The sequence below is a fragment of the Janthinobacterium fluminis genome (assembly GCF_028595325.1).
GTDB classification, from domain to species: Bacteria; Pseudomonadota; Gammaproteobacteria; order Burkholderiales; family Burkholderiaceae_D; genus Janthinobacterium; species Janthinobacterium fluminis.
In genome coordinates, this window is sequence record NZ_JAQQXR010000012.1 from 57,672 (window position 1) to 105,066 (window position 47,395).

Below are 47,395 nucleotides of genomic sequence, written 5' to 3' on the forward strand. Positions count from 1 at the left end.
TGGGCGAGGAACTGGTCGGCCAGGATGGCGTTCGACGGCACTTCGCACATCATGATCAGGCGCAAGCCGTTTTCGCCGCGCTTCAGGCCGTTCTTGGCCAGCAGCCCGACGACTTTTTCCGCCTGGCCCAGGGTGCGCACGAACGGCACCATGATCTCGACGTTGGTCAGGCCCATGTCATTGCGCACGCGCTTCATGGCCAGGCATTCCATCTCGAAGGACTCGGCGAAGTCCGGCGACAGGTAGCGCGCGGCGCCGCGGAAGCCCAGCATCGGGTTTTCCTCGTCCGGCTCGTAGCGCGAACCGCCGATCAGCTTCTTGTACTCGTTCGACTTGAAGTCGGACAGGCGCACGATGACCGGTTTTGGCCAGAACGCGGCGGCGATCGTCGCGATGCCCTCGGCCAGCTTGTCGATGTAGAAGGCTTTCGGCGAGGCGTGGCCGCGCGCCACCGATTCCACGGCCTTCTTCAGGTCGGCGTCGATGTTCGGATATTCGAGGATGGCCTTCGGATGCACGCCGATGTTGTTGTTGATGATGAATTCCAGGCGCGCCAGACCGACGCCGCCGTTCGGAATCGACTGGAAGTCGAACGCCATCTGCGGATTGCCGACGTTGAGCATGATCTTCGTTGGCAGCTTCGGCAGTTCGCCGCGCGCCTCTTCCGACACTTCCGTTTCCAGCAAGCCGTCGTAGATGCGGCCCTCGTCGCCTTCGGCGCAGGACACGGTGACGAAGGTGCCGTCCTTCAGCACGTCGGTGGCGTTGCCGCAGCCGACGACAGCGGGCACGCCCAGTTCGCGGGCGATGATGGCGGCGTGGCAGGTGCGGCCGCCGCGGTTGGTGACGATGGCCGAGGCGCGCTTCATGACGGGTTCCCAGTTCGGGTCGGTCATGTCGGCGACCAGCACGTCGCCCGGCTGCACGCGCTCCATTTCCGACGGGTCGGAAATGACGCGCACGGGGCCGGCGCCGATCTTCTGACCGATGGCGCGGCCCGAGGCCAGCACCGTGCCGCTGCCTTTGAGCTTGAAGCGCTGCTGCGCGTCCGTCGATTTCTGCTGCGACTTGACGGTTTCAGGGCGCGCCTGCAGGATGTACAGCTTGCCGTCGCGGCCGTCCTTGCCCCACTCGATGTCCATCGGACGGCCGTAGTGGTTCTCGATGATGACGGCGTATTTCGCCAGCTCCACCACTTCGGCGTCGTCCAGCGAATAGCGGTTGCGCATTTCCACGGGCACGTCGACGGTTTTCACGGAACGGCCGGCCTTGGCTTCGTTGGTGAATTCCATCTTCAGCAGCTTGGAGCCGATGTTGCGGCGGATCACGGGCGACTTGCCCAGTTCCAGCATCGGCTTGTGTACATAGAATTCGTCCGGATTGACGGCGCCCTGCACCACCGTCTCGCCCAGGCCGTAGCTGGAGGTGACGAAGACCACGTCCTTGAAGCCGGACTCGGTGTCGATGGTGAACATCACGCCGGCCGCGCCCAGGTCGGAGCGGACCATGCGCTGCACGCCGGCCGACAGCGCCACTTCGGCGTGCGTGAAGCCTTTGTGGACGCGGTAGGAGATGGCGCGGTCGTTATACAGCGAGGCGAACACTTCCTTCATCGCTTCGAGCACGTTGTCGATGCCGACCACGTTCAGGAAGGTTTCCTGCTGGCCCGCGAACGACGCGTCCGGCAAATCTTCGGCGGTGGCCGAGGAACGCACGGCGAACGACATTTCGGTGCTCGAATCGGCCACCAGCTTCTCGTAGAACGCGGCGATTTCGGCGGACAGGCGCGGCTGGAACGGGGTTTCCACGATCCACTTGCGGATCTCGGCGCCGGCCTGGGCCAGCGCGCGCACGTCGTCGATGTTCAAGCCTTCCAGGCGGTCGGCGATGCGCTGGGCCAGCGAAGCGCCGCCGTCTGCGCTATACGACAGGAAGTCGCGGAAGGCCTGCGCCGTCGTGGCGAAACCGCCCGGCACCCGCACGCCGGCGCCGGCCAGCTGGCTGATCATCTCGCCGAGCGAGGCGTTCTTGCCGCCGACGGATTCGACATCCGTCATGCGCAAATCTTCGAACGAGGCGACGTACACCGCGCCGTTCTTCTGCTCCTGCAATGCTGCGTTGGTCATAATGACACCTTTACTGATGATAGAAATCGTCGCGAGGCGCACTGACATGTGTTCTTGTTATTCTTGGCGTCGTGCAGCACAATCATACCGTTGCGCCCATTTTAACAGCCCGGGGCGCAGTTTGACGACGCACAATATTGACCAGAAGACTTTATGACATCAGATGCACGCCCCCCATTGCCCTCAGCAGCCCGCACCGTCTTCTTCGTTTCCGACGGCACCGGCATCACCGCCGAAACTTTTGGTCACTCGGTGCTGACCCAGTTCGACCTGCGCTTCCGACAAATCCGCCTGCCCTTCATCGACACCCTCGACAAGGCCCACGACGCGGCGCGCAAGATCAACGAAGCCCACGCCAACGACGGCCACCGCCCGATCATCTTCTCGACCCTGGTCAAGGACGAGCTCTCGGCCGTCATCCGCAAGTGCAAGGGCATGCACATGGACCTGATCCAGACCTTCGTGGCGCCGCTGGAGCAGGAGCTGGGCGTGAAATCGACCCACACGATAGGCCGCTCGCACAACATCGTCGACAGCGAGGAATACAAGAACCGCATCGAGGCCATCAACTACTCGCTGGCGCACGACGACGGCCAGTCGCACAAGAACCTGGCCTCGGCCGACGTCATCCTGGTCGGCGTGTCGCGCTCGGGCAAGACCCCGACCAGCCTCTACCTGGCCATGCAGTACGGCATCAAGGCGGCCAACTACCCCCTGATCCCCGACGATTTCGAGCGCGACAAGCTGCCGTCGGCCCTCTACGAATTCAAGACAAAAATTTTCGGCCTGAGCATCACGCCCGAGCGTTTGTCGGAAATACGCAACGAAAGACGGGCCGGCAGCAAGTACGCGTCCATCGAAAACTGCCGCTACGAAGTCAACGAGGCGGAAAAAATGATGAAACGGGAAGGCATACGCTGGCTGTCCTCGACCACCAAATCGATCGAGGAAATCTCCACGACGATTTTGCAAGAGATCAAACCGAACCGGCGCGAATACTAAACGGCGCCGCGGCGCAGAAATCGGCCAATCCGGCGCCGAAATACTGTATATTCATCCAGTTATCCACACTGATATGAAGAGGCGCCCCCGGGCGCCTCGTTTTCCTATGGCCTCCAACAAAGCCCATCACGCCACCGGATGGGCCGCCGGCGTGATCGCCGCGGCGCTGGTGGCGCACGCGGGCGCGGGCGGGCCGTACCAGATCGTCAGCTTCCTCAGCTTTGTCGCCGGGGTACTCGGCGGCACGGCGCCGGACTGGCTGGAGCTGGCCTGGTGGTCACGCCGGCGGCGCCTGTGGATCACGCACCGGACCTGGACGCACTGGGGCATCGCCTGGCTCGGCCTGCTGGCTTACGCCTACCTGGCGCTGCCCTCGCAATTCTGGGCGGCGCCGCTGTTCGGCTTCGCCTGCGGCGGCGTCATGCACCTGCTGGCGGACTGGCCGAATCCGCTGGGCGTGCCGTGGATCGCCGGGCGGCACTCGCTGAAACTGTGGAAAAGCGGGCGCTGCGATCTGATCGTCGTGACGGCGGCGTGGCTGACGGCCGGCTTGGTCGCCGACCACGTCTTTTTCCAGAATGTCCACGCGCACAAGGCACTGGCCTTCGTGCGCGCGCTGCCCGCCTGCTCTTGACGCCTTAGGCCGGCAGGCGCTGCGGCAGCGGAATCCACTCCGTCTCGCCCGGCACCTGGCCCATGCGCTGCGCGCTCCAGTCGTCGGCCGCCTGGGCGATGCGCTCCTTGCTCGACGAAACGAAGTTCCACGACATGAAGCGGCGCCCGTCCAGCGGCTCGCCGCCGATGACGACGAACTGCGCCGTGCCGACGGCGCGCAACAGCGGCGTGCTGCCGGCGTCGAGCAGCGCCATGGTGCGCAGCTCCAGTTTCGCGCCGTCGATCTCCACGGCGCCGCTGATCGGGTAGATGGCCGCCTCGGCCGGCAAACCGGCCAGGCCCAGCTCCTGCCCCGCCTGCAGCGTGACGTCCAGATACAGCGTCTGCATATATGTGCGCACCGGCGAGGTCTGGCCGAAGGCGCTGCCGATCAGCACCTTGATGGTGGCGCCGGCCACGCTCACGACGGGAATCGCCGACGCCGGCGTGTGCGTGAAGCTGGGCTCGTCCTCCTCGTGGGCCAGCGGCAACGCGGCCCACAACTGCAGGCCGTGGGTGCGGTGCGGCACGCCGGCCAGGTCCTTGGGCGTGCGCTCGGAATGGACGATGCCGCGCCCGGCCGTCATCCAGTTGATCGCGCCCGGCTCGATGCGCTGCACCGAACCGATGCTGTCGCGGTGGTCCATCGCGCCCTCGAACAGGTAGGTCACCGTCGCCAGGCCGATGTGCGGGTGCGGCCGCACGTCGTGATTGGCGCCCGGCGCCACGTCGACGGGGCCGAAATGGTCGAAGAAAATAAACGGCCCGACGGCTTGCTTGACGGCCGCCGGCAGGTAGCGGCGCACCAGCAGGCCGCCGCCCAGGTCTTTTTCATGGCCCTTCAATATGTGCGAAATCGTCATGGCCTACACCAGTACCGTGCTGACTTCGGTGCTCACCGCCGTCATCAACTTGTGGATGGGGCATTTTCCCGCGGCGGCCAGCAATTCCTGGCGCTGCGCCTCGCTCAGCTCGCCCGTCATGCGCAAGCCCACGGCCAGCCGGTAGACGCCCTTGCGCTCGTCGCTGGCGTCGCGCTCTGTCGTCGTTTCGACATGTTCGAGCGGATAGCCCTTGCGTTTGGCGTACCAGACCACGGTCAGGGCCTTGCACGCGGCCAGCGCGGCGTCGTACAGGTCGTGCGGCGACGGGCCGGCGTCGTTGCCGCCCTCCTCCAGCGAGCCGTCGGCGGGAATCAGATGGTTGCGCACGTGCACGATGTGGCGCATCGGCAGCGACTGGTCGCGGATGGCTTTGATGGTCATGGCTTTCCTTATGAACGATGGAATTGGAACAGCGTCAATTTACACTGTTTGAGCCCATCGCGCATAGGGCAAAGCGCGCCGGCCCAGCCCCCGATCCGACGTGCTTATACTATAATATGCAACAGCGGCGCTGCCACCCCCGGCCGTGCGCCTAACCGTCCAATATGTGTCAGCGCCTGCATGTCTTTTGACTTAAAAAAATCGCTTCCCAAACCCGGCAACCGGTTCGCGTTGCCCGCCCTTTTCGGTTCGTCCGACGCCTACGCGCTGGCGCTCGCCGCGCTTGAACTATCGGCGCGCGGCCAGATGCTGGCCGTGGTCGTGGCCAACGCCAGCGACGGCCAGCGCCTGCTCGATGAAATCCCCTGGTTCGCCGCCGACAAGCTGCGCTGCCATCTGCTGCCGGATTGGGAAACCCTGCCCTACGACGCCTTCTCGCCGCACCAGGACCTGGTGTCGGAGCGCCTGGCGACGCTGTACGAAATCCAGAGCCGCCAGTGCGACGTGCTGATCGTGCCGGCCACGACGGCGCTGGTGCGCCTGGCGCCGCCGTCCTTCCTGGCCGCCTACACCTTCTTCTTCAAGAAGGGCGAGACGCTCGACGAGACGCGCCTGAAGTCGCAGCTGACGCTGGCCGGCTACACCCACGTGTCGCAGGTGATGTCGCCCGGCGAGTACTCGGTGCGCGGCGGCCTGCTCGACCTGTTCCCGATGGGCTCGGCCCTGCCCTACCGCCTCGACCTGTTCGGCGACACCATCGAGTCCATCCGCACCTTCGACGCCGACACCCAGCGCTCGCTGTATCCGGTCGGCGAGGTGCGCCTGCTGCCCGGCCGCGAGTTCCCGATGGACGAGGCGGCCCGCACCACCTTCCGCAGCCGCTGGCGCGAGCAGTTCGAGGGCGACCCGTCGCGCTCGGTGGTGTACAAGGACATCAGCAGCGGCATCGCCTCGGCCGGCATCGAGTACTACCTGCCGCTGTTTTTCGAGGAAACGGCGACGCTGTTCGACTACCTGCCGGCGGACGCCTCGATGGCCCTGGTCGGCGACATCGACAGCGCCATCAAGCGCTTCTGGGTCGACACGCAGTCGCGCTACCGCTTCCTGAAGGCCGACCGCGAGCGCCCCATCCTCGCGCCCGAGGCGCTGTTCCTCAGCGACGAGAGCTTCTTCGCGCTGGCCAAGCCCCTGCCGCGCTGGGCCATCGCCAAGGACAACGAGGCGCTGGCCTCGGAGCTGTCGGCGCCGGTGCCGAACATCGCCGTCAACCGCCGCGCCGACGACCCGCTGAACAATCTGCGCGCCTATCTGCTGCAGCCGGGCCGGCGCGTGATGGTCTGCGCCGAATCGAACGGCCGCCGCGAAACGCTGCAGCAGTACTTCGCCGAATACGATCTGGCGCTGGCGCCGGTCGAGGGCTTCGAGGGCTTCCAGTACGCCGACGCCAGGCTGATGCTGGGCGTGGCGCCGCTGCACGCCGGCTTCGAGCTGTACACGGAAGACGGCAACCTGGTCTTCATCACCGAAACCGAGCTGTACGCCGGTTCCGGCCGGCGCGCCGGCAAGAAGAAGCAGGAGGGCGCGACCCAGGTCGAGTCGATGGTGCGCGACCTGTCGGAGCTGAAGATCGGCGACCCGGTGGTGCACATCAACCACGGCATCGGCCGCTACATGGGCCTGACCAGCATGGACCTGGGCGAAGGCGAGACGGAGTTCCTGCACCTCGACTACGCCAAGGAAGCCAAGCTGTACGTGCCGGTGTCGCAGCTGCACGTGATTTCGCGCTACTCCGGGGCCTCGCCGGAAGACGCGCCGCTGCACTCGCTCGGCTCGGGCCAGTGGGAGAAGGCCAAGAAGCGCGCCGCCGACCAGGTGCGCGACACGGCCGCCGAGCTGCTCAACCTGTACGCCCGGCGCGCGCTGCGCCAGGGCCACTCCTTCGAATACTCGGCGCACGACTACGAGCGCTTCGCCGACAGCTTCGGCTTCGAGGAGACGCCCGACCAGCAGGAAGCCATCAACAACGTCATCAAGGACATGACCTCGGGCAAGCCGATGGACCGCCTGGTGTGCGGCGACGTCGGCTTCGGCAAGACCGAGGTGGCGCTGCGCGCCGCCTTCATCGCCGTCATGGGCGGCAAGCAGGTGGCCATCCTGGCGCCGACCACGCTGCTGGCCGAGCAGCACGCCCAGACCTTCGCCGACCGCTTCGCCGACTGGCCGGTGCGCATCGCCGAGCTGTCGCGCTTCCGCAGCGGCAAGGAGATCACCCAGGCCTTCAAGGGCATGGCCGACGGCACGCTGGACATCGTCATCGGCACCCACAAGCTGCTCTCGGAGGACGTCAAGTTCACCCGCCTGGGCCTGGTCATCATCGACGAGGAGCACCGCTTCGGCGTGCGCCAGAAGGAGGCGCTCAAGGCGCTGCGCGCCGAGGTCGACGTGCTGACGCTGACGGCCACGCCGATCCCGCGCACGCTGGGCATGGCGCTGGAAGGCTTGCGCGACTTCTCCATCATCGCCACGGCGCCGCAAAAGCGCCTGGCCATCAAGACCTTCGTGCGCAGCGAGAACGAGTCGATCATCCGCGAAGCCTGCCTGCGCGAACTCAAGCGCGGCGGCCAGATCTACTTCCTGCACAACGAGGTCGAGACGATCCAGAACCGCATGGCGATGCTGACGGAGCTGCTGCCGGAGGCGCGCATCGCCGTGGCCCACGGCCAGATGCACGAGCGCGACCTGGAAAAGGTCATGCGCGACTTCGTGGCGCAGCGCTTCAACATCCTGCTGTGCACCACCATCATCGAAACCGGCATCGACGTGCCGACGGCGAACACCATCATCATGCACCGCGCCGACAAGTTCGGCCTGGCGCAGCTGCACCAGTTGCGCGGCCGCGTCGGCCGCTCGCACCACCAGGCCTACGCGTATTTGCTGGTGCACGACGTGCAGGGCCTGAGCAAGCTGGCGCAGCGCCGCCTCGACGCCATCCAGCAGATGGAAGAACTGGGCAGCGGCTTCTACCTGGCCATGCACGACCTGGAAATCCGCGGCGCCGGCGAAGTCCTCGGCGACAACCAGTCCGGCGAGATGCACGAAATCGGCTTCCAACTGTACTCCGACATGCTCAACGAGGCGGTGCGCTCGCTGAAGAACGGCAAGGAGCCCGACCTGGCCGCGCCGCTGGCGTCGACCACGGAAATCAACCTGCACGCGCCGGCGCTGCTGCCGGCCGACTTCTGCGGCGACGTCCACGAGCGCCTGTCGATCTACAAGCGCCTGGCCAACTGCGGCGCGCAGGAGAAGATCGACGACATCCAGGAAGAGCTGATCGACCGCTTCGGCAAGCTGCCCGAGCCCGTCAAGGCGCTGGTCGAGACGCACCGGCTGCGCGTGGCGGCGAAGGCCGTCGGCATCATCAAGATCGACGCCCACGGCGAGGCGGCCACCCTGCAGTTCATGGTCAAGCCCCCCATCGACGCGATGCGCATCATCGACCTGATCCAGAAAAACCGCCACATCAAGCTGAACGGCCAGGACAAGCTGAAGATCACCATCGGCATGCCGGATCTGGCGGCCCGCGTCGCGCAAATCAAAACCACCATCAAACAATTGCTAGCGCCATGAAAAACACCGCACACACGACGATGAACCTGACCCTGCAGGGACTGGACGGCGGCATCGCGCGCCTGGAGCGCATCGCCGCGCTGGCGGGGCCGGCGCGCCTGACGCCGCTGGGCGCGAACGCCCTGCGCTGCGAAAACATCAGCTATTCGGCGGGCCTGCGCCAGACCATCGAAGTGGCCGCCCAGGCGGCCCAGCTCGACGCCACCTACATGATGGGCGTGCGCCGCCTCGACGAATTCAAGCTGGTGGCGATGGACATGGATTCGACGCTGATCACCATCGAGTGCATCGACGAAATCGCCGACATGCAGGGCTTGAAGCCGCAGGTGGCGGAAATCACCGAGGCGGCCATGCGCGGCGAGCTGGAGTTTTCCGAAAGCCTGACGCGGCGCGTGGCGCTGCTGGCCGGCCTGGACGCGGCCGCGCTCGAACGCGTCTACGCCGAGCGGCTGCGCCTGTCGCCGGGCGCCGAAAACATGCTGGCCGGCGTCAAGGCGGCCGGCTTGAAAACGCTGCTGGTGTCGGGCGGCTTCACCTTCTTCACGGACCGCCTGAAGGAACGCCTGGGCCTGGACTACAGCCATGCCAACGAACTGGAAATCGTCGACGGCAAACTGACCGGGCGCGTGGTGGGCGGCATCGTCGACGCCGAGGAAAAGAAGCGCACCGTGGAGCGCGTCTGCGCCGAACTCGGCATCCATCCGTCCCAGGCCATCGTCATGGGCGACGGCGCCAACGACCTGCGCATGATGTCGATCGCCGGGCTGTCGGTGGCGTTCCGCGCCAAGCCGGTGGTGCGCGACCAGGCCGACGTGGCGCTGAACTTTGTCGGCCTGGACGGGGTGCTGACGCTGCTCGCTTGAGGCACGGCGCCAGGCCGGCGCCCCGGCCTTAAAACTCATCCCACTCGTCGGCGCCCGCCGCCGCGCGCTTGCCCGGCACCGCCTTCAGCGCCGGCCTGGCGGCGGCGCGGCCGGCCGGCTGTTTGGCGGCCAGCGCGACCCGGCTTGGCACCGCCCGCTTCCTGGCCGGCGCCACGGACACCGCCTGGTGCGCGCCCGTCTTGAAGACGCTGACCAGTTGCGCCAGATTGGCCGCCTGATCCTGCATCGACTCCGCGGCGGCGGCGGCCTGCTCCACCAGCGCGGCGTTTTGCTGCGTCACCTGGTCCATCTGGATAACGGCCTGGTTGATCTGCTCGATGCCGGCGCTCTGCTCCTGGCCGGCGGCCATGATCTCGCTCATCACGTCGGTGACCCGGCGCACGCTCTCGACCACTTCCAGCATCGTCGAACCGGCCTGGTCGACCAGCTTGGTGCCGACCTCGACCTTCTCGACGGAGTCCCCGATCAAGCCCTTGATTTCCTTGGCGGCCGCGGCCGAGCGCTGCGCCAGATTGCGCACCTCCGAGGCGACGACGGCGAAACCGCGCCCCTGTTCGCCCGCCCTGGCCGCCTCGACGGCCGCGTTCAGCGCCAGGATATTCGTCTGGAAGGCGATGCCGTCGATGACGCCGATGATGTCGACGATTTTTTTCGAGGAATCGTTAATCGAGCTCATCGTATCGACCACCTGCGACACCACCGTCCCGCCGCGGGTGGCCACGTCGGACGCCGACGCCGCCAACTGGTTGGCCTGGCGGGCGTTGTCGGCGTTCTGTTTGACGGTGCTGGTCAGCTCTTCCATCGACGAGGCCGTCTCTTCCAGCGAGCTGGCCTGCTGCTCCGTGCGCGAGGACAGGTCCAGGTTGCCGGCGGCGATCTGGCTCGACGCCGTGGCGATGGTGTCGGTGCTGATGCGCACCTCGCCGACCAGCCGGGCCAGGTTGTCGCGCATGCCGCGCATCGCAAACAGCAGGCTGGACTGGTCGTGCGCCTTCAGGTCGATGGCCACGGCCAGGTCGCCGCCGGCGATCTGGCCGGCGATGTCGGCCGCATAGTCCGGTTCGCCGCCGAGTTGCTTCAGCACGCCCCGCGTAATCACCACAACCAGTACACAACCGACGGCCAGCGCCGCCAGCACGGCGCCGATCAGGAAGCGCACGGCAAACTCGTGGCCGCGTTCCATTTCCTCGACCGCGAGCTTGTTTTGCCGCTCCTGCAATTCGACCATGTCGCGCAATGCGGCAAACCACTTATCCTGCGGCCCCTGCAGCGACTGCTGCAAAAACTGCGTGGCCTCCTCCGTTTTGCCGGCGTCGACGAGGGCCACGACGTTGCCGAACAACGGCGTGCTTTCTTCGCGCCGCGCCTTGATTTCAGCGAACAATTGCTTGGCCTTGTCGGTGCGCACCAGCCCGCCCAGCGTGTCGGACGCTTCGTCGCTGCCCTTGCGCGCCTCGGCAAGCCGGGCCAGCATCGTCCGGCGGGAATCCTTGTCGGTGTACAGGATATAGTTGCGCACGGCGCGGGCCATGCGGTTCAGATTGCCCTCCATTTTGTTCGCCAGCGCAATTTTGACATTGTTTTCGTCGGTGATCGTGTCGATTCCCGCCTTCGTCGCCGCCAGCGCCGACCAGCCTATATACGCGATCATGACCATCATCAGGAGTAAGGCGCCGAATGCCAGCGCAAGGCGGGTGCCAATTTTCAGGTTGATCTTCATGCTGTCTCCGATGATGGTGGAAAGTGCGGGCTCAAGGGACCTGGCGGGTCCGAATCGATTGCAATAACAACGATCAACGCGGCGGGGAGTGGGCGGCGCTGGGCAGAACGATGCCGATCAAGGGCACTTGCGTGGCGGGGAGGAGCACGGCATATGGTAGTGAGTATGGTACGGCAAGTGATACCCGATGACGAGAAATTTATTGCCTCGGAAGCAGTGCATTCGGGCCTGCCACAACAGCCGGCGGACCGGCTCATGCCTGCCGGCCCAAGCGGCCGTCAACGAAGCACGGTGCACGCCTGCCACAGCGCAAAACCAAGCAGTAACAGGCCGGCGGTCCGGTTAATGGCGCGCATGGCGCGCGCGTCCATCTTGCGCCGCGCCGCCGACACGCCCAGGGTCAGCGTCAACCACCAGAGCGCCGAGCCGGACGCGACGCCGGCCAGCATCAGGCCGGCGGACGCCGGCGCCGCGCCCGCGGCGCCGCCCATCGCCGCGAATACGGCGATAAACGACAAGATTGTCATGGGATTGCTCAGCGTTAATGCGAATACGCTCAGGAAGGCCCGGCCGGCGGCCGGCGCGGCGGCGCCCGCCGCCATCGTGCCGGCGGGATCGGCGCGCAGCAATTGGACACCCATCCAACCGAGAAAGACGGCGCCGAACACGGCCAGCGGCGTGGCTAGCGCGACGAAAAACTGCGTCACCGCGACCAGGCCGAAAGCGCCGATGGCGCCATACACGCCGTCGGCCGCGGCCGCGCCGAGTCCGCTGACGAAACCGACGCGCGCGCCATGCGCCAGCGTGCGCTGAATGCAAAGCAGGCCGATAGGGCCGACCGGCGCGGCGATCGACAGGCCGATCAACACCGCCTTGAAAAATAGTAAAGTATCCACCGCATCCCTTTTGATCGTCGTCCAAGTTCGGAACAGTATGCCGCGTTGCGGCCGGGGCGGAAATGACAGGAATAAGGTGAAACTGCTAAGCTACCTGAATTATTCTCGAAAAATGCCAGGCCACCGCCATTTATGAAGATCGATGCGAAATCGCGCACAATTCTGGTCGCCATCCAGCGCGACGGCCGCATTGCGCTGAAAGCCCTTGCCGAGGAGTGCGGCCTGTCGCTGCCGGCCACGGCGGAGCGCCTGAAGCGGCTGGAGGAAGCCGGCATCGTGACGGGCTATCGCGCCGAGCTCAATGCCCAGGCGGCCGGCTACGGCGTGATGGCGATCATCGGCATGACCGCGCCGCAGATCTACAAGGCCAAGCTGGTCGCCGCCCTGCAGGCCATGCCGGAGGTGCTGGAATGCCTGCATGTGACCGGACAGGATTCGTTTTTGCTGCGCGTGCTGACAAGCGACATCGGCCACCTCGAACGTTTTGTCGCCAGCATCAACCATTTCGGCGAGACGCGGACGTCGATCGTGATGTCCGCGCCGATTCCCCTGCGCCCCATTACGCCCCTGCCCAGGGACTAGGCCCGCTTCGCCGCAACGTTGGCAAACGCGTATTTGCATGCCTTTAGCCGTCCAAACTTGTTATACTTGAAACCTTGAATATGGGAGCACACATGTCGCAAGAGATCGTTTTCGATAGCAATCTGCAATCGGCAAAAAACCTGGCATGGTGGTTGTACCTGATTCATGCCGTCACCTTCGTCTGCTCGCTGGGCGCTTTGTCGATTGTTCCCCTCATCGTCAATTACATCAAGCGCGACGACGCCGCCGGCACCTTCGTGGCAAGCCACCATACCTGGCAGATACGCTCGTTCTGGTGGTATCTGGTCTGGATCGTCGCCGGCGCCGTCCTGTTCGTGACGATCATCGGCATGCCGCTGGCCTGGCTGGTCTGGGGCGGCGCGTGGCTGTGGCGGGCTTACCGCCTGATCAAGGGCTTCCTCGACCTCAACAACAACCTGCCGATGCCGGTATAGCCCCCCGCCCTGAAAGCGCACGATGAGCAATCTACCGCTTGAGATCGAACACCACCTGACCGCCTTTGTCGCGGCGGCCAAGACCGCATTCGGCGCCGACCTGAGCGCCGTCGTCCTGTACGGCTCGGCGGCGGACGGCCAGATGCGCGCCACCTCGGACGTCAATCTGCTGCTGTTGCTGAAACGTTTCGAGCAGCCGGGGGCGGACGCGCTGCGCGAACCGCTGCGCCTGGCCCACGCGGCCATACAATTGCAGGCCATGTTCCTGCTCGACAGTGAGTTGGCCGCGGCGGCCGACGCCTTCGCCGTCAAGTTTTCCGACATCATCGTGCGCCACCGCGTGCTGCATGGCGCGGACCCGTTCGGCACCCTGCGCACCGCCCGCGAAGCCGTCCTGCGGCGCCTGAAGCAGGTGCTGCTGAACCAGCAATTGCGCATGCGCGAACGCTATGTGCTGCTCAGCCTGCGCGAAGAGCAACTGGTGGCCGCCATCGCCGACGCGGCGGCGCCGCTGCGCGCGGCCGCCGCCTCGCTGGCCCAGCTGGAAGGCCAACTGCCGCAGGCCGGCAAACAGGCGCTCGAAGCCTTCGTCGAGGCCCTCGACCAGCCGGCGCTGGCAACGGCGCTGCACCTCATGTCGACAGCGCGCGAGACGGACACCTTGGCGCCGGGAAGGGCCGCCCCGACCTTCCTCGCCCTGATGCACATCAACGAGCAGCTGCGCGCCCGCGCGGCGCGCCTGGCGTGAGCGCGGCATGAACCCGTTTTACTGGCAAGGCCCGCATTTCCTGCTGCTGTATTTTGCATTCGGCGGCGCCCTGTGCCTGGCCGTGCGCGGGCGCATCCGGCGCGCCGAAAGCGAGAATCCATACGCGCAACTGAGCATGGCCGGCGACCCGTACCAGATCGCCTTCCTGCGCGGCGGCGCCGGCGCGGCGGTCGAGGTCGCGACCATCGTCCTGATGGACCGCGGCCTGCTGCGCAATGACGGCGACACGCTGGCGGCAAGCAGCGCCGACGCCGGCCGCTACGCCAGCCGCGACCTGGAGCGCCAGGTGCTGGAGATTTACCAGAACCGGCCGGGCCAGGCCATCGTCGCGACTAGCCGCGCGCCCACCCTGCCGGCGTGCCGCGCCTACGAAGACGTGCTGACCCGCCATGAATTGCTGCAAGGGCCGCAGACGCGCGCCCGGCGCCGCACGCTGGTGCTGACGGGATGGGCGCTGCTGCTCGGCGTGGCCGGCGTGAAAGCCGCGCTCGCCCTCGCCCACGGCTACCACAATCTGTTTTTCCTGGTGCTGCTCAGCCTTGGCTTCTCGCTGATCCTGCTATTTCAACTCGTGCGGCCCAAGACCTGGGGCGCCATCAAGTTGCTGGCCGACCTGCGCATCCTGTTCGCCCGGCTGCGCGCCCGCGCCAGCCGGCTGCACGCGGGCGACGGCAGCGATGACCTGGCATTGCTGGCGGCCATCTTTGGCGTCGGCATGCTGCCGCTGTCCGTGTATCCCTTCATCGCCCAACTCTATCCGGCCTACAGTCCCGCGCACGCGCAGTCGGGCGACGGCGGCGGCAGCTCCGGCGACAGCGGCTCCGGCGGCGACAGCGGCGGCTCGTCCTGCGGCGGCGGCGGCGGTTGCGGCGGCTGTGGCAGTTAGTCCCGGCGACCGCGTCGGACTCGGCTGGCGCGGCGCGCTGGCCGCCGGCATCCTGGCCAATCTGCGCCACATTGACGTACTCGAGGTGATCGCCGACGACCATTACCGGGCCAGCGCCGCGGAGCTGCGGGCGCTGCGCCGGCTGGCGGCCCAGGTGCCGCTGAGCCTGCACAGCGTGGGTATGGGGCTGGCCTCGACAATTCCCGTCGAAACGCCGCGCCTGGAACGCATGCTGCGCCTGATGCGCGCCGTGGGTGCGGACTCGTGGTCGGAGCACCTGTCGTTTGTGCGCGCGCCCGGCGTCGAAATCGGCCACCTGGCGGCGCCGCCGCGCACGCCGCAGAGCGTGGCCGGCAGCATCGCCAACATCAGGCGGGCCTGCGCCGTCATCGGCAGCGCCCCGGCCATGGAAAACATCGCCACCTTGATCGCCCCGCCGGCCAGCCTGATGGACGAGCCCCAGTGGGTGGAAGCCATCGTCGAGGGCGCGGCCGTGCCGCTGCTGCTGGACCTGCACAATCTGTATGCGAACGCCGTCAATTTCGGCAAGGACCCGGCGGCGCAACTGCTGCGCATGCCGCTGCACCGGGTCGTCGCGGTGCACCTGAGCGGCGGCCACTGGATAGACGAACCGGGCAATGCGCAGCCGCCGCGCCGGCGCCTGCTCGACGACCACGTGCACGACGTGCCGCCGCCCGTGTTCGCGCTGCTGACCCTGCTGGCCAGCCACGCGCCGCAGCCGCTGACCGTCATTATCGAGCGCGACGGCAAATTCCCGCCGTTCGCGCACCTGCTCGACCAGCTGGCGCAGGCGCGCGCCGCGCTCAGCCTGGGGCGCGCCGCATGAGTTCGCCCGCCCTGGAAACCTTCCTGGCGCGGCTGTACACGGACGAAGCGCTGCGCCTGGCCTTCCTCGACGATCCGCACGGCGAGGCGCAGCGGCATGGCTTGCCGGCCCACGACGTGGCCGCGCTGCTGGCCATCGACAGGATCGGCCTGCAGATGGCGGCCGCCAGCTTCACGGCCAAGCGCGCCGGCCGCGCGCAACGTCCGCCGGCGCCCAGCCTGTGGCGGCGGCTGCTGCGCGGCTAGAGCCCGGGTCGGGCGAGGCCCGCGCTACAGCGCCGCGAAGGCCCTTTCGATGTCGGCGATCAGGTCGGCCGGGTCTTCCAGGCCGATATTGAAGCGCACCAACTGGCCGCCGGCCGGCCAATCCTTGCGCATCGCGGCGATGCGGTACGGCACGCACAGGCTGTTGGCGCCGCCCCAGCTCCAGCCTATCTTGAACAGCGTCAGCGCATCGACAAAGCGGTCGGTCTGCCGCTCGCTGTAGCGGGCGTCGAACAGCACGGAGAACAAACCGCCGGCGCCGCTGAAATCGCGCTTCCACACCGCATGGCCGGGGCAGTCCTCGAACGCCGGATGCAGCACCGTGGCAATTTCCGGGCGCCCCTTCAGCCAGGCCGCGACCCTGCGCGCGGCCGCGTCGTGGGCCTCGAAGCGCAGCTTCATCGACGCCAGCCCGCGCAGCACCAGATAGGCGTCGTCGGCGCCCACGCCCATGCCCAGGCGCATATGGGCCAGCGCCAGGCGCTCGTTCAATTGCCGGTCGCGCGTGATGAGCGCGCCCATCAGCACATCGGAGCCGCCCGACTGGTATTTCGTCAGCGCCTGCATGATGATGTCGACGCCCACGTCGAAGCCGCGCAGCGCCAGGCCGGCCGACCAGGTGTTGTCGAGCGCCACCAGCACGCCCCTGTCATGCGCGGCCTTGCAGATGGCCGGCAGGTCCGGCACCTCCATCGACACGGAACCGGGCGCCTCGGTCCAGATCAGCCGGGTGTTGGGCTGGATCAGCGCGGCGATGCCGGCGCCGATCAGGGGATCGTAATAGCGCGCCGTGACGCCGAAATCCTGCGACAGCCAGCGGCCAAGCTCGCGGTTCGGGTTGTAGACGTTTTCCGGCAGCAGCACATCGTCGCCACTCTTGAGCAGCGCGAAGTCGACCATCGCAATCGCCGCCAGGCCGCTGGGCGCCAGCAGGCAATACTTGCCGTCCTCGATCTCGGCCAGGCGCGCCTCCAGCGTGAACGTGGTCGGCGTGCCGTGCAGGCCGTAGGTGTAGCCGCTCTTGTCCTTCCACTGGCCGGAGCGCATCGAGGCGACGTCCTTGAACACCACGGTGGAGGCGTGGTGTATGGCGCTGGGAAAGGCGGCGAAGCCTTCCGGCGCCTTGTAGCCGGTGTGCACCAGCGTGGTCTGAAGCGATTTCTTGGTAGTCATGGCAACCCATAAAAAAAGGCGGACGGCGCATCGTGCCGGTCCGCCTTGTTAGCGATTACGCTTGCGCCACGCTTACGCGGCGGCCCACAGGTCATGGGCGTCCGCCGACGTCACTTCGACGTCGTAGAACTGGCCGACGACGAGCTTCTTGTGCGGTTCATACGGGCGCTTGACGTAGACGACGCCGTCGATTTCCGGCGCGTCGGCGCTGGAGCGGCCGATGGCGGAGCCATTTGCCTCGACCTCATCGATCAGCACGCGCACGGTCTTGCCGACCTTGGCCTGCAGGCGCTTCTTGGAAATTTCCTCCTGCAGCAGCATGACGCGGCCGCGGCGCTCCTCGCGCAGCTCTTCCGGCACCGGATTGGCGATCGCGTTGGCGGTCGCGCCTTCCACCGGCGAGTAGGCGAAGCAGCCGAGGCGGTCGATCTGCGCTTCCTTGAGGAAGTCCAGCAGATACTCGAATTCCGCTTCCGTCTCGCCCGGGAAACCGGCGATAAAAGTCGAGCGTATCGTCAAGTCCGGGTTCATCGCGCGCCAGCCCTGGATGCGCTCCAGGTTTTTCTCGCCGCTGGCCGGACGTTTCATGCGCTTGAGCACCTCCGGGTGGGCATGCTGCAGCGGCACGTCCAGATAAGGCAGAATATGGCCGCCGCTCATCATCGGAATGATCTCGTTGACGTGCGGATAAGGATAAACATAGTGCAGGCGCACCCAGGCGCCGTATTGCGCGGCCAGCTCGCCCAGCGCGCCGACCAGCTGCGTCATATGGGTCTTGACCGGGCGGCCGTTCCAGAAACCGGAGCGGAACTTGACGTCGACGCCGTAGGCGCTGGTGTCCTGCGAAATGACCAGCAATTCCTTGACGCCGGCCTTGAACAGGTTTTCCGCCTCCAGCATCAGCTCAGCGATGGGGCGCGACACCAGGTCGCCGCGCATCGACGGGATGATGCAGAAGCTGCAACGGTGGTTGCAGCCTTCGGAAATTTTCAGGTAGGCATAGTGTTTCGGCGTCAGCTTGACGCCCTGGGGCGGCAGCAGGTCGAAGAAAGGCGCGTGCGGCTTCGGCAAATACTTATGGACGGAATCCATCACCTCGCCAAGCGCGTGCGGGCCGGTCACGGACAAGACCTTCGGATGCACCTTCATGATGATGTCGTCGCCGGCGGCGTCTTTTTTCGCACCCAGACAGCCGGTCACGATGACCTTGCCGTTTTCAGCGAGCGCCTCGCCGATCGCGTCGAGCGACTCCTGCACGGCGGCGTCGATGAAGCCGCAGGTATTGACGATCACCAGATCGGCGCCATCATATGATTTCGCCGTCTCGTAGCCTTCGGCGCGCAACTGGGTCAGAATTTGTTCGGAATCGACCAACGCTTTCGGGCAGCCGAGGGACACAAACCCTACTTTCGGCGCCGCGCCGGTCATGGCCAGAACATTGTCTGGCTGGGCGGGTACTACGGGAATACGGGAAATGGAGGACATAGGTAGAGGCAGGCAAAAAATATGAGGCGAATCTGCTATTATACCTCGTCTACCGCATGCCTTACTGAACTAGTATCGCGAACTGTCGGCCTTGAGCGCCACCGCGCCGCTTTAACGCCGCTGGCAAGCGCGCCCGGACGTAGGGTGGGCAGATCTTGCCCCACCCTACTTGATGCGCCAACGAACTTGTGGATCAGGATACTAGCGAGCGGCTTACTTGGCCGCTTTCAGCGCCTGCAACTCGTCGCTCATCCGAACCCATCCGGCTCCCGCCTGGGCGTCCAGTTCCGGAGCATGCACGTCAACGCATCGAAATGCCTGGTCGTTTTTAAAGACTACCGCCCCCAAAGAATAAGCTTTTCCATCACGCAGGCAGGCAAGCGTTTTTTTTGATTTGCCTGCCGAATCAGGACTGGCCCGATGCGTTTCTGTTTTCTTTTCTTCAGCCCAGCAATAAGTCGCCTGGGAGGCAAGGATGAGTAAAGCAACGGTAGCTCTTACGCCCATACACTACTCCTTAATGTCAATAACCTTCTCGCCTCACAAGAATATTGGCGCGGATATTATTGGCGGTATGGCAGATCCCGTGGTTCCATCATAAACGGACGGCTCCAATAACCTCCGCCACCAGTGCTTGCGCCGCCAAAAGTAGGTCCCGACATGCATCGCTGATAGTAGCCCCCGCCAATACTCACGACCGCACCATAAGAAAAAGACTTACCATTGTAATCACATCCATTTGCACCCGAAACCGCCTCGATTTCAGTCGCACTTAATTCACGAACGCCATTGACCATCATCATATTCCTATGTGAAAGGCACTGCAAAATTGCAGTAAAAATATTGTAGCATGAGAAATATAGATTTTAAAGAAATATCCTTATGGCAATCCAACTTGGCATTTCGAAATAATACGGCAACTGATATGGGGGCTTAGCTCCACGCAATCATATTAAAATATCAACAATACGCTAGACTGGCACCCCGAATCATAGATATGACGAAAATTGCCCCGGCTTACGCCAGCTCGTGGCAGCACAAAGCTCGGAAATCGCCAATTATGCGGCGCCTCGGAAATTCCCTGCTCTGCACACTTGAAGCCGGCGTCCCCGTGCCGCCTTCAACAATCTCGCACAAGGAGGATACGTCGCCGCAATAGATGGGGAGCAGGACCTTGACCATCGTCGCCGGGCGCAACGACTTTCGCAAACCGTCACGGACGCTACGAAAACGAAATGCACTTATGCGTGAGCCGCACTGCACTCTGCCGCACAGACTCCCAGATCAACACTTCCGCACGGCTGCAATTTCCACCTTTTTTTATCTGTCGGAACCGGGAAGGGGAAGCTGCCGAACAGGTCTTTTCTCTGGTTTTGCATGTACTCTTGCCGGGGCTGAACGGCTTGAACTCGAAGGTGCCGGCGGCCGCGGCGCCTGGGGACAGACCACGATTTTCGGGAAATTATTTCCCGAAAATCGTGGTCTGTCCCCGGCTGTTATTTCTTGTCCGTGGGGACGGGAAGGGGAAGCTGCCGAACAGGCTTTTGCTTTGGTCGATGTAGTTGTTCATCATGCCCTGCATCATCAGACCCTGCACGTTCATGAACTGGGTCCACATCTCGGGGCTGAACGGCCTGCATTCGAAGGTGCCGGCGGCCGCGGCTCCTGGGGACAGACCACGATTTTCGGGAAATAATTTCCCGAAAATCGTGGTCTGTCCCCGGCTGGTTATTTCTTGTCAGTGGGGACGGGGAAGGGGAAGCTGCCGAACAGGTTTTTGCTCTGGTTTTGCATTTGCTCTTGCATCTGCACGAACAGGCTTTTGCTCTGGTCGATGTAGTTGTTCATCATGCCCTGCATCATCGGCCCCTGCACGTTCATGAACTGGGTCCACATCTCGGGGCTGAACGGCTTGCCTTCGAAGGTGCCGGCGGCCGTGCCGGTGAATTTGCTCTGGATGTCGGTGAAGGCTTGGACGTTCTTTTCCAGGTAGGATCCCATCATGCCCTGCATCGCGTGGCCGTAGTAGCGGATGATTTGCGACAGCACGACGCTGGAGAACATCGGCGCGCCGTTCGCCTCCTCTTCCAGAATGATCTGCAACAGGATGCTGCGCGTCAGGTCGTCATTGGTCTTGGCGTCGACGACGGTGAAGTCTTCGCTGTCGAGCACCAGTTGCTTGACGTCGGTCAGCGTGATGTACGAACTGGTTTGCGTGTCGTATAGACGGCGGTTCGGGTATTTCTTGATCAGGCGGTCAATGTTTTTTTTTGCACTACTCATCTCAAGTCCACTTATTGCGCCGCAGCGCGTACTGAAATAATCCGAAAAAAAGCGCACTTCGCTCTGCCTTCGCACCCCATCTGCGTTTTCTATTATAGGGTGGAAGGCAAGTGTTTTGCACATCGAACCATAAGATTACCACTTTTATTGCAACGCAACCAAAATAGCTACATTGCAAGACGATGGCCGCCGCGCGCCGCCGGGCGGAAAAACCGCCGCCGCACCCTCATTCGGCGCGGACTTTGACGTAACGCCCCGGCGCCGCCTCGATTGCCTTGTAGCGGCGGTTGCCCGGCTTGGCCGGCGCCTTGACGTCCTCGCCGCCGTGCTCGGCCAGGAAGCGCGCCCACTCCGGCCACCAGCTGCCGGGGTGCTCGGTGGCGCCGCGGAACCAGTCGTCGGCGCCCAGCGCCTTCGCCTTCGCGGGCCTGGCCGTGTCGTTGCTCCAGTAGCTGCGCTTGTTCTTCGCGGCGGGGTTGATGACGCCGGCAATGTGGCCCGAGGCGCCGAGGATGAAGCGGTTGGCGCGCGGCTTTTTCGGATTCAGCAAGGCCGTCGACGCGTAGGCCGCGCCCCACGGCACGATATGGTCTTCGCGCGAACCGAAGATAAAGGTCGGCACGTCGATGCTGGACAGGTCGACTTTTTCTCCCGCCACGGTCAGCTTGCCCGGCACGCGCAGGCTGTTTTCCAGGTAGGTGTGGCGCAGATACCAGCAGAACATCGGACCCGGCAGCCCGGTGCTGTCGGCGTTCCAGTACAGCAGGTCGAAGGCCGGCGGTTCGTTGCCTTTCAGGTAGTTCGACTGCACGTAGTTCCAGATCAGGTCGTTCGGCCGCAGGCTGGAGAAGGTGCTGGCCAGGTCGCTGCCGGGCAGCAGGCCGCCCTTGGCCAGCGTCTGCTCGCGCAGGCGCACCTGCGGTTCGTCGATGAACACGTCGAGCACGCCCGTGTCGGAGAAGTCGAGCAGGGTTGTCAGCAGCGTCAGGCTGGCCGCCGGGCTGGCGCCGCGCGCCTTCAGCACGGCCAGCGCCGTGGCGATGATGGTGCCGCCGACGCAGAAGCCGAAGGCGTTGACCTGGTCCTGGCCGGAGATCTCCCGCGTCACGCGCAGCGCCTCGATGGCGCCGCGCTCAATATAGTCGTCCCAGGTGATGTGCCCCATCGTCTTGTCGGGATTGCGCCAGGACATCAGGAACACGGTGTTGCCCTGCTCCACAGCGTAACGCACCAGCGAATTTTCCGGCTGCAAGTCGAGGATGTAGAATTTGTTGATGCACGGCGGCACCATCAACAGCGGGCGCGCGTGCACGGACGCCGTGGCGGGCGTGTACTGGATCAGCTGGAACAAATCGTTTTCGAACACCACCGTGCCCGCCGTCGTCGCGACGTTGCGGCCGACCTCGAAGGCGGACTCGTCGGATTGGGAAATGCGCCCTTTCTGCATGTCGGCCAGCATGTTCGCCAAGCCCTTGGTCAGGCTCTCGCCCTTGCTCTCGATGACTTTTTGCTGCGCCTCGGGATTGGTCGCGAGGAAGTTGGCGGGCGACATGGCGTCGACGACTTGCTGCACGGCGAAACGGATTTTCTGCTTCTGGTGCGGCGTGGCCTGCACCGCGTCGGCCAGGGCCATTAAAAATTCGCCGTTAAGCAGGTATGATGCGGCATTGTAGGCCGACAGCGGATTTTCGCGCCAGGCCGGCGCGGCGAAGCGGCGGTCGCTCAGCTGCGGCGTCTTGCCGGCGATGAACTCGCCCCACAAGGCGCCCAGCTTGCCCATGTAGTCGTTTTTCAGCTGGTCCAGCAGCTCCGGCTTGATGCTTGCGCCGGCATCCTGCAGGATGGCGGCGAGCGGGTTCGCCTGTGCCTCCGGGGCCACCTGGAACCAGGTTTTCCACTGGTCCGCGTCATTCAGCTGCGCTATCCACGCATTGGCCATCACTTGAGGATCGGGCATATTCATATGTTTGAGTCCATTTAAAAATGAAAAAATCTATCTTTACCAAGGCTGCTGTATGCTGATCGTCGCTGTTGCATGGATTTATGTGGTCGGGCTGATGGCCCTGACCGAACCCTCCGTCGTCGCCGGAATCATGACGTTTTTAATCTACTGTGTGGTGCCTCTGTCAATACTATTCTATCTGACCGGCTCGCGCCGGCGTAAAAATAAGCGCGCCCAGGCGGAAAAAAACCCGCCTCCCGTCGAGTAAGACAGAAGCCGGGCACGATAATCCTCTTTCCCGCTGGCCTACTTGCGCCAGATCAAACTCGCCTGCCTTCCCGTCACGCCATCCCGCCGATACGAGTAAAAGCGGGCCGCGTCCGACACCGTGCAGAACTCGCCGCCGGCAATGCGTCCGACGCCGTCGCGCCGCAGCACGCTGCGCGCCAGGGCATAGATGTCGGCCAGGTATTTGCCGGGCCGGCCGGGCAGCGGCGCGAACGCCGCCTCGACCTCGGCCAGCGCGCCGGCGCCCTCGGCGCCGGCGCGGAACGCTTGCAGCACGTCGGCGCCGACCTCGAACTGGCTGGGGCCGATCGCCGGTCCCAGCCAGGCCAGGATGTCGCCGGCGCCGGCGCCGCGCATCGCCCGCACGGTGTGCGCCAGCACGCCGCCGGCCAGGCCGCGCCAGCCGGCGTGCGCCGCCGCCACCACCTTGCCGTCGGCGTCGCAAAACAGCACGGGCAGGCAGTCGGCCGTCAGGATCGCGCAGACGGCGCCGCGCGCGGCCGTGAAACTGGCGTCGGCCTCGGGCGCATGGCCCGGGACGATGTCGGACGCGTCCAGCGCGGCGCTGCCGTGCACCTGCGTCAACCAGGCCGGCTGGGTCGGCAGCACGCCCTGCAGCAGATAGCGGTTGCGCTGCACCAGATCGGCCCGGTCGCCCACGTGCACGCCCAGATTCAAGCCGCCGCCGCCCTGCCCGTCGCCATACGGCGCCGGACTGACGCCGCCGCCGCGCAGCGTCGACAGCGCGCCGATGTTGGCGGGCGCGTCCGGCCAGTGCGGCAACAGGAAAGGCGTCGCCATCGTCACAGCAGCTCGGGTTCGGCGATGCCGGCTTCGGCGATCAGGCCGGCGAAGTCGGCGGCCAGCGGCACCAGCCATTCGCAGTGTTCGCCCGTGCCCGGATGCACCAGGCCGAGGCGACGCGCTTGCAGGGCCTGGCGCGGGAAGATCGACACCAGATGCGACTTGCCGTACAAGGCGTCGCCGACCAGCGAAAAGCCCAGCGATTGCATGTGGACGCGGATCTGGTGGGTGCGGCCCGTTTCGAGGCGGCATTGCATCAGGCTGACGGGGCGGCGGTCCAGCATGCCCGACGCCACCAGCGCGTAGTGGGTGATGGCCGGTTTCGCCGTGAAGTTCTCCGACACGGCCATCTTGATACGGTCGCGCGGGTGGCGCGCCATCGACGCGTCGATGGTGCCGCTAAGCTTGGGCGTGCCCCACACCAGCGCGAAATACTCGCGCTTGACGGTGCGCGCGGCCAGTTGGCGCACCAGGTCCGTCTGCGCGGCCAGTGTCTTGCCGACCACCATCAGGCCGCTGGTGTCCTTGTCGAGGCGGTGGACGATGCCGGCGCGCGGCACGCCGGCCAGTTGCGGGCAGTGGTGCAGCAGGCCGTTGAGCAAGGTGCCGGACCAGTTGCCGGCGCCCGGATGGACCACCAGACCGGCCGGTTTGTTGATGACGATGATATGCTCGTCCTCGTGGACGATATTCAATTCCAGCGCTTCCGGCTTAAAAGCCTCGTCTTCCGGCGCACTTTGGGGCAGAATGACAATCTTTTCGTCGCCGTAGGCGGTCATCTTGGTCGTCGCCACCTTGCCGTCGACGCTGACGAAGCCCGCGTCCATCCACAGTTGCAGGCGGCTGCGGGAGAATTGCGGCACCAATTTGGCTATGACTTTATCGAGGCGCTGGCCGCATGCGGACGGCGTCAATTCCAGTTCAATCGGCGCCATCGAATCGATGGCGTCGTCGGCGTCGTCGGCCATCAAATCGACATCGAGCTCGTCTTCGGGTTCGTGGTGAGACAGGGGGGCAGCCACATTCGGCTTTGGAGTTAATATCACGGCATTCCCATCGGCTATAATCAGCCTATTGTAAAAACTTGGTTAAAACCTTCTTGCAAAACCTCATGCAAAAAAAATTATCGTTGGTTGTCGCTTCATTCGTTCTGCTCGGTTTGTCCGCTTGCAGCTTGTTGCCCGAAAAAATTGATGAGACCAAAGGCTGGTCGGCAACGAAATTATACTCGGAGGCGCGCGAGGAAATGGCCGGGCAGCACTACGACCGTGCCATCCAGCTGTTCGGAAAACTCGAATCGAGCTACCCGTTCGGCGTTTACGCCCAGCAGGCGCAGATGGAAGTGGCCTACGCCAACTACAAATCCGGCGACCAGGCGCAGGCGCTGGCGGCCGTGGAGCGCTTCATCAAGTTGCACCCGAACCACGCCAATGTTGACTACATGTACTACCTGCGCGGCTTGATCAACTTCAACGACCAGATCGGCTTCCTGAATTTCATTTACGAGCAAGACCCGACCGAGCGCGACCCGAAGGCGACGCGCGAAGCGTTTGCCGCGTTCAAGCAACTGGTCGACAAGTTCCCGAACAGCCAGTATACGCCGGACGCGATCCAGCGCATGAACTACCTGATCAACGCGATGGCCCAGTACGAAGTGCACGTGGCGCGCTACTACTACCGCCGCGAAGCCTATCTGGCGTCGGTGAACCGCGCGCAAAGCGCCATCAACGACTTCCGCGACTCGCCGGCGATCGAAGAGGCGCTGTTCATCATGATGCGCGGCTACGACAAGCTGGGCATGACGGAATTGCGCGACGACACGCAGCGCGTGCTGACGAAGAACTTCCCGAACAGCCGCTTCCTGGGCGCCAACGCCGGCCAGATAGAAAAGAAATGGTGGAAATTCTGGCAGTAACAAACAACCGGGGCCAGCCCCGGTTTTTTATTGCCGCCGGCCCTCAGTCGGCCACGCGGCGGCGGAAGACCCAGGACTTGTCGTCCGAATCCTTCTTGTCGAAGGCGTAGCCGCCGACCGTGAAACCCTGCAACTGCAGCGGGTCGCGTATGCCCTTGACGGCGGCATAGCGGGCCAGCATGCCGCGGGCCCGCTTGGCATAGAAGGAAATGATTTTGTATTTGCCGTTTTTCCAATCCTCGAACACGGGCGAAATGACTGGCACCGCCAGATTGCGCGGCTTGACGGACTTGAAATACTCCTCCGAGGCCAGGTTGACCAGCACCTTGGCGCCCTGCTCCGCCGCGCTGCGGTTGAGCGCGTCGGTGATGGTGTCGCCCCAGAACGCGTACAAATCCTTGCCGCGCGGATTGGCCAGGCGGGTCCCCATCTCCAGCCGGTGCGGGTGGATCATGTCGAGCGGGCGCAGCAGGCCATACAGGCCGGACAGGATGCGCACATGCGACTGCGCATAGTCGAGCTGGGCCGGTTTCAGGCTGCGCGCGTCGAGGCCGGCGTAGACGTCGCCGTTGAAGGCCATGACGGCCTGGCGCGCCTCGTCGAGATCCGGCGTCCACGAGGCGTAGCGCGCCACGTTGAGCGCCGACAAGGCGTCCGAAATGCCCATCAGGCTGCCGACCTGGGCCGGTGTAAACTGGCGCATCTGCTCGATCAGCACGGCGGAATGGTCGAGAAAGTCTGGTTTGCTATGCAACTTGGTGGTCGGGGGCGTCTCCAGGTCGAGACTTTTGGCGGGCGAAAGCACAATCAACATAAGAATCCGATACACATCCATAGAATAGAATTGCCGACATGATACCTGCTCCGAAACGCATCGTCCTCGACACCAATGTTTGCCTCGACCTGTTCGTCTTCAACGACCCGCGCTGGGCCGCCCTGCTGGCCGCCATCGAAAGCGGCGCCGTGCAGGCGATCACGCGCGCGGACTGCCGGATGGAATATCTGGTCGTGCTGAACTACCCCCACCTGCCGCTCGACGAAGCGAGCCGGGCCGTCAGCGCGGCCCGCTTCGACGCGCTCATCAGCGTGGTGGAGCCGGCCGTGTCCGGCGTGCGCCTGCCCGTCTGCACCGACAAGGACGACCAGAAATTCCTCGAACTGGCGCGCGACGCCAGCGCCGACATCCTGATCACCAAGGATAAGGCTTTGCTGAAGCTGGCGCGCAAGACCGCCAGGGCCGGCATGTTCAAGATCATCGTGCCGGAGGCGTGGAGCCTGGGTCTGTTGACTGATATGCATCCCTGAGGAGGGGCGGCGCGGCCCGGAAAAACAGCCCGGCGGGCGCGGCTGGATTTACGCAACATGCTCCGCTGGAATGGCACACCGAACCCGGCCGCCTGCGCTAGAATAGCTGCACTGACTTTTATCCGCGTATCCATGAACAGCCCTTACATACCGCCCTTGACGCCCACGCTGCAAAGCCGTCTGCCGGCCGTCGGCACCACCATTTTCACGCGCATGTCGACGCTGGCGGCCGAGCACGGCGCCGTCAACCTGGGCCAGGGCTTCCCCGACTTCGACTGCGAAGCCAAGCTTGTCGATATGGTCAGCGAGGCGATGCGCGCCGGCCACAACCAGTATCCGATGATGCCCGGCGTGCCGGCGCTGCGCGAAGCCATCGCGCAAAAGATCGCCGCGCTGTACGGCCGCGCCTATGATGCCGCCAGCGAGATCACCGTCACCTCCGGAGCCACCGAGGCGCTGACGACGGCGATCCTGTGCTGCGTCCATCCGGGCGACGAGGTCATCGTCATCGAGCCGGCCTACGACAGCTACCTGCCGGCCATTGCGCTGGCCGGCGGCGTGCCGGTGACGGTGTCGATGGAAGTGGGGCCGCAAGGGTATTTCGTGCCGTGGGATAAGGTCAGCGCCGCCGTCGGCGCGCGCACGCGGCTGATCATCATCAACTCGCCGCACAATCCGACCGGCTCTATCCTGCGCCGCGCCGACATCGACGCGCTGGCCGACATCGTGCGCGGCAGCAACGTGCTGATCCTGTCCGACGAGGTCTACGAACACATGGTCTACGACGGCGCGCCGCACGAATCGCTGTGCCGCCACGCGGAGCTGGCCGCACGCAGCTTCGTCGTTTCCAGCTTCGGCAAGACCTACCACGTGACCGGCTGGAAAGTCGGCTATGTGGCCGCACCGGCCGCGCTGAGCGCCGAGTTCCGCAAGGTGCACCAGTACAACGTTTTCACCGTCAACACGCCGATGCAGCACGGCCTGGCCAACTATATGGCCGACCCGGCGCCCTATCTCGACCTGCCGGCGTTTTACCAGCGCAAGCGCGACCTGTTCCGCGACGGCTTGCGGGGCAGCCGCTTCGAGCTGCTGCCGGCCGACGGCACCTATTTCCAGTGCGTCCGGTACGAGGCCATCTCGACGGCGACGGAAACCGCATTCGCCGAATGGCTGACCAGCGACATCAAGGTCGCGGCCATCCCCGTGTCGGCGTTTTACCAGCAGGGCAAGGAGTCGGGCATCGTGCGCTTTTGCTTTGCCAAGCAGGACGAGACGCTGCAACTGGCGCTGGAGCGGCTGGCGCGGATTTAGCACGGCCGGCGGCGGCCGGCGCAACAGGCAGGGCGCGCCGGGCCGAGGCTGGCCGGCGCGGGTGGGCGACACGACAAGCGGGACACATCATGGTTCAACGGCGCATCAACCTTTCCGACCTCCATCCCGACACGCCGCTGGCGTGGGACCTGTACGGCGCCGACCCGTCCGGCGCGCCGCTGCTGCACAAGGGGCAACTGCTGTCCGACCTGGGCCAGATCGACAAACTGCTGTCGGCCGGCTTGTACATTCTCGACGAGGCACAGCCGTCCGTGCTGCACCTGCTCAACGAAGCGAACAAACGCCTGGAAGGCTTGCTGCACGAGCTGCGCAGCAAACACAATGCCGAGCGCGAACTGCGCGACATCGCCCGTCATGTGCTGCACGCCTTCGAGCTGAACCCGGACATCGCGCTGGCCTGCGTCTTCCTGAACCAGATCGCCGGCACCTATGCCGTGCGCCACTGCATCGAAACGGCGCTGGTCGCCATTCTCGTGGCCCAGGGCATGCGCAAGACCCACCACGACATGCTGGTCATCACCGCCGCCGCGCTGACGATGAATGTCGGCATGCTGCGCCACAACGACAATTTCCAGAACAGGCAGACGCCGCTGACGCGCGAGGAAATGGACATCGTCCGGCGCCACCCGGAAGAAAGCGCCGACCTGCTCAAATGCGCCGGCGTCGACGACGAGGAGTGGATTTCCTGCGTGATGCTGCACCACGAAAACGACGACGGCAGCGGCTATCCGGACGGTAAAACCAGCGAAGAAATCACCGAGAACGCCAAACTAATCGGGCTGGCGGACCGCTACTGCGCCCACGTTTCGGCGCGCAACTACCGGCGCTCGATGCTGCCGGAACAGGCGCTGCGCAACATCTTCATCGACAGCGCGCAGCAAATCGACCCGGGGCTGGCCGAGCAATTCGTCAGGCAACTGGGCCACTATCCGCCCGGCAGCCTGGTGCGCCTGCACAACGGCGAAATCGGCGTCGTCACCGGCCGCGCGGGCGAGCGCGGCGGCGTCCGCGTGCACGCGCTGCGCGACGCGGCCGGCCTCGCCATCCCCGCCGCCGCGCTGCCGTTCGCGGCGCAGCGCAGCACCAGCGAACCGGAGTTCGCCATCGCCGAGGCGCTCCACGAAGACCAGGCCGGCGTGCGCTTCAGCATGAAAAATATCTGGGGCGAGCAGGCCCGGCTTTAATATCCGCGCCGTCCGGCCCAATGCGGCGGACGCGGGACTTAGCGGGCCAGCTGCTGCAGCTTGCGCTCGACGAATGCCAGTAACTCGGGCGTCATGTTTGGCGCCGATTTGGCGCGGGCGAAAGCCTCTTTCGCCTCGCCCGCGCGCTGTTCGGCAAGCAGCGAGATGCCCAGCCCCATCCACCAGACGCCGTTTTGCGGCGCGCCGCGCAGGGCCAGTTCGTACTGCTCGACGGCTTCCCTGTGGCGTTGATCGTGCTGCAGCACGCCGGCCAGGAAGGCACGGTACTCGCCGTTGCCGGACGCGAACGGCAACGTCCGCATCAGGGTGTCGACCGCGCCGCCGCCCTTCTCCACCTGCAGCCGCGCCAGCATCATCGCCATCGCCGCCTGATTCGGGTCTTGCGCCAGTCCCAATTGCATCTGGCGCGTGGCGTCGTCCTGGCGCTTGTTTTCCAGCAGCAGGCGGATCAATGTCTCGCGCGCGCCCTGGTGGCGCGGCTCGATCGCCAGCGTCTGCTCCAGTCCCGCAAGCGATTCCGTCACGCGGCCTTCCTGCAGCGCACCCAATGCGCGGCGGTAACTGTTATCGGCGCGCTGCTGGGCGCTGGTTTCTTTGCCCTGGATGGGCAGCGGCGCGGCGCTGGCCGTTACAGGCGCTTCGGCACGGGCCACAGGCGCGGGCTTCGGCGCTTTCTCGGCGCTGACGCGTTCCGGCTTTGCCGCGCCGGCCTGCTTCACGGCTTCGGGCGCGGGCGCCGCAATGGGGGGCGGCAGGGCGGCGCTCGGCGGGCTGGCCGGCTGCGGCGCGGGGATGGCTGCCTGTACCGGCGCGGCGGGCGCGGGTATCGCCGGCGCGACGACCGCCGCAACAGGCGCCGGCGGCGCGGCGGAACGATGCAGGAAATGCCAGCCCAGCGCGGCGCCACCGCCAGCCAGCAGCGCCAGCGCGCCGATCATTGGCAGGCGCCACGACGCGGCCCGCTCGGGCGGCGGCACCGGCCGCACCGCAGTCTGCGGTTGGCCCGGCGGCTTGCCCCGGGCGTCGAGGTCCTGCAACATTTTATTGATTAAACTCATTGGCTCAGCATCCAGGTTGTGCCGCACGCGGCGATGACCAGGCCGGTCCCGGCCAGCCACCACGGCCAGCGCCGGCGCCTGGCCGGCAGAGTGTCCTTGGCGGCCACGCCGACGTGGCCGCGCCCCACTTGCTGACGGCCTTCGCCGTAGCACAGCATCAGCGATTTGTGTGCGAGGATGTTAACCAGACGGGGGATGCCGCCGCTGGCCGAGAACAATTTCGCCACGGCGCCACGGCTAAACAGGCGGCTGCCCGTGAAGCCGGCCACGCGCAGCCGGTGGGCGAGGTAGTATTCGACGTCGTCGCGGCTCAGCGGCCCCAGGTGATAGTGGAAGGTAATACGCTGCGCCAGCTGGCGGATCGAATCGAGCTCCAGGTGGCGGTTCAACTCCGGCTGGCCGAACAGGACAATTTGCAGCAGCTTGCGTTTTTCCGTTTCCAGGTTGGTCAGCAGGCGCAGCGCTTCCAGGCTGTCGATCGGGATGGCCTGCGCCTCGTCCAGACACAGCAGCACGCGCTTGTCCTGCGCCGCCAGTTCCATCAGCCGGTTGGTGATCGACTTCAGCAATTGGTGCTGGTCGACGTCCTTCTCCAGCTTCAAACCCAGCTCGTCGGCCAGCGCCAGCATCAGCGTACGCGGCTCCAGGTAGGGGTTGGGAATGTAGGCCGTGACGAAGTCGGCGCCCAGCGTCGCCATGAATTTGCGGCACAGCAGCGTCTTGCCGGTGCCGACCTCGCCGGTGATCTTGATGAAGCCTTCGCCGTTCCTGGCCGCCACCAGCAGCGTGTTCAGCGCCTCCTGCGAATGCGGGCTGGTGAAGAAGAAGCTGGTGTCGGGCGTGATGCTGAACGGCACTTCACGCAAGCCGAAATGGGCCTGGTACATTTATTGGCGCTCCAACTGGCGCGGGTCCAGGTTCTGGATGCGCCGGCCCGCGTCCAGCAAGTCCTGGTTCCAGTCGCTGCCGGACTCGACGATGGTCGGGCGGATCAACACGACCAGTTCGCGTTTTTGCGTGACGTCGCCGGTGTTGCGGAACAGCGCGCCCAATCCCGGCACATTGCCCACGCCCGGCACTTGCGAGCGGTCCGAGGTCGTCGACTGGCGCATCAGGCCGCCGATGGCGACGACGCGGCCGTCCTGCCCCCGCACCATGCTGTCCATTTCGGAGGTGTTCGACGAGGCCAGCGGCAGGTTCAGCACGCCGGCGCTGCCCAGGTTGACGCCCTTGTTGATGGTGCTGACCTGGCTGACGGACGGGTGCACGTGCAGGATGATGTTGCCGCGGTCGTCGATTTGCGGCGTGACGTCGAGCACGACGCCGGAGAAGAACGGTTGCAGCGTGACGCTGGGCGACGTCGTCGAGGCGCCCGTGCCGGTGGTGTTGGTGGTGGTGCTGACGCCGGTGACGAAGAATTCGTCGGTGCCGATTTTCAGCACGGCTTTCTGGTTGTTCAGCGTGGCGATACGCGGGCTCGACAGCACGTGCACGGTGCCCTGGGATTCGAGGAAGGAGATCAGCGCCGTGAAATTGCTGGTCTGCAAGGCCAGGCCAAACAGCGAGCCGGTGGCGCCCGCCGCCGCGCCCAGCGAGAAGCCGGTGCTGGCGACGATGCCGGCAGGGCCGCCGCTGGTCAGGGGCGGCGGTTGGCCGCCGTTGAACGGCAGCGGCGCCAGCGTCGTGCCCGGCGTCAGGAAGCCGGTCGAGACGCGGTTGTCGTGGCCGCTGCGGAAGGAGGCGAACGAGGCCCAGTTGATGCCGCTCTGGAAGCTGCTGTTGAGCTCCACTTCGAGGATTTTCGCTTCCAGTATCACTTGGCGGTCGACCGACAACTGGGTCGCCTTGAGGTAGCGGTCGACGTTGCGCAGCTCGTCGGGCATGGCGCGGATGACGATGACGCCCGATTGCGGGCTGATGACGACGCTGCGCTTGTCCGTGCCGGCGCCGGCGCCGGTGCCGACGATGGCCTCCAGCGACATTTTCAGCTCGCCCCAGAAGTCGCTGTTGGAGCGCGTCGTGACGTTGCTCGCATCGCGCTGCTGGTTGTTGGTTCCGCTGGAATTCTGCTCGTCGTTGCTGTTGTTGCCGTTGTTCTGGTTATTGTTATTCTGGTTATTGTTGTTCTGGTTGTTATTGTTGTTCGCGTTCGCCACCGAGGTCGACGACACCCGCAGGTTCGACGTGCCGCGCCGGCTGGCCGTCAGGTAGTTGACCTGGAACATGCGCGTTTGCATCGTCAGCGGCTTGATGTAGATGCGCGTGCCCTCGACCTTGTAATCGTAGCCGTACAACTCGCGCACGGCGTCGAGCGTCTCGAACAGCGTCACGTCCTTCAGGTTCGCGCTGATGAGGCCGCTGACCTCCGGGTGCACCAGCATATTGTAGCGGGTGCCGGCCACGACGGAATTGAAGAACTGGTGCACCGGCACGTTGTTGAAGGCGACGTTGAAGCGCTCGTCGAGGGCCACGCGGGCCTTCGGCAATTGCTCGGCCAGTTGCGCCACCGGCGGCAGCAAGGCGTTGGCCACGGCGTCGACTGGCGCCACCGGCGCGGGCTTGCCGACGGCTGCCGCCATCTGCGCGTTGATCTCGTTGTAGGTGTCGCGTTTCGGTGCCGTGTTGCAGGCGCTCAGGCCCAGCACGGCGCCGGCAACGCCGGCCATCACGAATAATTTTTGCATGCTTTGTCGTTCTCTATTGTTATGCATCTGTGTCACCGCGCCGGCGCCGGTTTGGGGAACAGTTTCAGGGTTTCCAGTTGCGCGCCGCGCCGCAGCACCACTTCCGTGTCGCTCATCTTGACCAGCAGCGCGCCTTTGAATTTTTCGCCCAGGCGCACAGTCTGTCCGTCGATGACGGCGACGCGGCGCCCCCCCTGGCCCTGGACGATCAGCACCGATTGCAGGCGCGGCCCGGCCGGCGCCTGCTCGGCGGAGAGGGCGGCGGGCGTCAGCAGCGCCTCGGCCGGCGGGCGGGTCGGGTCGGGCAGCGTCTGCGCCATGCATGGCGCCGCCAGCAGCAAGCCTATGGCGGTGGCGCGTTTCATAACTTCATCCATTTCTGATCCAGGCTCATCGTGTACAGGGTCAGCGTCAGGCGGGCCGACGGATATTGCTCGACCTCGAAGCGGGCGTCGCCCCAGAATAACTGGGTCGGCAGCGCTTCCAGCGCCGCCATATAACTGACCATGTCGAGGTAGCCGCCCTGCAGCACCACTTCGACGCCGTGGCGGTACAGTAATTCGCTGGCCTTCACGGGCGGCTTGGCGGCCGCGCCCGGCGCGGCATTGGCGGGCGCGCCGGCCGTCGCCGGAGCGCCCGGCTGCACGCCGCCGGCCGGCAGCGTCTTCAGCGACAGCAGGCGCAGCTTGCCGTTGCCAAGCAAAATTTGCCTGAGCACAGGCACCATTTTCTCCGGCGCCACCAAACCTTGCTGCACGGCCCGCAGGGCCGCGCTGCGGCGTTCCAGCTCTTGCCGCATGCCCTGCAGGCGGGCGCGGTTTTCCGCGTCCGGGTCAAGCTTGAACGCTTGCAGTTTCTGGGTGATTTCCGCGTCGACGCCGACGATGCGGTTTTGCTGCTGGCCGATGCGCGACTGCAGCGCCTTCTGCCGCACATGCAGCGGTTCGAGCAGGCTGGAATAGACGATGAAGACGATGACCGTGGCCGAGGCGGCGAACAGCATCACCCGCTCGCGCAAGCTCATCGCGTCCAGTTTCAGGGCGAACTTTTCCCATTGCTGTTTCATTTGGCCACCGCCTTGTCGCCGCTGTTTCCGGCCACCGAGCGCAGGCTGAATTCGACGAAGGGCGCTTCGGCCGGCGCTTCCCGCCTGGCCGCCCCGTCGGTGGCGGCGGCGACAGGCCGGCCGATTTCCAGCTGGCCGAAAGTCTTGCCGCGCATAATGCCCTCGCCGCCCAGGCGCGCGATATAGTCGGGGATCAGGGGCGCCTGCATGGCCCTGCCCTGCACGCCGATCTCGCTGCCGGCGGCGCTGATCGACAGCCCGGTCAGCCACAGGCCGCCGAGGTTCTGGCGCGCAAAGGCGCGGAAGTATTCGGCGTAGCCGCGCGTGTCGCCCAGCTCGCCGCGCTGCAGGATCGCCGCCACCTCCTCCAGCGCCCGCAACTGGGCTTCGCTGCGTTCCAGATCGTGTTCGATGTCGCGGTTTTTCTGCCGTGGCGCAAATTCCACGTTGACGGTCTTCAGGCGCGCCTCCCTTTGCGCCAGGCGGCTCTGCACCTGGGCGGCGTCGCGCTCCAGCGCGGCGACCTGCTGCCTGGCGTAGAACACCAGCGCCAGCGCGCCGACCAGCAGCACGGCGAGCGCGCGCGCCATCGGCGCGGCGGCGAAGAACGTGCGCTGCTTCTGGAAAGCCGGATTGAACAGATTGATTTGCTGGCTCATGGCGCGCCCTCCAGGTCGCGCAAGGCGGCGCCCAGCGCCAGGAAGACGCGCTGCTGGCTGGCCGGGTCGTGCAGATCGGTCTTGCCCAGGTCCAGCACGTCGGCCAGGTCCAGCGCCTCGACGGGCATGTACAGGTTCGAGGCCAGATATTCGTGCAAGCCCTGCGCGCCGGTCGGCGCCAGCACCAGCTTGGCGACGGCGATGAAGTGGAACTGGCGCTCGAAATGGTCGAGCGAGCGCTGCAGTTCCAAGGTGATTTTGTCGTGGCAGGCGTGCTGCTTGTCCGAATCGGGCTCCAGCAACTGCTCCAGGCTGACGTCGATGCGGCGCGACAGATACAGTTCGCCGTTGTAGGTCACCGTCAGCAAGCCGCCGTCGGCGCCGAAGGACAGCAAGGCCAGGCCGCGCCCCTGCGGTTCCAGCAGCGCCGAGATGTTGCGTTGGGCCATTTCGGGGATGTCGATGACGCTCAGCGCCATCCTGGCGGCGCTGAACAGGCCCTGGCGCGGCGCGATGACGCTGTTGCGCGCGGCCACGGCGAACAACTGCTGGCCGCGCTGCGCGCCGTTTTGCTGCTGCGGGATGTCGAGCACGTCGATGGTGGCCTCGGCCACGGGAAAGTCCAGCATGTCCTTCAGGCGCCAGCCCACCGCCGTCTTCAGCTCCTCGGGCGGCACGTTGGGCGCGTCGACGTTGATCATCTGGTATTCGCCGCCGCCGAGCACGGTGGCAATCCGATAATGCTGCGCCTGTAATTCCTTGCCCAGTTTTTCCAGCGCCTCGGGGCTGTGCGCGGCCGGGAAAAACGCCGCCAGCTCGACCACCGGCTTACCCGCCGCCACGCGCTTGACGCGGCCTGCGCCGATGCCGTCCTTGAGGAAAGCCAGCGCCAGCCACGCATCATTTTTTTTTGCTTTTGAGAATAAACCCATGCGGACAATCTAAATGGTTACCGCCGCGTGAGCTTCACGCGGTAGTTGTTTGATTATATTCAAGTTCTACCCGGCATTGACATCAAATATACGTTGCCAAACCAAAAAAAACCACAGTCACCGGTTCCACACTAAAACTCCGCCTCCAAGCGACGCTGCACATAGTCGGGGTTGGCGTTCTGGTTCGGGCAAGCGCCACCCAGCGGCTGGTTGCAGGCCACCGCCGTGATGCGGTGGCGCAGCAGCGGCACGGCCGAGCTCAGCGCCGGCGACGGCGTCGGCGCACACGTCACCGTCACGGTGAACTGCGCCAGCGCGCCGCCGTCGGGCAGCCGGAAGGAGTCGACGGCGCCGGCCGTGCAGGGCGCCGTCTGCAACTGGAAGAAACGCCACTCCAGCCCGGCGCGGGCGGCCTGGTAGGCGCGCACGCCCTGCTCGTCCATGCTCGACGCCGCCTGCTGCGCGGTCGACACGGTGAGCATGGCGACGCCGAGCCCGGCCAGCACGACCAGCAGGAAAATCGCCGTGACGATGCTGACGCCGCGCGCCTTGCGGGGGGGATGGCGGCGTCGGCTCATGGCGTGTTGTCTACGTGGATCTGGTGGCTCAGCGTGACGGGGCTGTCGCCGACGTCGCCGCGCTGCAGGGTGATCGTCAACGTCAGCAGGCCGCTGTGCGTGTTCGCCAGCGCCGTGAAATTGAAAGCGCAGGCGAGGACGTTGTTGGCCAGGCGTCCGCTGAGGCCGGCCGGCGGGCCGGGATTGGCTTGCGCGGCCGCGATCGGATAGTCGGCGATGCGCGTCAGCGTGCCCGTGCCGCCGGCGCCGCCCTGGCAGAAATATGTCACCGGCGTCGTGACAACCTGGAAGCGCCGTCCCGGCGACTCGCTGCGGCCGGCGAAGGGATTGACGGCGCCCGCCATCGTGATGGTGTTGCCGGCGACCTGGGCCACCGTGGCGCGGTTGCTGCCGGCATAGGCGTCGGCTTCGGCCACGTCCGGGCCGAGGTTGTAGACGACGACGGCATCGCCGGCCGCGATGGCGCGCGTGCCGGTCGGCATCGGCCCGACGACGCTGAAGGCCAGCGCGACCGGATCGCTGAAGCTGAGCACGGGCGCCACCACGCCGGGCGCGAAGTTGGCCTCGTCCTGCGCCGACAGATAACGCCCGCCCGTCTTGGTGAGCAACAGCTCCAGCGCATTGCCGTTGACGATGCGCAGGCTGTTCGGCAGCGAACGGCGGACGTCGCGGGCGATGCGCCGCAGGGCCGTGTCGGCGGCGTCGCTCAGTTCGGCGCGGGCGACGCTGTCGACATAGTTCCTCACCGGCATGCGGATGAACATGGCGACGACGCCGGCGAGGATGCCGGTGATGACCATCACCAGCACCGCCTCGACCAGCGTGAAGCCGCGCTGGCGCCGCGCCTTGCAGCGGGCCGGCGTCATGGCACGCTCCGCGGCGCGTAACGGCTGCGGTAGCCGTCCAGCACAACCAGATCGGCGGCCGCCGTGCCATAGCGCACGCTGACGGACAGGCGCAACACGTTCATGGCGGCGGGGGCGCTGCCCGACGCGATCTGCGCGCCGGCGGGGCCGAGGCGGTTGTCGGCGCTGACGGTCAGCAGCGCCGTGTAGCCGGGCGGGCCGAAGTTGTCGCCGTTGGCGTCGACCAGCCTGCCGGCGGCATTGTCGAAGGCGGGCGTCGGCGTGTCCAGTTGCGTCACATAGTCGTTGACGTTGTCGAAGGGCCGCGCATTGCCTGCTTCCGGGCCGAGCTGTTCGGGGATGCTGCAGTCCGCCGGCGAAGCGGCCTCCTCGGCCCTCGGGTCGAGCGGGTCGCACCATGTGAAATGGGCCAGTTGCACTTCCTCCATCAAACCCTCGGCGATCAGCAGCGCCTGCTTGCGGCGCACCGGATCGACGCCCAGGCGCGTCGCCAGGTTGAGCATTTGCAGCACGCCGGCCAGCGCGATGCCGAGGATGACGATAAAGACGATCAGCTCGATGAGGGTGACGCCGCGCTGGCGGCGCGCTGGCTTACCAGACATAGCCGGTTTCCTGTTCGACCCGCACCGGGCGCGCATTGCCGTCGCCCGACACGGACAGCGCCAGCGTCCGGAACGTGGACACGCTGGCCTCGGCCGCGTCGGTGGCGGCGAACGGCTTGCCCAAGGCATCGAAGCGGAAGGTGGCGGCGCCGCTGACGGTGACGCCGGCCGGCGCGCCCTCGCAGGCCCAGGCCGGGTCGTTGCCGCAGCGACTCAGGGTCGTGGCGCTGCCGCTGTTTTGCGCGGACGGCGGCTGGAGGCGGCTGGCGCAGCCGGCGTCGAAGCACAGCGCGACGCTCTGGCCGTCGAGGCGGACGAACACCGCGCGGTTTTGCGCGATCGCCACCTTTTGGCCGTGGCGCAACAGGGCTTTGACCTGGGCGGTGAAGGCATCGGCGTCGAAACCCTGGCGGTCGAAAAAGCGCGCCGCGCCGACCGCGGCCAGGATGCCGATGATGACCATGACCGTAATCAGTTCGACCATCGTGAAACCACGCTGGCATGGCGGGCGAAACGGCGGGCGCGGCGCGGCATTCAATTCAGGGCTAGCCTCGGAGCGGGAGTGGTATGGCAGCGCGCGCGGGCGCTGCGGCGAAACGCGGACCAGGCGCCGGCGCCCGGTCCGACGCGGCATCAGCAGCCGCTTGCCTCCACCATAATCTCCGGCGCACGGTTCACGCCGGTAGGCTCGGTGTAGCGGACAAAGCAGGTTCGCCCGGCCGGCACGTTGGCGACGCTGTTCGGCACGAACGCCACCTGCGTGGCCGAGGTGTCGGGCGCATTCGCATTGCCCGTCGTGCTGGGCGCGATGTAGGCGTAGTCGGCTGGGGTGACGCCGGCGGCAGGGCCCACCTGGTCGTTGGCAATCGGATAGCCGGAGCGGAACGCCGTCGAGTAGGTAATCGTGACGCCTTCGAAAATGGTGAAGCCGGCCGCCGCGTCTTGCTGGTTGACCAGCCAGCGGCTATGCGCCATCGCCGACATTGACGCCAGTGCGCCCCGGGCGCCGTTCAGGCTCGCGGCGCGGGCCTCGCCGCCCATGTTGGCGAAACGCGGCAAGGCCGTTGCCGCCAGAATGCCCAGGATGACGATCACGACAATCAGCTCGATCAATGTAAAGCCGGCCTGGCCAGCTTTGCGGAAATTACCCTGTTTCATAGCATTCATTTACATCTCCAAAATCGACGTCAACTTGACTGTTTCAACAACGATGGGGGCGCCGCGACGGCAACGCTACTCATCGACTTGGTTCAAGGCCACACCCGGCCCGGACGCCGACACTCCCGGCAAGCCGGCGGGAGCATTGGGCAAACGCAATAATTCTACCTTGAAATATAGCCGCCGGGCGTCAAGATTATCGGAATCTTGACTTGGCCCCGCCCAGTAAACCAGGCGCCGCGTATCGCGCTCGAAATACCAGCTGTCCGGCGGCGCGGCGGCGGCCGACGCCGCATCGAGCTCGCCGCGGTAATTGGCCGGCCGCTCGTCGAGCCAGTCCATCGGGTTGCGCGCCGCCAGCGCGGCGACCTCGTTGCCGCGGCCGTGGGCATACAGGGCCGCCGCCCTCATGTGCAAGACGGTGCGCAGGTCGCCGACCACGCGCAGCATCGCCGCGTGCCCGGCCTGCTCGCGGTAGAAGGAGACGCGCTGCAGCACCAGCGCCGCCACGAGCCCGACAATGGCGGCCGCCACAGCGAACTCAAGCAGTGAAAAACCGGCCCCTCTCTTATGTCGCGCGCACGCCACAACGGTGCTCCAATCGCTCAGGAAAATTACTTGTGCAGGGCGGCCTTGCCCAGGTCCCAGATCGGCAGGAAGATGCCCAGCGCCAGCACCAGCACCAGGGCGCCGAGGAAGACGATGAGTATCGGCTCGATCTGCGCCGACAGCGTCTTCAGCTCGTAGGACACTTCGCGCTCGTACATTTGGGCGATTTCATCCATCAGGTCGTCGAGCGAGCCGGTTTCCTCACCGACGGCGATCATCTGCAGCACCACCGGCGTGAACACGCCGGCCGCCGCGGCCGTGCGCAGGATGCTCTCGCCGCGCTCGACACCGTCGCGCATCTGCTCGACGCGGGCCGACAGGTAGGCGTTGTCGACCGTCTGCGCCACCACGCCCAGCCCCTGGACGATGGGCACGCCGCTCTTGCTGGCCAGCGCGAAGCTGCGCGCAAAGCGCGCCATCGTGCCCTTCAGGATGATCTTGCCGGCGACGGGAATGCGCAGCTTCGCCTTGTCCCAGCGGTAGCGCCCGCCCGCCGTGGCCACATAGGCGCGCATGCCGAAGAAGGCGGCCGCCAGCAGGGCCAGCATCAGCGGCCAGTAATGCACGGTGAAATTCGAGGTGGCGATCAGCGCCCGTGTCATCAGCGGCAATTCGGCGTGGAAGCTGGCGAACACGCCGACGAAGGCGGGAATGACGAAGACATTCACGATGGCCATCGCCACGACCATGGCGATGAGGACGAAACTGGGATAGCGCAGCGCCGTCTTGACGCGCTCGCGCATGTCGCGGTCGAATTCGAGGTGGTCGAACAGGCGCAGGAAGACCTCCTCCAGGCGGCCCGTCATTTCGCCGACGCGCACCATCGACAAGTAGAACGGCGAAAACACGTCCGGATGGCGGCGCATCGCCGCCGACAGCTCGCGCCCGGCGTCCAGCGACTCGCGCAAGTCCTTGATGACGCGGCCGAAAGCCTTGCTGACGGCCGACTCCTGCAAGCCGGCCAGGCCGCGCATGATCGGCACGCCGGCCTTGAGCAGGGTGTAGAGCTGGCGGCTGAACAATTGCACGTCCATCGACGTGACGCGCCCGGCCGCCAGCCTTTGCCACAGGCTGGCGCCGTCCCCGGCCGCCTTGACGGCGCGCGCCGTCTGGGCGATCTCGACCGGCGTGGCGCCGGTGGCGAACAACTGGTCGGCGACGGCGCCGCTGTCGGCCCCTTCGAGTATGCCCTGCAGCAGCTCGCCGTTGGCGTCGCGCGCCTTGTACGCAAAGAAAGGCACCTCAATCCTCCGTCTGGTTGCTGATGCGCATGGCCTCGGCCACCGTCGTGCGGCCCTGCACCGCCAGTTGGACGGCGTGGCGGCGCAGCGTGGCGCCGGCCATCTGCGCCCCCGCCACCTTGAGGAAGTGGGCCGGGTCCGGGTGGTTGGCGGCGTCGACGACGGCGCGCGTCATTTCCAGCAATTCGTAGACGCCGGTGCGGCCGCGGTAACCCATGCCGTTGCAGTGCGAGCAGCCCTTGCCGTGGAAATACTGGTTGCGCTCGACCAGCTCGCCCAGCTCCAGGCGCAGCCATTCGCGCTCGCTGGGCGCCAGCGGCTGCGGCTCGGCGCAGCTTTCGCAGATCACCCGCACCAGGCGCTGCGCCAGCACGGCTTGCAGCGAGCTGCCCACCATGTAGCGCGGCACGCCCATGTCCATCAGCCGCAGCGGCGTGCTCAGCGCGTCGTTGGTGTGCAGCGTCGACAGCACCAAGTGGCCCGTCATCGCCGCCCGCAGGCCGATCTGCGCCGTCTCCTGGTCGCGCATCTCGCCCACCAGCACGATGTCCGGGTCTTGCCGCAGCGCCGAGCGCAGCACGCGGGCGAAGTCCAGCTCGATCTTGTCGTTGACCTGCACCTGGTTGATGCCGGGCAGGCGGTACTCGACCGGGTCTTCGACGGTGATCAGCTTCTTTTCCATCGAATTCAGTTCGGCCAGCGCGCAGTACAGCGTGGTCGTCTTGCCGCTGCCGGTCGGCCCCGTGACGAGCACCAGGCCGTTGGGCCGCCGCACGATGGCGCGGAAGCGCTCGACCAGCTCGGGCGGCATGCCGATGGCGTCCAGGCGCAGCGCCGTGCCGCCCTGGTTCAGCAGGCGCATGACGACCGACTCGCCGTACTGCGTCGGCATGGTCGAGATGCGCACGTCGACGCGCTGGTTCTTCACGCGGATGGCGAAGCGGCCGTCCTGCGGCAGGCGTTTTTCCGAGATGTCCAGGTCCGACATCAGCTTCAGGCGCAGCGCCAGCGAGGTGGCGATCTTGATGTCGGCCTCGGTCTGCAGGTGCAGCACGCCGTCGATGCGGAAGCGGATCTGCAGCCGGCCCTCCTGCGGCTCGATGTGGATGTCGGAGGCGCGCACCTGGGTGGCGTCGTCGAACACCGATTGCAGCAGTTTGACGATGGGCGCCTCCTCCAGCCCCGGATTGGCGGCCAGCGCGCCGAAGTCCACCGAGACGTCGCCCAGGTCCTGCTCCAGCTCGCGCGTGAGCTCCGTGATGTCCTCGGTGCGCCGGTAGATGCGGTCGATGGCGGCCAGCACCTCCGTCTCGTTGACGACGGCCAGCTCGATGTTGCGCTTGACCAGGCGGGCGATCTCGTCGTAGGCGAACAGGTCGGTCGGATCGGACATGCCGACGAGCAAGGTGTCGCGGCGCTCCTCCAGCACCAGGGCGCGGAAGCGCCGCGCCTGCGTCTCCGGCAGCAGGCGGACGATGTCGGCGTTGATGTTGTAAAACTTCAGATTGATGTAGGGGATGTCGAACTGCTTGGCGAGCGCGCCGGCGATCTGCTCCTCGGTCACATAGCCGTGCTCGACGAAGACCCGGCCCAGCTTGCGGCCGCTGCGCTTTTGCTCGCCCAGCGCCAGGCCCAGCTGTTCTTCGGACAGCAAGTTCTGCCGCACCAAAATTTCCCCCAGCCGGACTTTTTCTGGCCTTGCCATACCCACTCCCAATATGTTGATCTGAAGCATCAAGCTGCGGCCCATTTTATGCCATAAAGGGGCCGCGCCAGAAGGGCTTTGCGGAGCGGCCGCAAATTTTGACCAACTATTTCTCGAAAATCGTGGTCTGTCCCCTGCTTTCGGCTTGTGGCGCGTGGCCACGATTGGCGATAATGCGCTACAGTTTGTTTCCGGCGCTCCATCCGCGCCCTCCCAACCGGTCCATCCATGAGTGCTTACGCCGTGCGTTTCCAACAGGTCGTCAAAAGCTATGCGCGCAATGCCGTGCTGCGCGACGTCGACCTGGACATCCGCGCCGGCGAATCGTTCGCCCTGGTCGGCGTCAACGGCGCCGGCAAGACCAGCCTGCTCAAGTGCCTGTTCGATTTCTGCGCCCTGGACGCCGGCAGCATCGCCATTTTCGGCCACGGCCACCGCCAGCCGGCCGCGCGCGCGCCGCTGTCCTTCCTCCCAGAGAGTTTCCTGCCGCCCTATTACCTGAACGGCGGCGACTTCCTGCGCTACGTGCTGAAACTGCAGGGCGTGTCCTACGACGCGGCCCGGGTGGCGGCGATGCTGGCCGCGCTCGACCTGGAACAGGCCGCCCTGACGCGCGCCGTGCGCAGCTATTCGAAGGGCATGACGCAAAAGCTGGGCCTGGCCGCCTGCCTCTTGTCGGGCAAGCCGATGCTGGTGCTCGACGAGCCGATGAGCGGCCTGGACCCGAAGGCGCGCGCCCTGCTCAAGGAGCGCTTGCGGCTGGCCCGCGCGGCCGGCGGCACCTTGCTGTTCACCTCGCACGCGCTGGCCGACGTCGAGGAGTTGAGCGACCGCCTGGCCATCCTGCACGAGGGCCGCATCCGTTTTGTCGGCACGCCACGGGAATGCCGCGACGCCTACGCCGCGGCCAGCCTGGAGCAGGCCTTCCTGCAATGCATCGCCTGATCCGGAGCCCGCCCATGTACCACGCCCACTTCGGCCTCGCCGAGTCGCCCTTCGGCATCACGCCGAACCCGGCTTTTTTTTATAGCGGCAACACGCGCGGCGAAATCCTCGACGCCCTGCTGTATGCCGTCACGCACGGCGAGGGCATCATCAAGGTCACCGGCGAGGTCGGCAGCGGCAAGACCATGCTGTGCCGCATGCTGGAAAGCCAGTTGCCGCCGCGCGTGGAGGCCATCTATCTGGTCAACCCCAGCCTGGGGCCGGACGAGGTGCTGTTCGCCATCGCCGGCGAAATGCAGCTGGCCACGGCCGGCAAGCGCACCGACGAGGTGCTGCGCCTGCTGCACGGCGAGCTGATCGACAAGCATGCCAACGGCCTGCAGGTCGTGCTGCTGGTCGAGGAGGCGCAGGCGATGCCGCTGGCGACGCTGGAGCAGATACGCCTGCTGACGAATCTGGAGACGGCCCACGATAAATTGCTGCAGATCGTGCTGTTCGGCCAGCCGGAGCTGGACGCCAGCCTGAACCTGCCGCAGATGCGCCAGTTGAAGGAGCGCATCACGCACAGCTTCGCCGTGCCGCTGATGGCCGCCGAGCTGATCCCCGATTTCCTCGCCTGCCGCCTGGGCGCGGCCGGCCACCGCGGCCCCGCCCTGTTCGACGCCGACGCCGTGCGCGGCATCGCCGCCGTATCGCAGGGCATCGTGCGGCGCATCAACATTCTGGCCGACAAGGCCATGCTGGCCGCCTACGCCGACGACGCCGCCGTGGTCCAGGGCCGCCACGTGCAGGCGGCCGTGCGCGACAGCGCCTTCGGCCGCGGGCCGCGATGGAACCGGCGCCGCGCGCTGGCGGCCGGCGCCGGCGCACTGCTGCTGGGCGGCGCCGCGTGCTGGGCCGTGCTGGAGCGCGCCGCGCCGGCGCCGGCGGCGCCGCCCGACCGGCCGCTGCAAGCCTGCCTGGACGCCAGCCGCGCCTGGCTCAGGAGCACGCCGGAACAACACCTGGCCCTGCAGATCATGGTGATGCCGGCCGCCAATCGGGCCGCCATCGAAGCCTTCCTGCGCGACACCCGCGCAGCCATCGGCTTGCAGCAGGTGCACGCGTATCCGCTGCGGGTGGACGGCGCGGCCCATTTCGCCATCGCCTATGGCAGTTTCCGCAGCGCGCACCAGGCCGAGGCCGTGCAAGCGATGCTGTCCGAACAGGGCGGTTACCGGCCGCAAATCCGCAGCGTCGCGGCGATCCGCGACGAGGTGCGCCAGTCCGGCGCCGGCGATGTGTGGTGAAGCCGTCTAAAAACACCGTTATCCCGAGCTTTTTTACCCGTTTGCGGTGCAAACCCGCGCGGTACGATTGCTTTTATTCAGCCATGGTGGGTAAAATTTCAAAATTACAACATATTGCCGGCTCAAGGGCGGAACATCCATGAAAATCGACGCGCTTCCCTTGATCCCCGCGCTGTGCTGCACGCTGCTGACCGGCTGCGCCGGGCCGTCGCTGCCGACCTCGCCCAGCCATATCAGCGAGGCGGCGCCGGCCACCGGCGCCATCCCGGAAACGGTGCAGTACAGCCCCGCGCTGCGCCCGCCGGCGCCGTCGGCCAAGGTGGAAACCTATAGCGTCACCGTGCACAAGGTGCCGCTGCAGTCGCTGCTGTTCGCGCTGGCGCGGGACGCCGGCATGAACATCGACATCCACCCCGAGATTGAGGGCGTCGTCACGCTGAACGCCCTCAACCAGACCCTGCCGCAGTTGCTGACGCGCATCGCCAAGCAAGTCGACATGCGCTATGAAATCGACGGCAAGAACTTGACGGTGGTGCCGGACGCGCCGGTGTGGCGCAACTACAAGGTCGATTACGTCAATATGGCGCGCAGCACCAACAGCAGCGTCAACATCGCCACGCAGATTTCCACGGCCGGCGGCGGCGCCAGCAGCGGCGGCGCCGCCGGCAGCGCCAGCAGCAGCGGCGGCGCCGGCGGCAACAACAATTCCACGACCGCCGTGCTGAACCGCTCGGAGAACAATTTCTGGTTCAGTCTGGAGCGCAACATCCGCGACCTGCTGCGCGAGTCGACGCTGGGCGATGCCCTGACGGACCCGCTGGCGCAAATGGCGGCGCCGGCCGCCGCGCAGGGCCGGGCGCAAGGCCAGGGCCAGGGCCAGTACGCGCAAAATCCATCCGGCCAGAGCCCTTACGGGGCGGCGCAGCCAAACGGCCCCGCGCCGGGCCAGGGCACGGGCACGGGCCAGTCCGGCGCGCCGCAGGCCCCGCAGCAGGCGGCCGAAGCGGCGCCGGCGGCGCTGAAACTGGCCAACAAGGGCGCGCCCTCTTCCGTCGTCGTCAACGTCGAGGGCGGCCTGATCGCCGTGCGCGCCACCGGCCGCCAGCACGAAAAAATCCAGGAATTCGTGGATATCGTGCTCAACAGCGCCAAGCGCCAGGTGCTGATCGAGGCCACCATCATCGAGGTGCGCCTGGGCGACCAGTACCAGCAGGGCATCAACTGGTCGCGCCTCCACGGCGGTCTGAGCATGACGCAGAAGCAGGTGGGCACTGGCACACTGCCGTCGAACGTGACGCCGGGCGTGACGCCGGGCCTGTTTGTGCTCGACTACGCCAATCCGACTTCGCGCCTGGGCAATATCGCCGCCACCATCCAGTTGCTGGAATCGTTCGGCAAGGTGAAGGTGCTGTCGAGCCCGAAAATCAGCGTGCTCAACAACCAGACGGCGCTGTTGAAGGTGGTTGACAACAATGTCTTCTTCACCATCAAGGTGACGCCGGCCGTGTACGGTTTGAATAACATCATCACCACGCCGGCCACCTACGAGTCGCGCCTGGAAACGGTGCCGGTGGGCTTCGTCATGAGCGTGACGCCGCAGATCGCCGACAGCGACGAGGTGACGCTGAACGTGCGCCCGACCATCACCCGCATCGTCGGCTATGTGACCGATCCGAACCCGGCGCTGGCGGCCGAGAAGGTGATCAGCAAGGTGCCGGTGATCCAGGCGCGCGAGCTGGAGTCCATCATGAAGGTGAGCAGCGGCCAGGTGGCCGTCATGGGCGGCCTGATGCAGGATTCCGTCGAAAACAATAAGGACAGCCTGCCCGGCATAGGGCAGATTCCCGTGCTGGGCAACCTGTTTTCCTACCGCAACGAGAGCAGCAGCAAGACCGAGCTGGTGATTTTCATCCGCCCCGTCGTCGTCAAGGACGCCAGCGTCAACGGCGACTACAAGGACTTCCGCTACTTGCTGCCGAGTCCGGCGGGGGCCGCCGCGCCCGCGTCCGCGCCCGCCCCGGTGGCCGGCGTGGTACGGGCGGACGGATCATGAGCCTGCTGATGCAGGCGCTCAAGAAAGCCGAGCGCGCCAAGCAAAACCATGTCCAGGAGGACGGGCTGGAAAAGCCGTCCGAAGCCTATGACCAGATTTTGTCGCTGTCGCCGCAGGAGCCGGCCCAGCCGGCCGCCGCCGCCGGGCTGGCGCTGGAGCCGGCCGACGGCCTGAGCCTGGCGCCGCTGGCCGACGCCGCCGCGCCGGCGCCCGCGCCGCCCCAGGCGGAGGCGCCGCCGGCC

Annotated in this window: 46 protein-coding genes and 2 pseudogenes (1 of these 48 running past the window's edge); 19 read left to right on the forward strand and 29 right to left on the reverse strand. The window is 65.8% G+C overall.

The genetic code is table 11. The annotated features are described in order from the left end of the window. Positions 1-2,057, reverse strand: partial view of a phosphoenolpyruvate synthase gene (gene ppsA / locus OIK44_RS22475; RefSeq protein WP_273674175.1) — the 5' portion only. It extends 301 nt beyond the left edge of the window; only the first 2,057 of its 2,358 coding nucleotides appear in the window; its start codon is at positions 2,055-2,057; its stop codon lies beyond the left edge, outside the window. Between the two features lie 222 nt (positions 2,058-2,279). Here ppsA and ppsR point away from each other — a divergent pair, with 222 nt between their 5' ends. Together ppsR and OIK44_RS22485 are read left to right on the forward strand one after the other, a co-directional pair. After that, entirely contained in the window at positions 2,280-3,128 is an 849-nt protein-coding gene (ppsR, locus tag OIK44_RS22480) for a posphoenolpyruvate synthetase regulatory kinase/phosphorylase PpsR (protein ID WP_273674107.1), read from the forward strand. Positions 3,129-3,234: 106 nt separating this feature from the next. After that, positions 3,235-3,762, forward strand: a complete 528-nt coding sequence (locus OIK44_RS22485) for a metal-dependent hydrolase (RefSeq protein ID WP_273674108.1) — start codon at positions 3,235-3,237, stop codon at positions 3,760-3,762. A 4-nt stretch (positions 3,763-3,766) separates the two neighbouring features. On the opposite strand, the gene OIK44_RS22490 is transcribed toward OIK44_RS22485, so the two are convergent. Continuing rightward, a complete protein-coding gene (locus OIK44_RS22490) occupies positions 3,767-4,645 on the reverse strand; it encodes a pirin family protein (RefSeq protein WP_273674110.1) in 879 nt (292 codons plus the stop codon). Positions 4,646-4,648: 3 nt separating this feature from the next. Continuing rightward, a complete protein-coding gene (locus OIK44_RS22495; protein ID WP_273674111.1) occupies positions 4,649-5,047 on the reverse strand; it encodes an OsmC family protein in 399 nt (132 codons plus the stop codon). Positions 5,048-5,227: 180 nt separating this feature from the next. Here OIK44_RS22495 and mfd point away from each other — a divergent pair, with 180 nt between their 5' ends. Further along, a complete protein-coding gene (mfd, locus tag OIK44_RS22500; RefSeq protein WP_273674112.1) occupies positions 5,228-8,674 on the forward strand; it encodes a transcription-repair coupling factor in 3,447 nt (1,148 codons plus the stop codon). Next, positions 8,671-9,537, forward strand: coding sequence for a phosphoserine phosphatase SerB (gene serB, locus OIK44_RS22505; RefSeq protein ID WP_420213882.1), 867 nt, complete (start codon positions 8,671-8,673; stop codon positions 9,535-9,537). Before mfd ends, serB begins: the two co-directional genes overlap by 4 nt. Before the next feature lie 28 nt (positions 9,538-9,565). Here the strand turns inward: serB and OIK44_RS22510 are convergent, their stop codons facing one another. Both OIK44_RS22510 and OIK44_RS22515 read right to left on the reverse strand, forming a co-directional pair. Then, positions 9,566-11,278, reverse strand: coding sequence for a methyl-accepting chemotaxis protein (locus OIK44_RS22510; protein WP_273674114.1), 1,713 nt, complete (start codon positions 11,276-11,278; stop codon positions 9,566-9,568). A 278-nt stretch (positions 11,279-11,556) separates the two neighbouring features. Continuing rightward, a complete protein-coding gene (locus OIK44_RS22515; protein WP_273674116.1) occupies positions 11,557-12,174 on the reverse strand; it encodes a LysE family translocator in 618 nt (205 codons plus the stop codon). 132 nt (positions 12,175-12,306) lie between these two features. Between OIK44_RS22515 and OIK44_RS22520 the strand changes: the two genes are divergently transcribed. From OIK44_RS22520 to OIK44_RS22545, 6 genes are all read left to right on the forward strand, one after another. Continuing rightward, complete coding sequence (locus OIK44_RS22520; protein ID WP_273674117.1) at positions 12,307-12,756, forward strand: Lrp/AsnC family transcriptional regulator; 450 nt, start codon at positions 12,307-12,309, stop codon at positions 12,754-12,756. A 92-nt stretch (positions 12,757-12,848) separates the two neighbouring features. Next, entirely contained in the window at positions 12,849-13,211 is a 363-nt protein-coding gene (locus OIK44_RS22525; RefSeq protein WP_273674118.1) for a DUF4870 family protein, read from the forward strand. A 22-nt stretch (positions 13,212-13,233) separates the two neighbouring features. Next, entirely contained in the window at positions 13,234-13,959 is a 726-nt protein-coding gene (locus OIK44_RS22530) for a nucleotidyltransferase family protein (protein WP_273674120.1), read from the forward strand. 7 nt (positions 13,960-13,966) lie between these two features. Next, positions 13,967-14,866: a TIGR04222 domain-containing membrane protein gene (locus OIK44_RS22535; RefSeq protein ID WP_273674122.1), complete on the forward strand. Its 900-nt coding sequence runs from the start codon at positions 13,967-13,969 to the stop codon at positions 14,864-14,866. Beyond that, positions 14,856-15,713 (forward strand): MbnB/TglH/ChrH family RiPP precursor modification enzyme, encoded by an 858-nt coding sequence (locus tag OIK44_RS22540; protein ID WP_273674124.1) that lies wholly within the window; start codon positions 14,856-14,858, stop codon positions 15,711-15,713. Before OIK44_RS22535 ends, OIK44_RS22540 begins: the two co-directional genes overlap by 11 nt. Further along, entirely contained in the window at positions 15,710-15,958 is a 249-nt protein-coding gene (locus OIK44_RS22545) for a hypothetical protein (RefSeq protein ID WP_273674126.1), read from the forward strand. The genes OIK44_RS22540 and OIK44_RS22545 overlap by 4 nt, the downstream gene beginning before the upstream one ends. Positions 15,959-15,982: 24 nt before the next feature. On the opposite strand, the gene OIK44_RS22550 is transcribed toward OIK44_RS22545, so the two are convergent. The 6 genes and pseudogenes from OIK44_RS22550 to phaC all read right to left on the reverse strand — a co-directional run bounded on the left by OIK44_RS22550 (position 15,983) and on the right by phaC (position 22,880). Continuing rightward, a complete protein-coding gene (locus OIK44_RS22550) occupies positions 15,983-17,149 on the reverse strand; it encodes a cystathionine beta-lyase (RefSeq protein ID WP_273674128.1) in 1,167 nt (388 codons plus the stop codon). 72 nt (positions 17,150-17,221) lie between these two features. After that, complete coding sequence (gene rimO, locus OIK44_RS22555; RefSeq protein WP_273674179.1) at positions 17,222-18,577, reverse strand: 30S ribosomal protein S12 methylthiotransferase RimO; 1,356 nt, start codon at positions 18,575-18,577, stop codon at positions 17,222-17,224. 270 nt (positions 18,578-18,847) lie between these two features. After that, positions 18,848-19,141: a hypothetical protein gene (locus OIK44_RS22560; protein WP_273674129.1), complete on the reverse strand. Its 294-nt coding sequence runs from the start codon at positions 19,139-19,141 to the stop codon at positions 18,848-18,850. A 955-nt stretch (positions 19,142-20,096) separates the two neighbouring features. After that, a pseudogene (locus OIK44_RS25730) lies at positions 20,097-20,285 on the reverse strand (PHB accumulation regulatory domain-containing protein); the annotation flags it as partial. 77 nt (positions 20,286-20,362) lie between these two features. Next, positions 20,363-20,917: a polyhydroxyalkanoate synthesis repressor PhaR gene (gene phaR, locus OIK44_RS22570; protein WP_273674131.1), complete on the reverse strand. Its 555-nt coding sequence runs from the start codon at positions 20,915-20,917 to the stop codon at positions 20,363-20,365. A 226-nt stretch (positions 20,918-21,143) separates the two neighbouring features. Then, the gene (gene phaC / locus OIK44_RS22575) at positions 21,144-22,880 is read right to left on the reverse strand and encodes a class I poly(R)-hydroxyalkanoic acid synthase (RefSeq protein WP_273674133.1); all 1,737 of its coding nucleotides are present in this window, start codon (positions 22,878-22,880) and stop codon (positions 21,144-21,146) included. Between the two features lie 52 nt (positions 22,881-22,932). Here phaC and OIK44_RS22580 point away from each other — a divergent pair, with 52 nt between their 5' ends. After that, positions 22,933-23,127: a hypothetical protein gene (locus OIK44_RS22580; RefSeq protein ID WP_273674135.1), complete on the forward strand. Its 195-nt coding sequence runs from the start codon at positions 22,933-22,935 to the stop codon at positions 23,125-23,127. A gap of 38 nt (positions 23,128-23,165) precedes the next feature. Here the strand turns inward: OIK44_RS22580 and pgeF are convergent, their stop codons facing one another. Then, positions 23,166-23,948 carry a peptidoglycan editing factor PgeF gene (pgeF, locus tag OIK44_RS22585; RefSeq protein ID WP_273674136.1) on the reverse strand — a complete coding sequence of 261 codons (783 nt, stop codon included), beginning with the start codon at positions 23,946-23,948 and terminating at the stop codon, positions 23,166-23,168. A gap of 2 nt (positions 23,949-23,950) precedes the next feature. Next, positions 23,951-24,919, reverse strand: a complete 969-nt coding sequence (locus OIK44_RS22590) for an RluA family pseudouridine synthase (protein WP_273674181.1) — start codon at positions 24,917-24,919, stop codon at positions 23,951-23,953. Between the two features lie 143 nt (positions 24,920-25,062). On the opposite strand from OIK44_RS22590, the gene OIK44_RS22595 reads away from it, so the two are divergent. Further along, the gene (locus OIK44_RS22595) at positions 25,063-25,866 is read left to right on the forward strand and encodes an outer membrane protein assembly factor BamD (protein WP_273674137.1); all 804 of its coding nucleotides are present in this window, start codon (positions 25,063-25,065) and stop codon (positions 25,864-25,866) included. Between the two features lie 43 nt (positions 25,867-25,909). Here OIK44_RS22595 and yaaA read toward each other — a convergent pair whose 3' ends face one another. After that, entirely contained in the window at positions 25,910-26,680 is a 771-nt protein-coding gene (yaaA, locus tag OIK44_RS22600) for a peroxide stress protein YaaA (protein WP_273674138.1), read from the reverse strand. A 38-nt stretch (positions 26,681-26,718) separates the two neighbouring features. On the opposite strand from yaaA, the gene OIK44_RS22605 reads away from it, so the two are divergent. From OIK44_RS22605 to OIK44_RS22615, 3 genes are all read left to right on the forward strand, one after another. Then, positions 26,719-27,171: a putative toxin-antitoxin system toxin component, PIN family gene (locus OIK44_RS22605; RefSeq protein WP_273674140.1), complete on the forward strand. Its 453-nt coding sequence runs from the start codon at positions 26,719-26,721 to the stop codon at positions 27,169-27,171. A 132-nt stretch (positions 27,172-27,303) separates the two neighbouring features. Next, positions 27,304-28,482 carry a pyridoxal phosphate-dependent aminotransferase gene (locus tag OIK44_RS22610; RefSeq protein ID WP_273674141.1) on the forward strand — a complete coding sequence of 393 codons (1,179 nt, stop codon included), beginning with the start codon at positions 27,304-27,306 and terminating at the stop codon, positions 28,480-28,482. An 89-nt stretch (positions 28,483-28,571) separates the two neighbouring features. Further along, entirely contained in the window at positions 28,572-29,687 is a 1,116-nt protein-coding gene (locus tag OIK44_RS22615; RefSeq protein ID WP_273674142.1) for an HD-GYP domain-containing protein, read from the forward strand. 38 nt (positions 29,688-29,725) lie between these two features. Here OIK44_RS22615 and OIK44_RS22620 read toward each other — a convergent pair whose 3' ends face one another. The 15 genes from OIK44_RS22620 to OIK44_RS22690 form a co-directional block, all read right to left on the reverse strand. Beyond that, a complete protein-coding gene (locus tag OIK44_RS22620) occupies positions 29,726-30,766 on the reverse strand; it encodes a tetratricopeptide repeat protein (protein ID WP_273674143.1) in 1,041 nt (346 codons plus the stop codon). Beyond that, entirely contained in the window at positions 30,763-31,653 is an 891-nt protein-coding gene (locus OIK44_RS22625; RefSeq protein WP_273674144.1) for an ExeA family protein, read from the reverse strand. The genes OIK44_RS22620 and OIK44_RS22625 overlap by 4 nt, the downstream gene beginning before the upstream one ends. Beyond that, on the reverse strand, positions 31,654-33,450 hold the full coding sequence (mshL, locus tag OIK44_RS22630; RefSeq protein WP_273674146.1) for a pilus (MSHA type) biogenesis protein MshL: 1,797 nt from the start codon (positions 33,448-33,450) through the stop codon (positions 31,654-31,656). A 32-nt stretch (positions 33,451-33,482) separates the two neighbouring features. Then, positions 33,483-33,815: an MSHA biogenesis protein MshK gene (locus OIK44_RS22635; protein WP_273674148.1), complete on the reverse strand. Its 333-nt coding sequence runs from the start codon at positions 33,813-33,815 to the stop codon at positions 33,483-33,485. Continuing rightward, a complete protein-coding gene (locus tag OIK44_RS22640; protein WP_273674150.1) occupies positions 33,812-34,516 on the reverse strand; it encodes a hypothetical protein in 705 nt (234 codons plus the stop codon). Before OIK44_RS22640 ends, OIK44_RS22635 begins: the two co-directional genes overlap by 4 nt. Then, complete coding sequence (locus tag OIK44_RS22645) at positions 34,513-35,175, reverse strand: hypothetical protein (RefSeq protein WP_273674152.1); 663 nt, start codon at positions 35,173-35,175, stop codon at positions 34,513-34,515. Before OIK44_RS22645 ends, OIK44_RS22640 begins: the two co-directional genes overlap by 4 nt. Further along, positions 35,172-36,107, reverse strand: a complete 936-nt coding sequence (gene pilM, locus OIK44_RS22650; RefSeq protein ID WP_273674154.1) for a type IV pilus biogenesis protein PilM — start codon at positions 36,105-36,107, stop codon at positions 35,172-35,174. The genes OIK44_RS22645 and pilM overlap by 4 nt, the downstream gene beginning before the upstream one ends. A gap of 131 nt (positions 36,108-36,238) precedes the next feature. Further along, positions 36,239-36,685 (reverse strand): pilus assembly PilX family protein, encoded by a 447-nt coding sequence (locus OIK44_RS22655; protein ID WP_273674156.1) that lies wholly within the window; start codon positions 36,683-36,685, stop codon positions 36,239-36,241. Continuing rightward, the gene (locus tag OIK44_RS22660; protein WP_273674158.1) at positions 36,682-37,551 is read right to left on the reverse strand and encodes a PulJ/GspJ family protein; all 870 of its coding nucleotides are present in this window, start codon (positions 37,549-37,551) and stop codon (positions 36,682-36,684) included. Before OIK44_RS22660 ends, OIK44_RS22655 begins: the two co-directional genes overlap by 4 nt. After that, positions 37,548-38,153, reverse strand: a complete 606-nt coding sequence (locus OIK44_RS22665; protein ID WP_273674160.1) for a type II secretion system protein — start codon at positions 38,151-38,153, stop codon at positions 37,548-37,550. Before OIK44_RS22665 ends, OIK44_RS22660 begins: the two co-directional genes overlap by 4 nt. After that, complete coding sequence (locus OIK44_RS22670) at positions 38,143-38,691, reverse strand: pilus assembly FimT family protein (protein ID WP_420213884.1); 549 nt, start codon at positions 38,689-38,691, stop codon at positions 38,143-38,145. Before OIK44_RS22670 ends, OIK44_RS22665 begins: the two co-directional genes overlap by 11 nt. Positions 38,692-38,786: 95 nt before the next feature. Continuing rightward, on the reverse strand, positions 38,787-39,320 hold the full coding sequence (locus OIK44_RS22675; protein WP_273674163.1) for a prepilin-type N-terminal cleavage/methylation domain-containing protein: 534 nt from the start codon (positions 39,318-39,320) through the stop codon (positions 38,787-38,789). Between the two features lie 66 nt (positions 39,321-39,386). Next, positions 39,387-39,845 (reverse strand): hypothetical protein, encoded by a 459-nt coding sequence (locus OIK44_RS22680; RefSeq protein WP_273674164.1) that lies wholly within the window; start codon positions 39,843-39,845, stop codon positions 39,387-39,389. 80 nt (positions 39,846-39,925) lie between these two features. Then, the gene (locus OIK44_RS22685) at positions 39,926-41,161 is read right to left on the reverse strand and encodes a type II secretion system F family protein (protein WP_273674165.1); all 1,236 of its coding nucleotides are present in this window, start codon (positions 41,159-41,161) and stop codon (positions 39,926-39,928) included. Between the two features lies 1 nt (position 41,162). After that, positions 41,163-42,866: a GspE/PulE family protein gene (locus OIK44_RS22690; protein ID WP_273674167.1), complete on the reverse strand. Its 1,704-nt coding sequence runs from the start codon at positions 42,864-42,866 to the stop codon at positions 41,163-41,165. A 228-nt stretch (positions 42,867-43,094) separates the two neighbouring features. Here OIK44_RS22690 and OIK44_RS22695 point away from each other — a divergent pair, with 228 nt between their 5' ends. The 4 genes and pseudogenes from OIK44_RS22695 to OIK44_RS22710 form a co-directional block, all read left to right on the forward strand. After that, positions 43,095-43,811: an ABC transporter ATP-binding protein gene (locus OIK44_RS22695; RefSeq protein ID WP_273674168.1), complete on the forward strand. Its 717-nt coding sequence runs from the start codon at positions 43,095-43,097 to the stop codon at positions 43,809-43,811. Between the two features lie 14 nt (positions 43,812-43,825). Continuing rightward, positions 43,826-45,100 (forward strand): ExeA family protein, encoded by a 1,275-nt coding sequence (locus tag OIK44_RS22700; RefSeq protein WP_273674170.1) that lies wholly within the window; start codon positions 43,826-43,828, stop codon positions 45,098-45,100. 139 nt (positions 45,101-45,239) lie between these two features. Then, entirely contained in the window at positions 45,240-47,153 is a 1,914-nt protein-coding gene (mshL, locus tag OIK44_RS22705) for a pilus (MSHA type) biogenesis protein MshL (RefSeq protein WP_273674172.1), read from the forward strand. Then, a pseudogene (locus OIK44_RS22710) lies at positions 47,150-47,395 on the forward strand (tetratricopeptide repeat protein); the annotation flags it as partial. The gene mshL (OIK44_RS22705) and the pseudogene OIK44_RS22710, both read left to right, overlap by 4 nt.

What these genes read in the sequence shown, in the direction of transcription:
- OIK44_RS22550 (WP_273674128.1), bottom strand. Translation starts at nt 17,149, where the DNA reads ATGACTACCAAGAAATCGCTTCAGACCACGCTGGTGCACACCGGCTAC.
- OIK44_RS22635 (WP_273674148.1), bottom strand. Translation starts at nt 33,815, where the DNA reads ATGAAACGCGCCACCGCCATAGGCTTGCTGCTGGCGGCGCCATGCATG.
- OIK44_RS22620 (WP_273674143.1), bottom strand. Translation starts at nt 30,766, where the DNA reads ATGAGTTTAATCAATAAAATGTTGCAGGACCTCGACGCCCGGGGCAAG.
- phaR (WP_273674131.1), bottom strand. Translation starts at nt 20,917, where the DNA reads ATGAGTAGTGCAAAAAAAAACATTGACCGCCTGATCAAGAAATACCCG.
- OIK44_RS22610 (WP_273674141.1), top strand. Translation starts at nt 27,304, where the DNA reads ATGAACAGCCCTTACATACCGCCCTTGACGCCCACGCTGCAAAGCCGT.
- OIK44_RS22485 (WP_273674108.1), top strand. Translation starts at nt 3,235, where the DNA reads ATGGCCTCCAACAAAGCCCATCACGCCACCGGATGGGCCGCCGGCGTG.
- OIK44_RS22605 (WP_273674140.1), top strand. Translation starts at nt 26,719, where the DNA reads ATGATACCTGCTCCGAAACGCATCGTCCTCGACACCAATGTTTGCCTC.
- OIK44_RS22615 (WP_273674142.1), top strand. Translation starts at nt 28,572, where the DNA reads ATGGTTCAACGGCGCATCAACCTTTCCGACCTCCATCCCGACACGCCG.
- OIK44_RS22655 (WP_273674156.1), bottom strand. Translation starts at nt 36,685, where the DNA reads ATGAGCCGACGCCGCCATCCCCCCCGCAAGGCGCGCGGCGTCAGCATC.
- OIK44_RS22580 (WP_273674135.1), top strand. Translation starts at nt 22,933, where the DNA reads ATGCTGATCGTCGCTGTTGCATGGATTTATGTGGTCGGGCTGATGGCC.
- OIK44_RS22665 (WP_273674160.1), bottom strand. Translation starts at nt 38,153, where the DNA reads ATGTCTGGTAAGCCAGCGCGCCGCCAGCGCGGCGTCACCCTCATCGAG.
- phaC (WP_273674133.1), bottom strand. Translation starts at nt 22,880, where the DNA reads ATGAATATGCCCGATCCTCAAGTGATGGCCAATGCGTGGATAGCGCAG.
- rimO (WP_273674179.1), bottom strand. Translation starts at nt 18,577, where the DNA reads ATGACCGGCGCGGCGCCGAAAGTAGGGTTTGTGTCCCTCGGCTGCCCG.
- mshL (WP_273674146.1), bottom strand. Translation starts at nt 33,450, where the DNA reads ATGCAAAAATTATTCGTGATGGCCGGCGTTGCCGGCGCCGTGCTGGGC.
- mfd (WP_273674112.1), top strand. Translation starts at nt 5,228, where the DNA reads ATGTCTTTTGACTTAAAAAAATCGCTTCCCAAACCCGGCAACCGGTTC.
- OIK44_RS22675 (WP_273674163.1), bottom strand. Translation starts at nt 39,320, where the DNA reads ATGAATGCTATGAAACAGGGTAATTTCCGCAAAGCTGGCCAGGCCGGC.
- OIK44_RS22525 (WP_273674118.1), top strand. Translation starts at nt 12,849, where the DNA reads ATGTCGCAAGAGATCGTTTTCGATAGCAATCTGCAATCGGCAAAAAAC.
- OIK44_RS22520 (WP_273674117.1), top strand. Translation starts at nt 12,307, where the DNA reads ATGAAGATCGATGCGAAATCGCGCACAATTCTGGTCGCCATCCAGCGC.
- OIK44_RS22595 (WP_273674137.1), top strand. Translation starts at nt 25,063, where the DNA reads ATGCAAAAAAAATTATCGTTGGTTGTCGCTTCATTCGTTCTGCTCGGT.
- OIK44_RS22660 (WP_273674158.1), bottom strand. Translation starts at nt 37,551, where the DNA reads ATGACGCCGGCCCGCTGCAAGGCGCGGCGCCAGCGCGGCTTCACGCTG.
- OIK44_RS22535 (WP_273674122.1), top strand. Translation starts at nt 13,967, where the DNA reads ATGAACCCGTTTTACTGGCAAGGCCCGCATTTCCTGCTGCTGTATTTT.
- serB (WP_420213882.1), top strand. Translation starts at nt 8,671, where the DNA reads ATGAAAAACACCGCACACACGACGATGAACCTGACCCTGCAGGGACTG.
- pgeF (WP_273674136.1), bottom strand. Translation starts at nt 23,948, where the DNA reads ATGGCGACGCCTTTCCTGTTGCCGCACTGGCCGGACGCGCCCGCCAAC.
- OIK44_RS22530 (WP_273674120.1), top strand. Translation starts at nt 13,234, where the DNA reads ATGAGCAATCTACCGCTTGAGATCGAACACCACCTGACCGCCTTTGTC.
- OIK44_RS22700 (WP_273674170.1), top strand. Translation starts at nt 43,826, where the DNA reads ATGTACCACGCCCACTTCGGCCTCGCCGAGTCGCCCTTCGGCATCACG.
- OIK44_RS22695 (WP_273674168.1), top strand. Translation starts at nt 43,095, where the DNA reads ATGAGTGCTTACGCCGTGCGTTTCCAACAGGTCGTCAAAAGCTATGCG.
- yaaA (WP_273674138.1), bottom strand. Translation starts at nt 26,680, where the DNA reads ATGTTGATTGTGCTTTCGCCCGCCAAAAGTCTCGACCTGGAGACGCCC.
- OIK44_RS22690 (WP_273674167.1), bottom strand. Translation starts at nt 42,866, where the DNA reads ATGGCAAGGCCAGAAAAAGTCCGGCTGGGGGAAATTTTGGTGCGGCAG.
- pilM (WP_273674154.1), bottom strand. Translation starts at nt 36,107, where the DNA reads ATGGGTTTATTCTCAAAAGCAAAAAAAAATGATGCGTGGCTGGCGCTG.
- OIK44_RS22625 (WP_273674144.1), bottom strand. Translation starts at nt 31,653, where the DNA reads ATGTACCAGGCCCATTTCGGCTTGCGTGAAGTGCCGTTCAGCATCACG.
- OIK44_RS22510 (WP_273674114.1), bottom strand. Translation starts at nt 11,278, where the DNA reads ATGAAGATCAACCTGAAAATTGGCACCCGCCTTGCGCTGGCATTCGGC.
- OIK44_RS22590 (WP_273674181.1), bottom strand. Translation starts at nt 24,919, where the DNA reads ATGGCCGACGACGCCGACGACGCCATCGATTCGATGGCGCCGATTGAA.
- OIK44_RS22490 (WP_273674110.1), bottom strand. Translation starts at nt 4,645, where the DNA reads ATGACGATTTCGCACATATTGAAGGGCCATGAAAAAGACCTGGGCGGC.
- OIK44_RS22645 (WP_273674152.1), bottom strand. Translation starts at nt 35,175, where the DNA reads ATGAGCCAGCAAATCAATCTGTTCAATCCGGCTTTCCAGAAGCAGCGC.
- OIK44_RS22495 (WP_273674111.1), bottom strand. Translation starts at nt 5,047, where the DNA reads ATGACCATCAAAGCCATCCGCGACCAGTCGCTGCCGATGCGCCACATC.
- OIK44_RS22545 (WP_273674126.1), top strand. Translation starts at nt 15,710, where the DNA reads ATGAGTTCGCCCGCCCTGGAAACCTTCCTGGCGCGGCTGTACACGGAC.
- OIK44_RS22640 (WP_273674150.1), bottom strand. Translation starts at nt 34,516, where the DNA reads ATGAAACAGCAATGGGAAAAGTTCGCCCTGAAACTGGACGCGATGAGC.
- OIK44_RS22560 (WP_273674129.1), bottom strand. Translation starts at nt 19,141, where the DNA reads ATGGGCGTAAGAGCTACCGTTGCTTTACTCATCCTTGCCTCCCAGGCG.
- ppsR (WP_273674107.1), top strand. Translation starts at nt 2,280, where the DNA reads ATGACATCAGATGCACGCCCCCCATTGCCCTCAGCAGCCCGCACCGTC.
- mshL (WP_273674172.1), top strand. Translation starts at nt 45,240, where the DNA reads ATGAAAATCGACGCGCTTCCCTTGATCCCCGCGCTGTGCTGCACGCTG.